The following is a 57671-nucleotide window of genomic DNA, read 5'->3' as shown; positions in this document are numbered from 1 at the left end:
ACCGAATGTTCATTTTTGAGGTCCTTGATTATAGCGCGGACCTCGGCAACCTGATTGGGATCGAGTCCGACTGTGGGCTCGTCAAGGATGAGGAACTTGGGATTGCCCAGGAGTGCCTGTGCAAAGCCCACACGCTGCTTATAGCCCTTTGAGAGGTTGCGTATGAGCTTGCCTTCCACGTCCTTTATCTTGAGAAGCTTCATTACGCGTTCGATCTCGTTTTTTCTTTCTCCGCGGGGAACTCTCTTGAGACCTGCGCAGAATGAGAGGTACTCCTTTACCTTCATATCGGGATACACGGGTGGTATCTCGGGAAGATAGCCTATGTTGCGCTTGGCCTTTCCTGGCTCCTTGGTGATGTCGGCGCCGTAAATGGTCACGGTGCCGTCGGACATGGGCAGGTAACCTGCGATCATGTTCATGGTAGTGGATTTGCCCGCGCCGTTCGGCCCGAGAAATCCAAGGATCTCATTATCATTTATTGTAAAGCTTATATGATTGACGGCACGATTGTTGCCATAATATTTCGTAAGATTTTCAATAGTAATCATGAGCTGCTCCTTTCCGATCATAAATCAAAAATAAGGTAAAAACAAGATGCTATTATCTCATTATAGCATACTGTTTTATTATCGCAGAATAACATTAACGCATAATGAACAAAATATGAATATAATGTTAATTCAACGCAAGAGGGGCAAGAAGACATACCATAACGTGTGTACCTGTTACGGTAAATATTATAGCCAATGTGTGAGGGTTTGGTGAAAGATAATTGTTGGTGCGATGAATGTTTCAGCATTTTGTTTGACTTTGAAACGTGTTAATATCTCGTTCATAAATGGCGGAAAACATGGATTTTTCGGGTGGACAAAATGTACAAAAAAGGTTTTGTTATTGTGTGCATTGCACCAAAAATGACATTGGCCAAATGGTAAAACATCTTAAACTGTTGACACAAAGTGAAATGTGGAATATAATTATCTTGAAAATAGTTTGAGAATTGTGTGCAGTCTGCGTGAAAATGCACACAGTGTACGAAGTATTTTCGTATGCGTCTTCTATTATAATAGAAGACTGATCATCCATTTTTTTAACCACTATACTATTATGAGAGGGGTAAAAACAAATGATAAGCAAAAAGAATAAGGCTCTCGCAGCAAGCGTTCTTGCAGCTGCAATGTCCGCAGCAGCAGTTATGCCTTCTATGGCTTCAGCTGCTACAAAAGCACCCAGCTATGCTGAAATGTTCTCATCTCTTTATGAAGATGTTGTAACAAACGGTGAGCAGAACGGCTACCTCAGCAAGCAGAATAACGGTTCAGGCTTCGGTATTCCTTACCATTCAGTAGAAACATTTATCGTTGAGGCTCCTGACTACGGTCACGAGACAACATCAGAGGCTATGTCATACATCGTATGGATGGCTGCTATGCACGATGTTCTTGCTAAGCAGGGCGTTATAAGCGGTTCTGCAGGCGATCTGAAGAAGGCTTGGAACACAATGGAAGCTATGATCCCCGGCTGGTCAAAGGCTGCAAACAGAACTGACATCGAGTATGAGTCAATCTGGAAGCTCGACAGACTCAAGGCTGACGTTGCTGAAGAGTGTGACACTCCCGAAGAGTATCCTTCAAAGCAGCCTGATGTTGAGGCTGTAAATCCTCTGTTCGAGACATTCAAGTCTGCATACGGCAGCGATAAGGGCTACTACCTCATGAACTGGCTGGCTGACGTTGACGACTGGTATGGCTTCAGCAAGGGCACAAAGGGTGAGGGTAAGTTTACTTTCATCAACACCTTCCAGAGAGGTGAACAGGAGTCTTGTTTCGAGACAGTTCCTGCTCCTTGTCTTGAAGAGCTTAAGTGGGGTATGGAGAGCACTGATCAGAATAACGGTAACGGTATCAAGGCTATCTTCAACGGTAAGGACAAGGTTCCTTCACAGTACTCCTTCACAAATGCTCCTGACGCTGAGGATCGTGCTATCCAGGCTGTTGCATTTGCAAACTACTACAATGCAGGCGATTCATCCGTATCTGCTCTCGCAGGTAAGATGGGTGACCAGTGCCGTAACGATATGTTTGATAAGTACTATAAGGAGATCTCTCCTTCTGTTACACTTACAAGCCCGACTGCAGGCCTGAAGTCACAGCACTTCCTCATGGCTTGGTATACAGCTTGGGGCGGAGCTCTCAAGGCTTCATACGGCAACTATTCATGGGCATGGCAGATCGGCTGCTCACACTCACATCAGTTCTATCAGAATCCTCTTGCTGCTTACGCACTCCTTTATGATAAGGATATCAATGCCGGTATGCAGTCAAGCAAGGCATCTGACGACTATACTGAGTCTCTCAAGAGACAGATCGAAATGTATCAGTGGCTCCAGTCTCAGGAAGGTCCTTTCGCTGGTGGTTGTACAAACAGCTGGAGAGGCCGTTATGAGACTTATCCTTCAGGCCACGCTACATTCTATGAAATGGCTTACGTTCCTCATCCTGTATACGCAGATCCTGGTTCAAACCACTGGATCGGTAACCAGGTATGGTCAACTCAGCGTCTTGCAGAGCTTTATTACTATGTAACAAAGGACGGCGATAAGTCCGGCCAGAAGTACGGCGGACTCGATCTCGATGTTGCTCTCGACAAGCTCCTCAGCAGATGGATCGGCTGGTTCGAAGAGAATACTCACTTCGACTATGATGATAAGGACGGCAATCACTTCTCATATTGTATTCCTTCAACTCTTGACTGGGGTGCAAATGATACAGACTACACATGCACACCTGATACATGGTCAGGTACATACAGCGAGACTGCTAACAGCAAACTCCACTGCACGATCGGCGGTTACGGACAGGGAGACGTTGGATGCGTATCCTCACTCTGTAATACACTTATCTACTATGCAAAGGCTAAGGGCGTAGATCCTAAGTATTCTCAGGAAGAGGGTACAACTGTTGAAGAGAAGGCTCTCTTACTCGCTAACAAGCTCCTCACATACCAGTATGAGCAGGGCCGTGATGATATCGGTATTACATTTACCGATCATAACCCCAGCCTTAAGAGAGTATTCGATCAGAAGGTTTATATCCCTGATTACTACAAGGGCGAAATGCCTGACGGTTCTAAGCTTGAGCCCGGCGCTACATTCTCATCGATCCGTAAGAGCTATGAGAAGGATAAGATGTGGCAGGAAGCTAAGAAGTACCACGAAGGCGAAGGTACAGATAACAACGGTGACGGCAAGGTTGATATCTCAGACTACGAGTTCCAGTATCACAGATTCTGGCACGCCGGTGATGCAGTTGTATCTTATGGTACAATGGCACTCCTCTTCCCTGAGGTTGATCCTTATAGCGGAAGTACAACTTCTTCAACAACCACAACAACCACAACAACAACAACTACAACAGCTCCTATAACAACAACAACTACACAGGGTGGCGGCGACGTTACTGTTACACTCTGGGGCGATGCTAACTGTGACGGAACTGTTGACCTTGCAGACGCTATCCTCATCATGCAGTCACTTGCTAACCCCAACAAGTACGGCATCGGCGGCACAGCTGCTAAGCCTCTTACAAAGCAGGGCCAGGCAAATGCAGATGTTGATACATCTACAAAGGGCCTCACAGGCGATGACGCTGTAAAGATCCAGGAGTATCTCCTTAAGAAGATTGCTTCTCTCGATCCTACAAAGGCTTAAGTCTGAGTTATAATGTATAACAGAGCTGCACGGTTTATCCGTGCAGCTTTTTTGTGCGGATACGGGGCTTTGATATGTGCTTTTGCAGCAGAGGAAGGCCTTGGCGCAGACGCCTTCGGGCAAGAGGCGTTTGCCCCAATATTTTCTGAAAAAAGCTTGCATTATCTATAAAAATATGTTATAATATTATAATAGCATATTTATGCAAAAAAATATCTCTCAGAAAGCAGGCGATAAGGTGCTTAGAAGTATGACAGGCTACGGAAGAGCGCAGCAAATACTTAACGGACGAGACATCCTTGTGGAGATCCGTTCCGTAAATCATAGATATTACGAGTATTCGTCAAGAGTTCCGAGAACCTTCAGCTATATCGACGAAAAGCTGAAGGCGCTCCTGAAAACCAGCATATCCCGCGGCAAGGTAGAGGTCTCTGTAACTATCAATAATATCGAGGGTAAAGATACCGAGATCGCTATAAATAAGGGCGCCGCAGAAGGCTATGTCAACGCACTCAGAAGCATTGCCGACGAGCTGGGCGTCGAGGACGATATCACACTTTCAAAGCTCATGAAGCTTCCGGATATATTCAATATCCAGAAAACTCCCGACGACGAGGAACAGGTGTGGGACGATGTTTCCCATGTGGCTTCGGAGGCTATAAACCGTTTCGTTGAAATGCGCTCCGTTGAAGGCGAGCGCCTTAAAAAGGATATTACCGATAAGGCTGAGGGGATCCTCGGCATGGTCGCAAAGGTCGAGGAGCTCTCTCCCAAGACCGTTGAAAATTACAGGAACAGGCTCTACAAGAAGCTCAGCGAGGTTCTTGAGGGCAAGGACATAGACGATCAGAGAGTTATCACCGAGGCTGCCGTTTTTGCTGAAAAGATAGCAGTCGACGAGGAGACTGTACGTCTCAGGAGCCATATCGCTCAGCTGGAGAATATGCTTGCAGGCGATGAGGCAGTGGGAAGAAAACTGGACTTCATCGTTCAGGAGATGAACCGCGAGGTAAATACCATCGGTTCAAAGGCTCAGGATCTCAATATCACAAAGGTAGTTGTTGATATGAAGGCAGAGATCGAGAAGATCCGCGAACAGATCCAGAATATAGAGTAATCGCCATGAAGCTCATAAATATAGGTTACGGAAATATGGTATCCTCAGAGAGGATAGTTGCCGTGGTCAGCCCTGAATCAGCGCCTATAAAGCGCCTTGTTCAGGAGGCTCGCGACGACGGAAGAGCTGTGGACGCTACCTACGGACGAAAAACAAGAGCCGTGATGATAATGGACAGCGGTCATATCATACTGTCGTCACTTATCACCGAGACTCTTGCTTCAAGAATAAACGGATCGGGAGGATCTGACGACGATGAATAAAGGCAGACTTATTGTATTTTCCGCTCCTTCAGGCTGCGGAAAGGGCACTATGCTGGCAGAGATACTCAAGGACGAGCGCTTTGCGGTATCTGTATCGGCAACTACAAGAGCTCCGCGTGAGGGTGAGCAGGACGGTGTGAATTATCACTTCCTCACCCGTGAGGACTTCGAGCAGCGCATCGCTGACGGCAAGTTCATCGAGCACGCTGAATACTGCCGCAATCTCTACGGTACACTTGTCAGCGAGGTGGACGGCAGGATAGAGCAGGGACTCAACGTTATACTGGAAATAGAGCCTCAAGGTGCTATGAAGGTGCGCGAGAAGCGTCCCGATGCCATATTTGTTTTTATAGTTCCGCCTTCCATCGGAGAGCTCAGACGCAGACTCAAAAAACGCGGCACGGAGACCGACGAGGTCATCGAGGAGCGTATATCCAAGGCTGCATGGGAGATCTCACAGGCTGAAAAATACGATTACGTCATAGTCAACGACGCCCTTGAGGACGCTGTCAGCGATTTCTTCACGGTAATACGTGCAGAACAGCTTAAACAGGAGTTTTCGGGCGATATTATAGAAGAGGTGTTGAAAAATGCTTAGACCTGCAGTAAATCAGATCATCACAAAGAACGAGAGCTGCTATTCGCTCGTTATCGCAGTTGCGAAGCGTGCAAGACAGATCTCGGAGGATCTCTATCAGAACGGCGAGACTCTTGAGGAAAAACCCGTAAAGACAGCCGTTGAGGAGCTTGCCAGCGGCAAGTGCAAGATAGTAAGCACAGTTCCGCAGAACGCCGAATAATGCCCCTTATTGCGGAGACCGCAGTCAGCGGGACAGCCTATTCCTTTGATATGCTGTTCAGCTATGCCGTCCCCGAAAGGCTTGCGGCAGCTGCTGCCTGCGGCTGTCGGGTGCTTGTTCCCTTCGGCAGAGGCAACAAGCGCAGGATAGGTGTTGTTATGAAGCTCTCGGAGGGCAGTTCAAAGGGACTGAAATCCATCGTGTCCCTTGTGGATGAGAAGCCTGTTATATCCGGGGAGCTTCTTCAGCTTGCCTTTTATCTGCGCGAACAGACCTTCTGTACTTATTTTGATGCGGTAAAGACCATGCTTCCGCCTGCAATGAGCGTGAGCGCCAAAGAGACGTTCAGGCTTGTTAAGAATTTCACGGATATATCGTCCCTCAGCGAGGATGCAGCCCGGTTCCTGGAAACACTCTGCTGTGCTTCCGACAGCGCTTCCCTCAATGATATTATCGGACAGCATATCCTCGATAACGGCAGGAGGCTTCCCGACGAGCTCTGCGACGCAGGTGCCCTGGACTCGGACAACGTCTTCAGGCAGGCTGTGGGCGATGCGGCTGTCAGGATGGTGCGTCTCACCGATAGGTATATGAGTTCTCCCGAGAAATTCGACCTTACTCCAAAGCAGAAAAAAGCTGCGGATTTCCTTGCGGAATACGGCGCTGCTGCGGTAAAGGAAGCTGCCTATATGTGCGGCATTACCGAGGCTGTCATAAAGCGCCTCTGCGCAAACGGAGCAGCCGAGGAGTACGAAGCGGAGGTACTGAGAAAAGTCGAGGATCTTGCCGATGAAGCGAGATCTCCCGAGGATATAGTACTTTCCGAGGAGCAGCAGAAAGCCCGCGACGCGGTCTATGCTCAGATCGCCGACAGAAAGCCTGCGGTATTCCTGCTTCACGGAGTGACAGGAAGCGGAAAGACCTCGGTATTTGAAAAGCTCATAGACGATACGGTGAAGTCGGGCAGACAGGCAATGCTGCTGATACCCGAAATAGGACTCACACCGCAGATACTCAAACGCTTCAGGTCGATGTTCGGCGAGAGAGTCGCTGTTATACACAGCGGACTTTCCCACGGTCAGAGACTTGACGAATACAAGAGAATAAAACGGGGAGACGCTGACATCGTTATCGGTACGAGAAGCGCTGTTTTCGCTCCCCTTGACAATATAGGCCTCATAATTATAGATGAGGAGGGAGAGCGCTCCTATAAATCGGACAGCTCTCCGAGATATACCACTCACGATATAGCCAAGCAGCGCTGTGCGTACCACGGTTCGGTGCTGCTGCTGGCTTCGGCAACGCCTTCCATCGAGAGCTATTACCTCGCCGAAAGGGGAGCGTACAGGCTCCTTGAGATGAAGGAAAGGTATCAGAACGCACCGCTGCCTGAGGTGAGCATAGTTGATATGAACCTTGAGCGCGGAGAGGGCAACCGCACGGAATTCAGCCGCAGACTTGCAGCGGAGATAAGCGCTAACCTGAAAAACGGCGAGCAGACCATACTGCTGCTGAACAGGAGAGGCTATCATACCATTATAAGCTGCTGTGACTGCTATCAGCCTGTGTACTGCCCCAACTGCTCGGTGCCTCTGACCTACCATAAGAAAAACAACAAAATGATGTGCCACTACTGCGGCTACGTCAGCGAGCCCGTGACGGTGTGTCCGTCCTGCGGCTCGGAAAGACTGAAGAATATGGGCTTCGGAACCCAGAAGCTGGAGGAGGAGCTTTCCACATTCTTCCCGTCGGCGCGTGTGCTTCGCATGGACGCTGACACCACCTTCTCAAGGTATTCTTACGAGAAGAACTTCACGGACTTCCGTGAGGGAAAGTATGATATAATGATAGGCACCCAGATGATAGGCAAGGGACTTGATTTTCCCAATGTCACGCTGGTGGGAGTCCTGTCAGTGGATAAGGCTCTGTACGCAGGGGATTTCCGCAGCTATGAGCGTACCTTTTCGCTTATCACTCAGGTGGTGGGACGGGGAGGCCGCGGCGGAAGCAGAGGACGGGCGGTCCTCCAGACCTTTATTCCCGAGCATTATATCATGAACCTTGCGGCGGCTCAGGACTATAAGGGCTTCTACAATGAAGAGATAGCCATCCGCCGTGCAATGATATTCCCGCCTCTGTGCGATATGTGCATCTTCTGCTTTTCGGGAAATGAGGACATATCTGTAAGACTGGGCGCGGAAGCGGTACTGAAGCTTATGAACGAAAGGCTCAGGGAGCTTCAGCCGAAAACACCCGTAAGGGTACTGGGACCTGTGCGCTGCTCTTACGGCAGGATAAACGGCAGGTACCGATACAGGATAATAATGAAATGCAAAAACACTGCCGAGATGAGGAGATTCATAAGCGGTATCCTCACAGAGTCGGCAAAGCTCAAAGAAATGAAAACTACAGCCCTCTATGCCGATATGAACGGCGATGTGGGCGTCTGAAAGGCAAAAGGAACTGAAAAATGGCACTTAGAAGAATTTTAACCGATAAGGATGAGATACTCCACAAGGTATGCAAGCCTGTGGATAAGTTTGACGAGAAGCTTGCACAGCTGCTCGACGATATGCACGAGACTCTCAATAAGGTGGACGGAGTGGGACTTGCTGCTCCTCAGGTGGGCATATGCCGCAGATTATTCATAATGCACCTTGGCGAGAACGACATCGTCGAGGCTATAAACCCCGAGGTAACAAACAAAGAAGGAAAGCAGCGCGTTCAGGAGGGCTGCCTCTCCTGTCCCAATGTATGGGGCTATGTTACAAGACCCATGAGCTGTCACCTTAAAGCTCAGGACCGCAACGGCAACTGGTTCGAGCGCGATTTCACAGAGCTGGGCGCACAGTGTACCTGTCATGAGAACGACCACCTTGACGGACACGTATTTACCGAGATAGTTGAAGAATTCTTCGTACCCGAGGAGAGCAAATAATGAAAATAGTTTTTATGGGAACTCCCGATTTTGCCGTACCCTGTCTGCGTACTCTTGCAGAGAGCAGCCACGAGGTGGCGGCAGTGTTCACACAGCCCGATAAGCCTAAGGGAAGAGGCTATAAGCTCATACCCACACCTGTTAAGGCTGCGGCTGAGGAATACGGTATTCCCGTTTATCAGCCTCTTTCGCTGAGAAAGGGTGAGGACGCAGAGGAGTCCATGAGGATACTCTGGGAGACAGCTCCCGATCTTATAGTGGTAACTGCTTACGGACAGATACTTCCGAAGGAGATACTGGAGCTGCCGAAATACGGATGTATAAATATCCACGCTTCGCTCCTGCCGAGATACAGGGGAGCAGCTCCCATAAACTGGGTGCTCCTCAACGGCGAAAAGGAGACGGGCGTTACCTCCATGCAGATGGGCGAGGGACTTGACACAGGCGATATACTCATAAAAAAAGCCACAGAGATAGGTAAAAACGAGACCTATGAAGAGCTTTATGCAAGACTCTCGGCTATGGGCGGAGAGGTGCTTGCCGAGACTATAGACGCACTGGAAAAGGGCACTCTTACACCCGAGGTGCAGGACGACAGTCTCAGCTGCTATTCTCCTATGATACGCAAGGAGATGAGCGCACTGGATTTCAATAAGACAGCTGCCGAGGTGCATAATACCATACGCGGAGTCACAGGCTTCACTCTGCTTGAGGGCAAGCGCCTGAAGGTATTTGCTTCGGAGCTTGCTGAGGGCAGCTTTGACAGCGCAGAGAACGGAGCTGTTGTTGATACAAAGCGTTTTGCTGTAAAATGCGGCGACGGCAGAGCAGTCATATTCCGTCAGGTGCAGCCCGAGGGAAAAAAGCGCATGAATACTGAGGACTTCCTCAGAGGCAAGAAGCTTGCTGAGGGCGAGCTCCTCGGATAAGGAGGAAAAAATATGTTTATTTCTGGATTAACAACACTTCTTATAAGATACGGTTACTATTACGGCTACGGCGGCACCCGTGCAGGCGGCGGAAATTACGGTCTGTATATCCTTATATTCCTGGCGATGATGATACTTCCTATCATAGCACAGATCAACGTTTCCTCTACCTTCAAGAAGTACAGCCGCGTAGGCAATTCAAGAGGTCTTACTGCGGATCAGGTGGCAAGAATGATACTTGACTCCAACGGTCTGCACCATATACAGATCGAGCACATCAAGGGAAACCTCACCGATCATTTCGATCCCAGGACCAATATCGTAAGACTTTCCGACTCGGTATACGGAAAAAGCTCCGTAGCAGCCATAGGCGTTGCAGCCCATGAGTGTGGTCATGCCTGTCAGCACGCCGAGAACTACGCTCCCATAATCTGGAGAAGCAAGCTTGTACCCGTTACCAATCTGTGTTCACACCTCTGGTATCTGGTACTTATCATAGGCGTTGCACTCAGCAGCCTTACTATCGGAACATCACTTATCTATGTATCCATTGCTATGTTCTTCGCAGTAGTGGTATTCCAGCTGGTAACACTTCCCTGTGAGTTCAATGCGAGCAACAGAGCTCTCAGGACTCTTGAGAGGGACGGCATACTGGAAATGAACGAGATCCCCCAGGCAAAGAAGGTGCTGAAGGCAGCAGCTCTCACATACGTTACAAGCCTTGTGGTATCACTGCTCCAGCTTCTCAGACTCCTTATGTCTGTCAGAAGAAGATAATGACGGATCCCAGATACCTTGCTGTGAAGCTCTTGGATAAGACATTCGGGAGCTGCAGCTATTCAAATATACAGCTTGACAGCGGTCTGAAGAATTCAGGCCTTGACGACAGGGGAAAGAAGCTGTGCTCTGCCATATACTACGGTGTCATAGAGCGCAGGATAACCCTTGACCACATCATCGGCGGTCTCAGCTCACGTCCCATAGCAAAACTTGACAGCATAGTGCTGAATATACTGCGCTGCGGAGTTTATCAGATAAGCTATATGGACAGCGTCCCCGACAATGCGGCGGTAAACGAGAGCGTGGCCCTTGCAAAGAAATTCCGCAAGACCAGCGCTTCTGGCATGGTCAACGCGGTGCTGAGAAACTTTATCCGCGGCGGAAAGGCTCTTATACTGCCAAAGGACAGCCTGAAAGCCCTGTCGGTAAAGTATTCGGTTCCCGAGGAAATGGCAGCGGAGCTTGCAAAGAACTACGGCAGCGAGGCTGCTGAAAAATTTCTTGCTGCTTCCCTTGAAAAAAGTGTAACATATCTCAGGCGCAATACGACTATATGTACAGAGGAAGAATTTGTTGCCGCACTGGGCGATATAAAGGCGGAAAGACTTACTGACTGCTGCTATGCCGCGGAAAGCGGAGATGTCACCGCAACAGAGGCGTTCAGAAAGGGATTTTTCCATGTTCAGGGCCTTGCTTCACAGCTTTGCTGTGAAGCGCTTGCTCCCACGGAGCAGGACAGAGTCCTTGATATATGCGCAGCTCCCGGAGGCAAGACCTTCACCATGGCCGAGCTTATGAAGGGAAAAGGCGAGATATACGCATTCGACCTTCACGAAAAGCGGGCAGAGCTTATCCGCAGAGGCGCCGAGAGACTTCACCTCAAAAATATCAAGGCAGCAGCGGGGGACGCAACAAAGTTCAATCCCGACCTGCCGAAGTTCACTAAGATACTCTGTGATGTCCCGTGCTCTGGACTGGGAGTCATCGGCAGCAAGCCCGAGATAAAGTACAAGAATATCTCCGACTTTGCAGGGCTCCCCGATATACAATATAAAATAGTGTGCAATGCGCTGAACTACCTCGAAGCCGGAGGCACTCTGGTATACTCTACCTGTACGGTGCGCAGGGCAGAGAACGAGGAGGTCTGCGAAAGACTTCTCCGTGATCATCCCGAGGTGGAGGCCGTGGAGCTTCCCGAAATGCTCGGGGAAAGCTTCGGCACAATGGCTTTACTTATGCCGCCGAAATTCGGAAGCGGCTTCTTTATAGCAAAATTCAGGAAAAAGTAAGGTGATAAATTGGAAAAAGTCGATATTCTCAGTCTTGATCTTGACGAACTGACAGAAGCTCTTATTGCTCTGGGTGAGAAGAAATTCCGCGCAAAGCAGATATTCCAGTGGCTTCATGTAAAAAGAGTCTTTGATTTCGACAAAATGACTGATATATCTATCCAATTACGCAGTGCTTTAAAAGAAAAATTTTGTATAAATGGACTATTTATACAGAAAAAGCTTGAATCTGCTATAGATAATACGGTAAAATATCTTTATAGGCTTTCTGACGGCAATTTTGTCGAGACTGTCCTCATGGAGTACAATTACGGGTACAGCATCTGCGTTTCCACTCAGGTGGGCTGCAAAATGGGCTGTAACTTCTGTGCTTCCACGATAGCAGGCTACGTCAGAGATCTTGCCGCCTCGGAGATCCTCATGCAGATCTACGAGGCTGAACGTGATTCGGGCAGACGGGTATCGGGAGTGGTGCTTATGGGTATTGGCGAGCCTCTCGATAACTTTGATAACGTTATGAAGTTCCTTGCACTGCTGTCCCATAAGGACGGCAATGATATGAGTCTTCGTCACGTTTCTCTCTCCACCTGCGGCATAGTGCCCAGGATATACGAGCTGGCTGACAGAAAGCTCCAGCTCACGCTGTCTGTGTCCCTCCACTGTGCGGACAACGATGGCAGGAGCAAGATAATGCCTGTGAACAGAAAATATGATATCAGCAGTCTTATGGAAGCCTGCCGGTACTATATAGATAAGACGGGACGGCGCATAACCTTTGAGTACGCCGTTATTGACAGCGTCAATTCATCCGCTGCGGACGCTGATAAGCTTGCGGCGCTGCTGCGCGGTATGAACTGCCATGTGAACCTTATCCCCGTCAATAAGGTCAGGGAAAGAAATTATCACACAGTCCGCTCGGGCGTCGCAGAATTTGCGAAACAGCTTGGCAGACGGGGGATAAATGCTACCGTGAGAAGAACTCTCGGCAGCGATATTGAAGCGGCCTGCGGTCAGCTGAGACGCGACGCGGCCGAACAGAACAGAAAGAATGGGGGTGCGGATACTTGAGATTTCGCTGCGGCACGGATATAGGTCTCAGGCGCGAGGAAAACCAGGACGCCGTGAGATGCGAATATTTCGGCCATAATGTTCTTGCCGTCGTCTGCGACGGTATGGGCGGTGAACGTGCAGGCAAGGAAGCCAGTGCACTCGCGATCGAAGAATTCTTCCAGCGCTTTTCGGCTGACTACAAGGAAAGCCTGAGCGATGAAGATATCCGCAAGCTCCTTATCTCCTCGATCTCGGCAGCAAACTCCGTAATATATACGCGGGCGAGATTTGATTTTACAAATTTCGGCATGGGTACCACCTGTGTAGCTGCCTTCGTCACGAAAAAAACAGCCTTCATTGCCAACGTCGGCGACAGCAGAGCCTATCTGATAACCGACACGGGGCTGGTCAGGATAACTACCGACCACAACGTAGCTTCGGTGCTCTACGAACAGGGCAAGATCACCGAAGAGGAAATGGAGGTACACCCTCAGAAGCATATGCTGGTACGTGCGGTGGGCGTTGAAAAAACAGTGCTCACAGACACCTTTATGCTGGATTACGAGGACAAAATCAGTCTGCTGCTGTGTTCCGACGGCCTTTCGGGATACTGCGGCGACGATGAAATATACAGCGTCATATTAAATTCCGATTTTGATGATGTTGCAGACGAACTTATTAAATTAGCGCTCCGAAAGGGCGGCCGCGACAATGTTACCGTTGCGGTAATTTCTGACTAACGCAGGAGGAAAGGAAATGGATAAGAATATTGGCAAAAAGCTCGACGGAAGATATGAGATAACAGAGCTTATCGGCGTCGGCGGCATGGCTGAGGTGTACAAGGGCGTCGATGTTATAGACAACAAAACGGTTGCCATTAAGATACTGAAGAAAGAGTTTGCAGAGAATGAAGAGTTCCTGCGCAGATTCAGAAATGAGTCAAAGGCAATAGCTGTTCTCTCACATCCCAATATCGTAAAGATATACGACGTTGGTTTTTCCGAGAAGATACAGTACATCGTAATGGAGTATATCGACGGTATCACTCTTAAAGAGTATATCGAAGAGGAGAAGGTGCTCACATGGAAGGACACAGTCCACTTTGTGATACAGATACTCCGCGCACTCCAGCACGCACACGATAAGGGCATCGTCCACCGCGATATCAAGCCCCAGAACATCATGATGTTCACGGACGGCACTATCAAGGTCATGGACTTCGGCATCGCAAAGTTTGCTCGTGAGGAAGGCAAGACAGCTACTGATCAGGCCATCGGAAGCGTTCACTATATCAGCCCCGAGCAGGCAAGCGGCAACGTTACCGACGCAAAGAGCGACATCTACTCCGTGGGAGCTATGATGTACGAGATGCTCACAGGCAGAAAGCCCTTCGACAGCGATAACCCCGTTGCTATCGCAGTAATGCATATGCACGATATCCCCGAGCGTCCGAGAGCTATCAATCCCGATATCCCCGACGGACTTGAGGAGATCGTTCTCAGAGCTATGGAAAAGGATCCCGATGACAGATACCAGACCACAGCCGAGATGATCAGCGATATCGAAGCCTTCAAGGCTGATCCCCATATATCCTTCGGTTACTACGCCGAGGAGTCCGACGACGGTTCTGATGAGATACTTGATACCGCATCAGGCAATGACGTTCAGTCTGAGAGCCGTCAGGAGGTCGCAAACGCTTACGCTTCCAAGGCAGCAAAGGCTGCTGCGGCAGTAGGCGCAGGTGCAGGTGCCGGAGCAGCTGCAATGGCTATGGGCGGAAGCTCCTCGGGAACTGTATCACAGAGATACAACGACGCATATACCGATAATTACGGTGATGATTATTACGATGATGAGGACGACGACGATGATGAGGAAGAAGAGCGTTCATCGCTGGTAGTTCCTGTTCTTACGGCAGTAGTCGTAGTCGTTATCGTTGTTGCGGTAATATTTGTAGTTACTATGCTCAGCGGACTGCTCAAGGGCGGTCTCGGCAAGAACGCAAAGACTATGCCCGACCTTTACGGTATGGATTACAACCAGGCAGTTTCTGCATACGGCGGAAATATCAAGTTCGAGATCGAAGGCACTGAGTACAACGAGGCCGACGAGAATACTATCATCAAGCAGAGTATCGAGCCCGATGAAGTATTCAGCAAGGGCGATACCTGTAAGGTAGTCCTCAGTAAGGGCATGGAGACCGTTGAGGTTCCACGTGTTGCCGAGATGAACGTTGAGCTGGCAAAGGCTCAGCTGACAGAGCGAGGTCTTGAATGTACGGTAAAGAGACAGTCTCACGCAAAGATAGATCCGAACTACGTTATCAAGTCAGAGCCTGAAGAGGGTACGGAGGTACACAAGGGCTCAACAGTTATCCTTTACGTAAGTATGGGTGCAAATGCAGAGCAGGTCGAGATAGAGGACTTCATCAAGAGCACTATCGACGACGCTGTAATGAGAGCAGGCTACAGAAAGCTTGAGGTTGAGACTATACAGGCTCCTTCTTATGAGAAGGAAGGCATCGTATTCGATCAGGAGCCTAAGAAGGGCACCAAGGTTGAAGCAGGTTCAAAGATCATACTTTACGTCAGCGACGGTACTATCCCCGACGGTAAGGTAGAAGTAAGTCTGCCGCTTCCTTCCGATGCAGACGGACGTTTCAGCATCGACTTTATCCTTACAGATGAAAAGGGCAAGACAAAGGCTTATTCATCAGGTAATATCCTCTGTCCTTATATGTCATCCGCTTCACTCAACATTGAGGGTTCGGGACAGAACATTTCCGCAAGAGCATTCCTTTCAAATGTAAATACAGGAAAGCAGGCACTTCTCGGAACATATACCTTCAACTTCGCAACAGGTAAGTATACTACGGATTCTGAGGATATCCGCGGCGCATTCGATTCAGTAGGCGGCTTCCCGCAGCCCGAGACCGAGGCTCCCACAGATCCTCCTCAGCAGCATACTGATCCCCCGCAGCAGCAGGAGCAGAATGACCATCAGGAAGGCGTTAACGGATTCAGCCGTGACGGTGTATGGTACTACTACACAGACGCTGATGGTATCCTCGGAACATGGGTAAACGGCGGCTGGGTAATGTATGAACCAGGCATAAACGGTTACTGGGATGAGAGTAATCATTGGCACTGGAATGGACAGTAATAAAGCCGGCAGCGGAATCATAATAAAATGCTTAGGGGGGCTCTACACAGTAGAGTCCCCTGACGGTATATACGAGTGTAAGGCAAGAGGAGTATTCCGCAACAGAGGTATAAGTCCCTGCGTGGGCGACCGCGTTGACGTCGAGAACGGTGTCATCACGGAGATCGCTCCCAGAAAGAACTGTATTATAAGACCTCCCCTTGCAAATCTTGACCAGCTCATATTTATAGTATCCACCTGCGAACCGGCGCCCAATTACCTTATACTTGACAAGTTCATTGCCATAGCGGAGTACAAGGGCATTACCCCCGTAATGGTCATAACCAAAACGGACCTCGGCGACAGCCGCCCCGTGCATGAGATATACGGCGGCATAGGCATTGATGTGGTGGAGGTAAGGTATGAGGACGAAGCCTCCGTGGAAGAGGTAAGACAGCTGCTCAAAGGCAGGATAAGTGCCTTTACGGGCAACTCGGGAGCAGGCAAGTCCACTCTCCTAAATGCGGTTGATCCCACCCTGAATATTGCTACGGGCGAGATAAGCCGCAAGCTCGGCAGAGGAAGACATACCACCCGTCATGCGGAGCTGTATAAGCTCAGCGAGGGCGGTTACATAGCAGATACCCCGGGTTTTTCCACATTTGATACCAACAGATACGATATTATCCGCAAGGAGGAGCTGGCGGACTGCTTCCGTGAGTTTGCTCCCTTCAAGGACGAATGTCGTTTCAGAGACTGCGCACACCTCTGCGAGAAGGGCTGCGCAGTAGTAGATGCGGTGGCACGCGGCGAGATCTCCGCCAGCCGCCATGAAAGCTATAAGATCATGTATGAAGAAGCTAAACAACTGAAGGAGTGGGAGCTGAAATGAACAGATGCGCTATATTTGCAGGCGGCGATATGCCGTACCTCGATAAGTATATGGACTCTGCCTTCTGGCAGAAATACAATTATTTTATCTGTGCCGACTGCGGTTACAGACACGCAGTAAAGCTGGGCATACTTCCCGACCTGATAGTAGGGGATTTTGATTCCTTCGGCGGTGACCTTCCCAGAGGAGTAGAAGTACTCCGCAGCGTTCCAGAGAAGGACGATACGGATACTCTTATGGCTGTAAAGAAGGCTATAGAGATGGGATATAACAATATCGACCTGTACGGAGCTCTCGGCGGAGATCGCTTCGATCACAGCATTGCCAATATCCAGACTATGATATATGCTCTTCAGCAGGGTGCCAGCCTTGAGATATGGGGCGAGAGCAGGCTGCTCATACAGGAGGCCGACGAGGGCGGAGTAAGCTACAGAAAGCCCGTTTCAGGCGGTATGTATCTCTCGGTGTTCGCACTGACGGAGAGTATTGGCATAGAGTATCTCCGCGGAGTAAAGTATCCTCTTGAGGATTACCGCATGGTACAGTCCTTCCCCATAGGCGTAAGCAATGAGATCACGGGAGAAAGTGCGGAGCTCCGCATAAAGGACGGTCTTGCACTTGTAATACTCACCCCTATGAAGAAAAAGTAACAAAAACGCCCCTGCTGAATATAATATAGTATATCAGCAAGGGAGGGATATATATTGAAGATAGTGGTGATAAAGAGCCCGAAGTTCATATCGGGGATACTCCGTGTCATATTCGGCATCAAAAAGGAAGAAGAATAAAAATACAGCCCCTGTGCTACAGAGCACAGGGGCTTTTCTGTGTTATTATAGAATTTTTACGTCCAGTTCACGAGGTAGAAAACGATCAAGAATGTCTGGAATTGATGTCCTTGTTCCTGTTGAAGAAGTTGCCGACGTGTTCGCTTCCGCAGAGGAGGAAGAAGGATACGATAGTGCAGCCGATAGCAACTGCATAGAGTATTCCCACAAGTGCAAGACTTCCCTTGTGCTGGGGTATCATTACGAGTCCCGGGAATATCTGTATTATACCGAAGAAAAGGAGCGTTATGGTAGCCAGCGATTTGCAGGCGCCTATTCCCGTAAGGAGAAGCAGTGAGAAAAGTCCCACAGCACCCGCGATATATATAGCCGAATTGCTGATAACGTTGCTGAAGCCCTCAAGGCCGTTCTTGTAGCCCAGACCCAGCTGTCCGGAATAGAGCAGGAAGAATGTAACAGCAGCTATGACTCCAAGCAGGCCGATAATGATAGTGATCTTGAAGCCCTTTGCGGCACTTGCCTGTCTTGCCTCCTCCTTCAGCTGGAGCATCATCTGAAGGCTTGCCTTTGAGTCCTTCTGATCGGATACGAGCTGTGAGGATACGGCCTTCTTGGCAGCCTCTGCCTTAACTCTTTCCAGGTCCTCGTCCACGTATTTTGACTGATACTTGGGGAGCTCGGGCTCATCGTCAAGTATGGGAGCCGAAATGGGAGCTTCGGGCTGCTTTGGCTCTTCCTTCTTCGGAGGAGGAGTATAATTATCCTCATCGAGAACGGGAGCAGTTACCTGCACGGGAGGAGCAACAGCGCCCAGCTGAGTTCTTCTCATGTCGATAATCTGCTGCTGTTTTTCAGCAGGGAGAGCGTCAAAGCGCTCCTTGAGCTCGGGAGTAAGGCCGCTGATGATGTCCTCATCGGAGAGTATGAGTTTTTCCTTGGTATAAGGAACATTATCGTCCAGCACGGGAGCGGTCACGCCTGTAGGACCGTTTTTTCTTCCGTTGTCAGAGCTGTACGGCACATTATCGTCCAGCACAGGTGCGGATACTCCGGTAGGAGCGCCCTTCTTTTCAGTGCTGCTGTAAGAGGACATATCGTCCAGCACGGGAGCCGAGACTCCTGTGGGACCGTCCTTTTTCGAGGACGGAGCAACATACTCAAAATCGTCAAGTACGGGAGCAGAAACTCCTGTGGGGCCTGTTTTTTTCTGTGCGTCGGGGATATAGTTTATTTCCTCGGGCATTCCGCCCATAGGATTATTTTCGTCATACATAATTAACACCTCGCTCAATGAGTTGATATATAAGAAGCCAATGTCGAATTGTAGCTGTTTGTGGAAACAGCCGCATAGTAGGAAAGTACTATCGACGCGTCGACGGAATCGATGATATTATCGCGGTTCACATCGGCGTATTTTGACTGTGATGCGCTGAATGAAGAAAACTTATGGCTTGAGATACGGGCGTATTCCGCCAGTATAACAGAAGCGTCCAGAGAAGTTACACGGTTATCGCCGTCAATATCTCCCAGGCTGTAAACAGGCTCGCTGTAAGCAGACAGGGATATGGGGTATCTGTCAATAAATTCCTGAGAATTGTAATCGGGAAATGCCAGACCGTTGTCATTGTAGGCGATATGTGAGGTTGAAGGGAAGGATGAATCGAAATCGCCCGTGCCCTTCATAAAGTAGCGGAAGTACTGTCCGCCGAGCCTGGTATCCCAGGTGGGATCCAGCAGATAATATTTGTCGTCCAGCTTTACTATGAGCCAGACATGGTTGCCGTTGTTGGCTTCTATGTTCAGATCTCTAGACAGACCTGCGATTATGCGGCAGGATATACCTGCGTCGTTATAAAGGCGGTATAGGAGCTGAGTTATTCCCTGGCATACCGCGTGGCCGTTGAACACGGCGCTGTAGGCTGTATAGGCATAGGGATCCTTTATGTTTTCGGAATACTTGATATTTGAGACTGCATACTTGTATATGGTACGGATCTTTTCGTAATCAGTGAGGGTGTCAAGAGCAAGATAATCGTTTATCTCACTGATCTTTTCGGTTAGTGCAGCCTCTTCCTCGGCGGTGGTGCCGTATTCTATGGTAAAGTTTATCATGTATTCAGATTCTGTTGTGCGTATCCCGCATAAATAGGACTTTATGGAATAGCGGAGGTAATCGCCCTCGTTGCCCTTTCCTGTTTCCTCACAGGCGAGATATATAAGGTGTCCTCCTATTTCTTCCTTATTGAAGCCGTTTTTAGGAGTTACTACCGAGAAGTTTTCGGTGCGGTTCATTATTGCCTCTTTAATCACAGCGGCAGCTTCCTGCTCATCAGCGCTGACATTTTCCTGAAAGACCTCTGCGGTCACGGAGGGAACAGCTGCCGAAACGGTAAAAAGCTGTGTACAGCACTGGAATAAAGTGAGGGCTGACAGAGCAGCCAGTATTCTTGCTTTTGTTTTCACGAGAGTACCTCCTTCCGGAAGCGGACTTATCTTCTGAATTCCTGTATATCCTTGGCGGTCTCGCCGTCTTTGAGAGTCGAAAGATAAGAGTAGTATGAGAGTATAGCAGAAGCGTCTACAGAATCGATGAGACTATTTCCGTCAATATCTGCGGCTTCCTCCTGCTCTGAGGAGAAGGTCTTTATGGGAGTCTGTGAAGAACGGCGGGCATATTCCGAAAGGACAAGAGATGCGTCCACTGAGTTTATGCTGCCGTCGCCGTCTACATCGCCGCAGGTGAAGACGGGCTCCTGTGATGGATCATAGGCTGTGGGAGAGATATTCAGCGTAGCGAATACCATATCGTCGGGAAGACCGAAATATTGGTGCAGGTGGATATGGGTATATTCCTTCAGCCCTTCGTTTTCGCTGTCAAGATCCTTGTAGCCTTTAAGGAAGAAGCGGCTGCCGCTTCCGCCGAGGCTGTATTCCCATACCGGATCGAGGAAGTAGGACTTGCCGTTAATCTCCGCGATAACGAGATAATGACAGTCGGCTTCATCGTCTGAGATGGACTTTTCGTTTGAAGTGCGCATATCGCAGTGTATGCCCAACTCGCTCAGAAGGCGTATGAGCAGGTGCGTCTGACCGTGCTCGTTGGCTTCACCGCGGATCATGGCACTGTATGCGGATCCGAAGCTGTTATGGCCGGGCTTCTGTGAGAGCTTCATTTCGGACACGACCTTGTCGTAAGCCCACTTTATCCTGCCGTAGGCGTCAAGGCTGCTGGCAGCGATGAACTCGTGAGTATGTTTCAGCCTGAAAATGGCTTCATTGAGCTCCTGTTCCTGATCGACAGTGGTTAGATACTGTGTGGTCAGGTGTATCATAACGCCGTTTTCGGTATTGGAAACGGCAGTTACTTCGTGAACAAGGCATTGCCTCAGGTATACGCCTTCGGTGGGATCGCCTGTGTCTTTGAAGATCTCTTCATCTGCGGTGTCGGAATATTTTTTCAGGTCGCTGCTTGAGGTATTCGACATCACAGCCTTGATGTTTTCATTTCTGAGTATAAGCTGAGAGCGGATATATTTGAACATTTCCTCATCGGAATTGAATGAAAGAGCAAATGGTGTATCTTCAATTGGTATAAGGATGTCGTAAAATGTATCAGTATCTGCTGCGTTAACGGGTGATGCTGAACATACAGCAAGACAAGCTGTAAGAGCAGCAGCCACGATCTTTGCGAAAGTCTTCATAAATTATCTCACCCCCATATCCTGTTATAAGAACAGCCGCCGAAGCGGCTGAACGAGAAATATTATCTTTCAAGTATCTGAGATCTGTCGGGGCCGATACCTACCATGCTTACATGGCAGCCTACCAGCTCTTCCAGACGAGCTATATAGCTCTTGCAGTTAGCAGGCAGCTCGTCGAAGCTGCTGCACTTTGAGATGTCCTCGGAGAAGCCGGGGAACTCCTCGTATATGGGCTGGCAGCCTTCCAGCTCCTCCAGCGTGGGAGGGAACTCCTTGATAACGCTGCCGTCGGGCTTCTTGTAAGCCACGCACATTTTGAGGGTATCTATATTTGCGAGAGTATCCAGCTTGTTGATAGCAAGACTGTCAAGACCGTTTACTCTTACAGAGTGGCGGACGATAACGGCGTCGAACCAGCCTGTTCTTCTCGGTCTGCCTGTAGTAGTACCGAATTCGCCGCCTACGTTTCTGATCTGGTCGCCTGTAGCGTCGTCAAGCTCTGTGGGGAAAGGTCCCTTGCCCACACGGGTGGTATAAGCCTTTGCAACGCCGATGATGTTTGTAATGACCTTGGGGCCTACTCCTGTACCTACGCAGACGCCTGCCGAAAGCGGATGTGAGGAAGTAACGTAGGGGTATGTACCGAAGTCGATGTCCAGGAGGGTAGCCTGAGCGCCCTCGAACATTATGGTCTTGCCTGCCTTATGAGCCTCGAATGTGAGTACGGAAACGTCGTCCATATAGGGGAGGAGGCGCTTGCCGTATTCTGTGTATTCTCTGGTAACAGCGTCGAGATCGAAAGCTTCTCCGCCGTAAACCTTGGTGATTATCTCATTCTTGAGCTTGCCTGTGGACTGTATCTTCTCGGCCAGCACCTCAGGGTGAACAAGGTCGTACATACGGATTCCGCAGCGCTCGTACTTGTCCATGTAAGTGGGGCCGATACCTCTCTTGGTAGTGCCGATGTCCTTGCCGCCGCGGAAAGCCTCCGAGAGACCGTCGAGAGCGATATGCCAGGGCATAACGATCTGAGCGCGGGGATCGACTTTGAGGTGGCCTACTGTCTTTATACCTCTTGACTCAAGATTATCAAGCTCGCTGATGAAGTCCTTGGGATCGAGAACCACACCCGCACCGATGAGATTGAGTGCGTTGGGGTAAAGGATACCCGAGGGCACAAGATGGAGCTTATAGACCTCGCCGTTATTTACTACAGTGTGTCCTGCGTTGTTGCCGCCCTGTGAACGGACTACAACATCTGCACGGGAAGCAAGGATATCGATGATCTTGCCCTTTCCTTCGTCTCCCCACTGAGTTCCGACTACAATATTTGCAGGCATTTGTTTTCCTCTTTTCATAAATATTATTTGTGCAGGCAGTGCCTTGAACTGCCAAAAAGCACACTTACAATTTATTATATCACATTTCTGAGAGAAATGCAACAGTTCGGACAAAAAGAAATGTCTGCGAAAAAACGGCAGCCGCCGGGGCTGCCGCAGGCTCATGATGCGGAGCCTTTTTCAACTGTGAATTCTATGGAAGCACCGTTGCTGACGGCAGTAATATCTCCGTTGTAACAGGTAGCGTAAGTATTTATCTTCATAGCTTTGAGCAGATCCTGCATTTTGCCTGAAAACTCGGATGAAGAGGTGCATACCACAGCGTATTCGGGCTTGACTTTACTGAGGAACACACCGAGATTATCGAGCTTTCTGCCGTGATACGGCACTTTCAGGAGGGTACACTTGCCGATGTCCATTATCTCGTCGAGGCGCTGCTCCATGGCGTCGCCTGTGAAAAGCAGGGTATTGTTGTAGTGTACTGCCTTTGTCACCAGCGAAAAGTCGTTTTCGTCGTTTTCACCGTATGATGTCTTTTTCGGAGCATATACCGTGAATTTCACATCGTCCAGAGTGAAGGAAATATTGTCGGTGAGCCTTGTGCGCGGAACGTTTTTTTCCTCAAGCACCTTGCAGAATTTATCGTATTCGTCAACAGTGCCTTCGTAATCCGGGGTAAGTACATTTTTTACCTCAAAGCTGTTGAGCACCTTGGCGGCGCCGCCCACATGGTCCTTGTCAAAGTGGGTTATTATAAGATAATCTATGGTGGTCCTGCCGCTTTCCTCCAGCAGTCCCGTGATCTTTTTGCCGTCGCCCTTTTCTCCGCAGTCGATAACGACTGTTCCCGTGTCTGACTGGAGAACTATAGAGTCGGCCTTGCCTACATCGAAGAAGGTCACCTTCAGCTCCTTAGCGTCCTTTGGTACTCTGCTGCTGCATGAGAACAGTGAGCAGGCTGCAATGGTGCAGGCTGAAATGGTAGCTGTGATTTTTTTGATTACTGACATAACTGAACATACTCCTTTCCGGAGGTGATAGTGTGAAAGTTCACTTTTACATGATATATTATGTATCATCAAGCTTAAAATAACCTTGAATTTTATTGCAGCGGGGCTATGAATTTAAATATTGACAAATACAGGAAAAATAATTATAATAAAAGCAAGCGGCTGACAAAAAAATAACAATTCAGACTGCAAAAATATACAGGAGGATCTACTACATGAAACTTACAAAGATATTTTCAGGATTCACAGCAACCGTACTTTTAGCCTGCGCTGCACCGGCTGTCACAGCATATGCACTGGGCATACACGGCGAACAGGATAAGCCCGGCATAGTTATTTATCCCTCCTACAGGGATATGCCTTTAAAGGGTGATGCCAACGGAGACGGAAAGATCGATACAAAGGATACCGCTATCCTCAGGGATTATCTGAACGGCGTGATAAAGATTAAGGAAAACAGCAACAGATACGGCTCGCTCGATACCAACTGGGACGGCAGGGTAAACAAAAAAGACCTTGCACTGATGCCGGGAGATATCATCCCGAAGCTGCCAGAAAAGAAGGCAGGCATTCTCCGCAGACAGAGCTACGTAAGAACAGGAGATCTCAACTTTGACGGCGTTGTCAATGATAAGGATCTCAATCTCCTCAGAGAGAAGGCATTTCCCGAGGAGAGTCCCTCGTGGAGCGTGAAATTACCCGTTATAATCTTCGGTTCCTATGACAAATACGACCTCAATGCCGATGGTATCGTGGACAAGACGGATTATTATGCCATGGAGGAGTATATCACAGTCAGCATATTCGGTCTGAAGTATTAAAATACAGACCGTATCCATCCAGGGCTAATCTGTGACAGAGCATATACGGACAAGAGCCCTTTCCTGTATGGAAGGGCTCTTTTATTATGAAGGTACGGGTAATGTAACGTTATTCTGATTTTATTAAGATGCAGTACTTGCACATAGGATCATGCTGACTGCTTGAAAACTTGTAATTCGAGAGGTATGCACCTTCGGCGTATTCATCGAACAGGTCGGCCTGCTTTCCCTCGATAACGTCATAGGGAGCGAATTCGGGGGCTTGGCTGCCGTAGTAGTTATCAAAATATATGCTGTAATCCCTGCCGATCATTTTTTTCAGGTCGGGATTATCTGCATAGGAACGGTACATTATGCAGAAGTAAAGATCGTCGCCGTCTGCTTTTTTGTAATGCATCCAGAGATTGGCATCGAGCCGTCTGGGATTCCTTTTCATTACATCATATTCGCAGATGCAGTCCTGAAAAGTTGCTTCCTTCATCATGGTGAGCCATTCATTCTGTCTGCTGTCACGCACATCATCGGGAGACAGCGTGTTAATGTAATTAATTGTATCGCTCACTGCCTTTTGGGCATTTGCGATTGCAGCTTTTTTATCCGAGCTGCTTTGATATACCGATCTGAAAGCAAACTCAAAAGCTATGAGGACTGCCCATACTGCAAGAAAGACAGCGATTATAAGAATGATTTTTTTTGATTTTTTCATATCCGTTTCCCTTTCGTATTCTGATCTCTTCAGCGCTTTCATAACTGCTCTTTTAAGGGCGTTTACATTAATAATACACGGCAGCTTACGAAAAGGTTTCATTTTTTTGAAAAAATTTTTGTGGGGAGCTCATACCGAAAAAAGCTCCGAAGCTTCTCGATAAAAGGCGGGTAGAATAATTGTGATTATCTATTGACAGATCAAGAAAAAGGTGTTAATATAATACAGCTGAATATTTTACACAATACATTTTTATATTTAGCGAGCAGTAAATATGAAGGAAGAATTTCAAAATGAGATTCAACAAAATCGCAGCACTTCTTATGGCTTCTGTTATGACAGCAGGCGCAGCATCAGCTATGACAGCTTCTGCAAAAGAGTATTATGTGAAGGTCATGAAGTGCGACATCAACGGCAACGGCAGAATAGACACAGATGACAGACAGAAAGTTCTTGACCATATCAACGGCAAGGCTGCAGGCTTCAGAAGAGGCAACGTACTGAACGATAATTATATCACTACAGATGATACAGACGCAGTTCTGAAACATATCCAGGGCAAGAAGGCGCTCTCAAAGGACGCTTTTATCCGTGCTGATGTAAACAAAGACAACAAGGTCGATATTGTGGATTACAGAAAGATCCTGGAGTACATCTCAAACAAGTAATTAAAACCGACTCTCCGTTTTGCTGCGCATATACGGAGAGTTTTTTGTATAGCCTGCTTCAAATCCGTGCTTGCATTATAATGTATTATATGGTATAATTATTTATTACAGGATTTTACGGGAAGGCGAGGTACTGCGAATTGAGAGACAATACCGCAGCTATAAATGAAATAATCGGCCTGCTCGGCGATAAGCAGAGAAAGGCTTACGTCAGGAGCTTCGGCTGCCAGCTGAACGTTTCCGACGGTGAAAAGATCAAGGGACTGCTTATGAAGATGGGCTATTCCTTTACCGAGGACGAGCATGAGGCAGACCTGATAATACTCAACACCTGCGCAGTCCGCGAGAGCGCTGAGGACAGGGTATTCGGAATAGTTGGAAGTATGAAGAAGTTCAAGGAGCTGAAGCCCTCGCTCATCATCGGCATTGCAGGCTGTATGACCGCACAGAGCCATATAGCGGAGAAGATCAAACGCTCCTATCCGCAGGTGGATATAGTTCTCGGCACCTCAGCCATAAGTGCTCTGCCGGAGCTGCTGCTGAAGGCTCTGCAAGGAGCAAAATTCTCGGCGGATATAAGCGAATATGACGATTTTTCCGAGGCGGCGGAGCAGGTGAGAGAGAGCAGCTTCAAGGCGTCTGTGCCCATAATGTTCGGCTGCAACAACTTTTGTACCTACTGCATAGTTCCTCACGTCAGAGGACGCGAAAGGAGCAGGCGGCCGGAGGATATAATCAGCGAGGTCAGCAGGCTGGTACACAGCGGCTACAAGGAGATAATGCTCCTGGGACAGAATGTCAATTCCTACGGCAGGGACCTTGAGGGCTGCATTAGCTTCCCGCAGCTGCTGAGGGAGCTGGATGCCATAGAGGGCGATTTCTGGATACGCTTTATGTCCTCGCACCCGAAGGACGCTTCAAAGGAGCTTATAGACGCCATATTTGAGTGCGGAAAAGTTGCAAAGCACCTGCATCTTCCTGTACAGAGCGGCAGCAGTGATGTTCTCCGCAGAATGAACAGACACTATGATATTGAAAAATATCTTTCGATAGTAAGGGATATATACAGCAGGGATCCCGATTTTTCGCTTACCACAGATCTTATAGTGGGCTTCCCCGACGAGAGCGGCGAGGACTTCGGCAGGACACTCGACCTGATAAGGGAGGTAAGGTATGACAATATCTACTCCTTTATATATTCAAAACGCTCGGGCACTCCTGCGGCTGTCATGGCCGACAGCATTTCCGACGAGGAAAAGGGCAGACGCATGAGAGAGCTTCTTGAGGTACAGAGAGAGGTATCCACAGAACACTATAAGCGCTTTGTGGGCAGGACAATGAGAGTGCTGGCGGACGATGTTTCAAAGAAGCGTCAGGGCTGGCTGACAGGAAAGAGCAGCGAGTTTATTATAGTCGAATTTGAGGGCGACAGCTCTCTTATCGGACAGTTCGTTGATGTTGAGATAACAGGATCAATGAACTGGGCAGTAACAGGAAAGCTAAAGAAAGGATAATATTATGAAAAAGATCATTGCATTATCGTGCCTTACAGCAATGCTGCTGGCAGGCTGCGGTCCGAAGAACGGCGATTCATCACCCAAGACATCACAGGAAGAAACAACTGCGGCAGCACAGAATACAGAAGCAGAAACAACTACCGCTGAGGCCACTACCGAGGCTTCCGCTACCGAAGCGACTACTGTTGAGACTACCGAGCCTCCTGTCACAACTCACGACGGAAATGTGTCGGCAGGCGGTATAATGGATATGTATCCCGCTATATATCAGGGATTCATCAAGGCAGAATTTGAAAAGGTCGCCGCGGCGAATGACGGTACGGCAAGTATAGAGTATGCTTTCCGCGACCTTGATGCCGACGGTATACCCGAGCTTATCTTCAAGCGCGGAACCTGCGAGGCTGATTTTGCCGTGAATGTTTTCACCATCGACAGCGAGGGGGAGATAAAGGATCTGGGACTTATAGGCGGAGGACATACCACCTTCTGCTATGACGAGAATACAGGCGACTTTGTTATGCAGTGGGCACATATGGGTGCAGGCTGCTTCGAGTACTTTAAAATGGTAAACGGCGCTGTCACAAAGGCTCAGGACACCTATGAGTACAATATCGGACAGGATGAGAGCTATGATGATATCTGCAAGGCAAAGGGCATAAGAACTATATACCCTTATGTCACATCCTACAGGAGCAGTCTCAACGGCGGCATCGTATCGTATTTTGTGACAGGGCCTGACGAAATGGAGGAAAAAGACGGCCTTTATCTTGATTATATGGGCTGATGACCAAAGCTGCATGACGGCAGACTGGATAAATGCACAATAAACCTAAGGAGAAAAGAAAATGGATATTATGGAAATGACAAGAGAGCTGGGAAAGGCTCTTCAGCAGGACGACAGATATACAGCATATATGCTGGCAAAGAAGGCTAACGACGATGATAAGGAGCTTCAGGAGGATATTGCTCGCTTTGAGGATCTCCGCGTCAATCTCGGTACTGCCATGAGCGCGGAGGATCCCGATTCCGACAAGATCAAGGAGCTCGATACCGAGCTGAAGTCCGTTTACAAGAAGATAATGGACAATCCACGCATGATGGTATTCTCGGGAGCTCAGCAGGCTCTGGAGAAGCTGGTATCAAATATGCAGCAGATAATAAGTATGTGCGCCAACGGTGAGGATCCCGACACCTGTCAGATACCCGAGGCAGGCTGCTCGGGCAGCTGCGCTTCATGTGCGGGCTGTCACTGATGTATGTCTTACAGCGATAATCTCTCTGCGGCAAAGGAGGCACTCGATGCGAAGCTGACAGAACGCCCGAGAAGTATGTTTGCTCTGAAACCTTCAGGGAGCGATGCGGCCGTAGCTATCATTGCCTGTATCGTTGCCCTGCTGTTTTTCGGGCGGTATGTATTTGTCTGGTCCTGCGGCATTGCTGTACTTCCGCCGTGGCTGATCGGCGTGAGTATATGTGCAGTGATACTTGCGGCAGTATTTCTGGCAATCACACCTTGGCTTATAAGAACTGCCGCCGAGGTAAAGGACGACGTTATCAAGGTAAGGAAAAAAGAGTATCATGCCTCCGAGATACAGGAGATACGCTGTGAAAAGCTGTCCCTCAGGCTCATATCGGAAAACAGCACCGTTTTTAAGCTGAATATGAGCTGTGACAACAGCGACGAGTTTATATGCTGGGCGAGATACTATCGTATCCCGATATCGTATAACCCAAAAACAAGATAAAAGGAGCAAAGCCAATGGAAATCGACAGAAGTAAAATATCTCCCATGATGCAGCAGTACTTCGAGGTCAAGGATAAGTACACAGACTGTATCCTGTTCTTCCGTCTGGGTGACTTCTACGAGATGTTCTTTGATGACGCGGTAGTGGTTTCAAAAGCACTGGAGCTTACCCTGACGGGCAGAGACTGCGGACTTGAGGAACGCGCTCCCATGTGCGGAGTGCCCTATCATGCGGCAGATATGTATATAAAGAGGCTCATAGACATGGGCTTCAAGGTGGCTGTCTGCGAGCAGCTCACCGATCCTGCCGAGACCAAGGGCATAGTTGTGCGCGATGTTATCCGCGTGGTGACTCCCGGTACGCTGACAGAGAGCAGTATGCTTGATGACGGCAGCAACAACTACATATGCAGTATATACTACGACGAGGAAAACAAGACCTGCGGAGTTGCCTCCGCTGATCTTTCCACAGGCGAGGCTGCACTCAGCTTCTTTGAGGGAAAGGATCTTGAAGCAGGCGTTATCAACGAATTATCACGCTGCCGACCTGCCGAGATAATCTTCCCGCAGAATTTCCTTTCACTGAAAAATGCCGCGGAGTTCGTAAAGCTGCGCCTTTCCTGCGCAGTTACCCTCCGCGATACCATATGCTTCACTCCCTCGGAAAGAAGGGATATGGCTGCGGCTGTATTCGGTGTCGGCTCGGTAAAGGAGCTGGGCATAAGCGAGGACGGAGCAGACTGTGCTGCAGTATGCGGACTTTTCGATTACATCAATGACACCCAGAAGTCGTCGGTGTCGAGATTTACCTCTATCGAGCTCCTGAACGGCGAGCAGTTCATGGGACTGGATCTCAATGCGAGACGCAATCTTGAGCTCACGGAGACTCTCCGCAGCAAGGAGAAAAAAGGCTCTCTGCTGTGGGTGCTGGACTCCACAAAGACCTCTATGGGACGCAGACTGCTGAAAAACTGGATAGAGCAGCCTCTGAAAAGTCCCGCAAGGATAATCGAGCGTCTTGACGCAGTGGAGTCTCTCTACCGCAAGAGCGTGGTGCTCACCGACCTTACCGACCTTCTGGACAGAGTCTACGATCTGGAGCGCCTTATGACAAAGGTCATGTACAAGAGCGCCAATCCCCGCGACCTGAAGTCACTTTCCGCAACGGCTCAGCAGCTCCCTCTCATAAAGCAGGAGCTGGCAAAGCTGACAGATTCAAAGCTCCTTGTACGCTATAACGATGAAATATCCACCCTTGACGAGCTCGTTAACCTTGTGGAGAACGCCATAATGGACGAGCCGCCTATCTCCGTAAAGGACGGCGGCGTTATAAAGGAGGGCTTCAACAAGGAGCTGGACGAGCTTCGCCACATAATGAACAACGGCAGGAGCATCATTGACGATATAGAGCAGCGTGAGAAGGAATCAACAGGCATCAAGAACCTGAAGATCGGCTTTAACCGCGTGTTCGGATACTATCTTGAAGTGACCCGTTCTTACTACGACCTTATCCCCGAGGGCTGGATACGCAAGCAGACTCTGGCAAACGCCGAGCGTTTCATAACCGAGGAGCTGAAAAATGCCGAAAATGCCATACTCGGCGCAAAAGACAAGGCTCTCTCCCTTGAAGCGGATATATTCGCAGAGGTACGTGACTTCCTGGCCACAAAGCTGGAAGCAGTGCAGAAGACAGCCTCGGCAGTCGCCTCGGTGGACGTGCTCTGCTCCTTTGCAGAGGTCGCACTGAGGAACCAGTACGTAAAGCCCGATATCGCCATAGACGGAGCTATCGACATAAAGGCAGGACGTCACCCGGTTGTGGAGCTCATGCTCACCGAGGAGATGTTCGTACCCAATGATCTTTATATCGACAATAAGGCAGATCGTATGTCCATAATCACGGGCCCGAATATGTCGGGTAAATCCACATATATGCGTCAGGCGGCGCTGATAGTCCTCATGGCGCAGATAGGAAGCTTCGTTCCCGCGGACAGTGCCAAAATATCCGTAGTGGACAAGATATTCACCCGTGTGGGAGCCTCCGATGACCTCACCGCAGGACAGTCCACATTCATGGTGGAGATGAGTGAGGTATCGGATATACTGAAAAATGCCACCAGGGACAGCCTTGTCATACTTGACGAGGTGGGACGCGGTACCTCCACATTTGACGGCGTGAGTATTGCACGTGCGGTTGCGGAGTTCATCTGCAATTCAAAGAAGCTGGGCTGCAAGACTCTCTTTGCAACTCATTACCATGAGCTCATAGGCCTTGAGGACGAACTGGAGGGCGTAAAGAACTACAGCATTGCAGTAAATAAGCACGGAGGTACCATACGCTTCCTGCGAAAGATAGTCCGCGGCGGCGTGGACGAGAGCTACGGTGTTGACGTAGCGAAGCTGGCGGGACTTCCCGCAAAGGTTGTCACAAGAGCTAAAGAGCTCCTTGAGGAAATGGAGCGTCAGCACGCCTCGGAGCGCCCTGCGTCGGTACGGGAGGAGTCTGGACAGATAAGCTTTGGCAGTCTGGGACGTGAGGCGGCACTGGATATGCTTGAAAAGACCAATATCGACGAGCTTACGGACAGCGAATGCCGCGAGCTTCTCAGGGATATGCTGAAGGCTATCCAATAAAATGCGATTATAAATTATGCCTGTATGAAGAGGCGGGAAAGAAGGGAACGGCATGGAGTGCAGATATTGCGGAAACAAGCTGCAAAAGGGCAGGATAAGATCCAAGGCGAGCCTGATTAATCCGATGGCTGCATCATACCTTGTATGGACTGACGAAAATGATATCGGAAAGCTGAAACGCAATGAAGCTAAGCTTTCAGAGGAAAATGAAGCATGGTACTGTGAGACCTGCAAGCTTGTTTTTTCAGAGCTGTCCGTAAAGCCGTCTGCTTTTTGATCCCGTCCTCATAGGGACTGCGATACATCAGGGGCGGATACTATCCGACCGTGTGTGACGATATGTCTGTAGGGAGCGATGTGCGCATCGCTCCGTCTGAATATGAAACATAAATAACAGAGGTGAACAATATGCCCGCATACTTTTCAATGATAATGGAATTCAGCCGTGCAGAGCTGGATTACGACAATATGAAGGAGCTCATCGCTTATATCAAGCACGCAGGGCTCGAATTCAGGAGCGGTGCCTACAATGCCGAGAATGAGAGCTTAGAGGATATCATGGAATGGAATCAGAAAAAGCTTGAGGACGACTTTGAGCTCGGCTACGATGAGGACGCCGTTAACGACTACAAGCAGATGTATTTCAGCTTCGGCGGTTTTTCCGAGGTACGCGGCTTCATAATGAATGAAGAGCCCATAAGGGGTGAATACACCTTCACTATCCTCATACCCGAGGAGGAGGTTGCCATAGATGCAAAGACATACAAGAAGGAAGCCGTTGACAAGATAAAGGATATGGCTTCAAAGCTTTGGATACTGCCCAAGACAAGGACGATCCAGACAGAGCTGGAGCTCGGAGAGGGCATTTCTCCCGAGGAGGATATAAGGGACGGAGCACTTCCTGCTGCCTGTCCGTTTGCCATAGTATCCGAAAAGAGGTTCGGACATATGGACACAGCTGATTATACCGCCGAGCATATCCCCTACGGCGGAGTGATACTCACTCCCAACTGGGTAAAGCTGGTCTGAGCCTGTCCCTGTTTCAGAAAGGAAGTTAAAAATGCCCCCTATCAATGTCCTTAGCAAGGAAATATCAGAGCTTATCGCAGCAGGCGAGGTCATCGAGCGCCCCTCCTCGGTCATAAAGGAGCTTGTGGAAAACTCCATAGACTCCGGAGCAAAGCATATCACCGTTGAGATAAAGAACGGCGGTACTACCTATATGCGCGTGACCGATGACGGCTGCGGAATGTCCTTCGGAGATGTACCGAAGGCCTTCCTGCGCCATGCTACCAGCAAGATAAGAGAAAAAGAGGACCTTGAAAATATCATCACCCTGGGTTTCCGCGGTGAAGCCCTTGCTTCGGTTGCGGCAGTTGCCCGTGTGGAGATAATGACAAAGCAGCGGGAGGAGCTCTACGGCACCCTGTATACCATAGAGGGCAGCGTGGAGAAGTCTCACGAGGAGAGCGGCTGTCCTGACGGCACTACCGTAATAATCCGCGACCTGTTCTATAATGTCCCCGCAAGGCGTAAATTCATGAAAAAGGACGTTACGGAGGCAAATGCGGTGAGTACCATACTCCAGAAGATAACCATGTCTCACCCTGATATAGCCTTTCGTTTCATACGCGATAACAGGACGGAATTCCATTCGGGAGGCGACGGCGAGCTTTTTTCTGCCATATATGCCGTTTACGGCCGTGATTTTGCCCGTGACCTTATCCCCGTGGACTATGAATACGAGGGAGTAAAGGTGGGCGGCTATGTGATAAAGCCTCTCTACTCCAAGAATAACCGCGCTTTCCAGAATTTCTTCGTAAACGGAAGATATGTCCGTTCAAGGCTTTGTTCCGCAGCTCTGGAAAACGCCTATACCAATATGATAATGACGGGCAAATTCCCTGCCTGTGTACTCCTTATTGACCTTGCGCCCAGTGCTATGGACGTAAATATCCACCCTACCAAGGCTGAGGTGCGCTTTACCGACGAAAAGTCGGTGACCGATGCTATTTATTTCGCAGTTAAGAACGCCATGATGAAGGACGGTCTGATCTATGAATTTGAGCTCAAGCCTCATGCGGACTGGACAAAGGCTGCTCCCGAGCAGGAGGAGATGAAGCAGCAGGAGTTCCTTTTCACTCCCGTTGACAAGATAGAGGAGACCGAGCAGAAGCTTGCGGCGGCAGCAGCCCCTGTGCATACGGCTGCCAAGCCTCAGCCCGTGACAGAGGAAAAGCCATATACCGCGGATATTACGCCAAGTACTGCCTATGACGAGCCGAAGCACGTACAGCAGACCACTCCCGTATATGAGCGCCCTGCTGAAACAGCTCCCGAGACAGCCGATGTTCCCGAGACAGTAAAAGAGCCCGTAGCAGTCGAAGCTCCAGAGCAGCCTGAGGCTGTAGAGGGCTTCAGCTATATCACACAGCAGGCATTTACCGCAGCACCTGCGCCGAAGCCTGTCGAGCCCGAAAAGCCGCAGGAGTCCGTATGGACTGAAAAGCCCAAGATACGTGTTATCGGCGAGGTCTTCGGACTATACATCGTCGCAGAGGTGGGCGATGATACCATGATAATGATAGACAAGCACGCTGCCCATGAGCGTATAATCTTCGAGCGCCTCAAGAGCCGCAACTGCCGTCAGTACAGTCAGCAGCTCCTCACGGGAGTGCGTGTTCTCCTCACGGGAGATGAATTCAGCGCACTGGAGACCAATCAGGAGCTCCTTGCAGATCTGGGCTTTGCCTTTGATTTCTCCGAGAAGCCCTGTGTGGTGGCTACAGCTGTTCCCACCTTTATAATGGAGCTGGATATGGAGGACATAATCTCCGAGATAGCAGGAAATCTCCGTATGTACAGCCACGATCCCCAGTCTCATATGCTGGACGATATGCTCCATACAGTCGCCTGCAAATCGGCAATAAAGGGCAACGACAAGAACGATATCGCGGAGCTTCAGTCCCTTGCGGAGCAGGTATACTTCGACGAGAGGATAAGACACTGCCCCCACGGCAGACCCGTTATGTTTACCATGACCAAGAGCAATATCTCGCATCAGTTCAAAAGGACGTAAGGAGAATACTATGAAACGGACGGTAAAAGCCTTCGCCGCAGCCTTTTTTGCGGCATTTATGTGTATCTTCGGCGGCATCAATGCTTTTGCATGGGATCACGATGAGACATGGATGAAAGTCAGTTTTCAGAATGCTCCCGAGGGCACTGCATATGTTGATCTTCTTTTAAAGGATGCGAAAAATGACAGTACTGCTGTGGATTACAATGAGGAATATGAAAAGCACATGGGTGAAGACCGTGTCAGCCTGAAAAGGGACTGCGGACTTGCAAAGTATAATGAAGACGGCTATACAAGTATGACCCTCAGACATAATTTTGTTATGTACTATGATACAAATTCCGATGAGGCGGCATACAGTCAAATGAAAATGAAAACACATAGGATATTCAACAAGCACCGTTGTGTCAAGCTTGCTTACTGTGATAGTAAAGGCGAGGTCATTGGAGTTACCAATGAAATAAAAGTACCGTACAATGATTTTGCAGAGCCTGTTATGTATAATTTCAGTGGAGACGGAGAAAAACTGTCATTCAAATTTGGCGGAAATATTTTAAAAAAACATGAGGCTGCAGCAATTTGGATTATCAATATCATAGTTTATCTGAGTCCGGCGATCTTGCTTGTGCTGGCTTTTGTTCTGTATCATAAAATCAGAGAACGCAGATTGAAAGCTGACAGCATAGAGTAATACGGTGACTGTTTCTTACAGGAGGATATGGTTTGAAACGAGTACTAAATACTATTATTGTGCTGTTTTTTTCGGTTTTTATGTGTGTTTTCAGCAGTATGAACGCATTTGCATGGGATGCGGATACCACGCATCTTTATATTTGCTTCGGAGAAGTACCCGAAGGTACTGCTTTTGCAGATATACTGGTAAAAGAAGACTGGAAAAGGTATAAGGGCGAGGAAGACTGTATCCATGGATTTAACGGAAATCTGCTCGGACTTGACGGCAGCTGTGAGCTTGCAAAGTATAATAAGGACGGCTATTCCAGCCTGCTTCTGATGCATTCGGCCGTTATACTGGAAGAGTACGACTTGTCACAAGAATCCAAAAACAGGCATATGGTGCTCGGTCTGGAAACAACCGATAATATATTCGACCATTACCGCCATATAAAGGTGGCTTACTGCGATAAGGACGGAAAAATCCTCGGTATCACCAATGAGGTCAGGGTAAAAAGCGTACCCTTTGGCAAAGCTGCGTACACGATAAAAGCGGATGGCAGCAAACTGACTTGCGATGTGGATACGGGACCGCCGTTTTACTTGCTGATCCTGATACCCCTGGGAGCAATACTGCTGCTCCTCATTATGATAATATGTCTGGTAATAAGGATCATAAGGAAAAAACAGTCTGCAAATATGATAAAACGCATACAGTCGGGAGAAACTGACAATGAACGAAAATAATAAAAAGCCCTTTGTGCTTGCCGTGGTAGGTCCAACGGCTTCGGGCAAGACATGGCTGGGCGTTGAGCTTGCTAAAATCTACGGCGGAGAGGTCATCTCCGCCGATTCCATGCAGATATACAAGGGCATGGACATTGCCTCGGCGAAGCCCTCGGAAGCCGAAAAGCAGGGGATTCCCCATCACCTTATGGACTTCCTTGACAGGGACGTGAGCTTCAGTGCGGCGGACTATGTGAGCCTCGCCAATGAGAAGATACAGGAGATACTCTCCCGGGGCAAGCTTCCTATTATAGTAGGCGGCACGGGACTTTACATCGACTCGCTCCTTGAGAACGTAAAATTCTCCGAGGGGGGCAGCGATGAAGCATACCGCGGGGAGCTCTATGCCTTTGCAGGGGAGAACGGCAACGAAGCCCTCCACGCAAGGCTGGCGGAGCTTGATCCCGAGGCGGCAGAGGGCATACACCCCAATAATCTGGTGAGAGTAGTACGTGCTCTGGAGGTCTGCCATGTTACTGGCAGGAAATTCAGCGACCTCAAACGGGAGAGCAGGATGGTGGAAAGCCCTTATGATTCCCTTATCATAGGTCTGAACTTTGAGGACAGACAGAAGCTCTATGACCGTATCGACCTGCGTGTGGACGAAATGGTGAAGGCAGGACTTGTGGAGGAAGCTCGTCAGCTCTGGCTTGAAAGCGGCATGAAGACCGCTGCCAACGCCATAGGGTACAAGGAGCTTATCCCCTATTTCACGGGAGATGCGGAGCTTGAGGACTGCATTGCCGTTATAAAGCAGGAAACGCGCAGATATGCCAAACGTCAGCTCACATGGTTCAGAAGGAACGGCCGCATAGAGTGGATAATGGTGGATAGATTTAATAAAAAGAATGAAATATTAGAAAAATGCAAAAAAACTATAGCCAAGCACTTTAAAATGTGATATAATGTAGTGTGTGTATTTCTACGCGTGGTTTTTGACAAAACTTTTTACGCACAGATTTCTTCACACAAACAAATAAAAAAGGAGAATGTGTATGAACAAAACTATCAATCTGCAGGACGTGTTCCTCAATCAGTGCAGAAAAGACAAGATCATGGTAACTATCATTCTTACCAACGGCTTCCAGTTCAAGGGAATGGTAAGGGGCTTCGACAGCTATGTTGCAATATTTGACTGCGACGGCAAGCAGCAGCTCGTTTACAAGCACGCTATATCCACGATCATACCTGCGAGAGCAGTTTCTATCCTCGACGCTTCCGAAAAGAACGACTAAGGGTGGTCTGAATGGGATTTTCCAAGTCGGAAGGCGGCTTCATGGTAAAGCTCCTCAGGAACTTCGCCCTGGTGCTGCTTCTGATAGTATTTATCAGCATAGTTTATAATTTCCGCAACAAAGAGAGCGATACGGTCTCTGCGCTGACAGCCTCGGCAGTTTCCGCAAAGGAATACAAGGGCGTGTTCATCAGGGACGAGGAGATCCTCCTTTATTCGGGAAACGGCGCGCTCAGCTATAATGTATCCGACGGCGGCAAGGTCGGCAACGGCATCGTCATTGCGGAGGCTTATCCCGACGATGAGCAGCTGAGTATAAAGCGCGACAAGGCTAAGCTGGAAAAAGAGCTCAGTATCCTTCAGAAGATACAGAATCCGGGTACTCTCGAGTCGGCACAGCCCGCAAATCTGTCCGACAGCATCAACGAGAGCTACCGCAGTCTCATCTATTACAGGGATATGGGCAATTATCAAAAGCTCGGCGAAGTCAAGGACGATCTCCTTGTAGAGCTGAGTACATACCAGATCATTACCAATGAGGTACAGGATTTCAGTCAGAAAATATCCGATATAAAGTCAGAGATCGAAAAGCTCGATTCAAAGACCGTTGTCTCAAAGGAAAAGATCGTAGCGCCGCGTTCTGCGTATTTCGCCAGCTACTGCGACGGATACGAGGACAAGCTTACCACAGCAGGACTGGATACGCTTACTTCGGCCATGCTCAACGAGGTGGTGGACAAAAAGTCGACCGCTCCCAATGTGGTCGGAAAGCTTATTGAAGGCTACGGCTGGTATCTTGCCGTGGTCGCCGACAACTCCCGCAAGGAGTATGCCATCGGCGACAGTATAAGCCTGAGATTCGATTCCTACGCCGAGACATACCCTGCCGTGATCCACGATATCCGTGACGAGAAGGCGGACAGGAGCATAATCATCATCTTCTGCGATAAGTTCAGCTACGAGCTCGTTCAGCACAGAGCAGAGAACGTAGACCTCATAAAGGGCGAGTATACGGGACTGAAGGTGCCCCGTGAGGCTATACGCTTCAAGGACGTCACTGATACCTATACCGACGATAACGGCAATGAACAGACCAGGACATCTACCTGCAAGGGCGTATATATACGCAAGGGCGAGCAGGTGCTCTTCAAGAAGATAAAGGTCATATACGAGGGAAGTGATTACGTGCTCTCCGAGGATTCGGGAGATCCCGAGTATCTTGAGCTTTACGATGATATTATGATCGAGGGGGTCGATAAGGATGATGAACAGTAATGATCTCGCTTATATCGACGAGAATCTGCGCATAATAAGAGAGAGATGTGCCGAGGCGGCGGATAAGTACCGCAGTCCCGACGATAATATCCGTATAATGGCGGTCACCAAGACCGTTGCTCCCGAGGCTGTCAACCATGCCGTGGAGCTGGGGATAGATCTCCTCGGTGAGAACAGAGTGCAGGAGTACCTCTCAAAGGCGGACTTCTATGACAAGTCTGCGGAGGTGCAGTTCATAGGTCATTTACAGACAAATAAGGTAAAATATATCATAAACTCGGTAAGTATGATCCAGTCCGTGGACAGCCTGAAGCTGGGACAGGAGATAAGCCGCCTTGCCGTGAAGGACGGCAGGACTATGGATATCCTCTGCGAGGTGAATATCGGCGGGGAGGATTCCAAGAGCGGTATCGCTCCCTCAGAGCTGAAGGAGCTTATGGACGGTCTGTCAGAGCTGGAGGGAATAAGGATCAGAGGCCTTATGACCATACCTCCTCCTTCGGACAGCGACATATTCCTCGGACGCATGAAGGAGCTGTATGACAGTATATCCTCCGGGTACAAGGGACTGGATACGCTTTCCATGGGCATGACTCATGATTACGCCGAAGCAATAAGATACGGTTCAACACTGGTGCGCATAGGCACGGGACTGTTCGGCGCAAGAGACTATTCAAGGTAACTCACAGCGGAATGCTGAAAGTCAACACGGGATACTCCGCATTGATCCTGTGAAGAGATATAAAATATAAATAATGCGGAGAAGGAGTATTAAGATGAAACTTTTTGAGAACATTAAGGAATTTTTCTTTGCAGCAGAGGACGACGATTTTGACGCTGATGTTCCGGTTCGTCACGAGCGCGGCGAGCGCAGTTTTTCGCCTTCCGAGCAGGATGATGCTCCCGTAAACGAGAGCGCAGGCATCGGTACAGGCAGAAGAAACAAGGTCGTTAATATCCAGACAACAGCACAGCTTCAGGTAGTTCTCGTAAAGCCTTCTGCATTCACTGACGCAAAGCAGATCGCAGATCACCTTATTGCCAAGAAGACAGTCGTTCTCAACCTTGAGACAGCTTCTCCCGAGAATAAGAGAAGGATCATCGATTTCCTCGTAGGCGTTGCTTATGCAAACGGCGGAAGCCTCAAGCCGGTAGCTAATCTCACATATATCATTACTCCTTATAATGTGGGCTTTATCGGTGAAGATCTCGTAGGTGAGCTGGAGAATAACGGCGTATTCATCTGATGACGGATCAGTCTGATAAATTGTTTACCGCAAGACTTGCGGATTTGGTATCGCTCTGCGAAAGGGACGGCACATATGAGTTCTCCTCCTTTCTCGATGAGAGGCAGTGTGCTGACGCGGAGCAGTGGTGCAAGACAAATACAGGATCACTAAGATACAGATTATGGGGCGGATATGAGAATGCAAGACGAAGGATGCTTGCGGTCTATCCCGATTACTGTGAGGAATATGTGGAGGGGGATTACCCCTTTGTGTGCCTTACCTTTACCTATCGCAGGGAGGATAAGCTCACCCACAGGGATTTCCTCGGTACCTTTATGGGTATGCAGCTCAGGCGGGAGGTCATCGGCGACATAGTTGTCGGCGAGGGCATCGCACAGGCGTTTGTTACAGAGGTAGCGGCAAAGCTCATAACAACGACTGTTTCCAAGATCGGCAGAGTCGGTGTGAAAATTACCGACAGCAAGGCTTTTGAGCTCGAGGACGCTCAGAAGTTCATGGATATAAGCGGAACGGTCGCTTCTCTGCGGCTGGATTGTACAGTAGGGCTGGCGGCTCATCTCAGCCGCGAAAAGGCAGCTGTGCTGATACGCTCGGAAAAGGTGGACGTCAACCACCATACGGTCTCCTCTGTCTCCCACGAACTGAAGGAGGGCGATGTGCTCTCTGTGAGAGGCTGCGGAAGATTCATACTCTCCGGTATAAACGGCTCGACAAAGAAGGGCCGCATACACATAAATCTGAGAAAATATATTTAGAGGTGAATGAAATGATAACTTCAAAGGACGTCAGAAATAAAAGATTTGAAAAGGCAGCATTCGGATATAAGCAGGAAGAAATAGACGAATTCCTCAATCAGTTGGAGGCCGAGCTCGACGAAATGGAGCGCGAGCGTGCAGAGGCCAACAGCAAGATACAGGTGCTTGCCGATAAGGTAAGAGAATATATGAGAGATGAGGACGCTCTCAAGGACGCTCTCCTGGGCGCTCAGAAGCAGGGCCATCAGGTACTCAACGAGGCTAACGAGAAGGCCGAGCAGATCATCGCAGAGGCTCAGGCAAAGGCAGACGCTCTCGAGGATGAGGCTGTACGTCAGCACGCTGAGGCTATGGAGAAGAACCGCGAGGAGATCGCCAAGGAGAAGGAAGCTCTCATCGAAGCTCAGCAGCAGGTAGCAGACTTCAAGAAGAGCCTCTTCGATATGTACAAGAGCCACCTCGAGCTCATATCTTCAATGCCCGAGACCTTTGACGAGCCTTCGGACGACGACGCTCAGACAGCTGAAGAGATCGCTGCAGCCGTTGCTGCCGAAACAGAAGAATAATCAACAATTAAAAAGATCGAAAGGAGGATCCCTTAGGCCTTAGAACGGGGGATCAGATAGTATGGCACAGGATTATAACAGTACTCTTAATTTACCGCAGACAGAATTCCCCATGAGAGGAAATCTGCCTAAGAGAGAGCCCGATACTCTCAAAAAATGGGAAGATGAACGCCTCTATTACAAGATGATAGAGAAGAATAAGGGCAAGCCCTCTTATATTCTTCACGACGGACCTCCCTATGCCAACGGAGAGATCCATCTGGGTCACGCCCTCAATAAGTCCCTCAAGGACTTCATCGTAAAGTATAAGAATATGAGCGGTTTCTGTGCTCCATACGTTCCCGGCTGGGACACTCACGGCCTTCCTATCGAGCTGAAGGCTATGAAGGCCATAGGCGTTGAGAACGGTGCTATCCCTGCTGTTGATCTCAGAAAGCACTGCCGTGAATACGCTATGACACAGGTCGCTAACCAGATGAAGGGCTTCAAGAGACTGGGCTCACTGGGCGACTATGACTATCCTTACCTGACTCTCCGCCCCGAGTATGAGGCAAAGCAGGTTGAGGTATTCGGCTCAATGGTAAAGAAGGGCTATATGTACAAGGGCCTCAAGCCTGTTTACTGGTGCCCTGACTGTAATACAGCTCTGGCAGAGGCTGAGATCGAATACTCCAACGATCCATGTTATTCTATCTATGTCAAGTTCAACGTTACCGACGACAAGGGCATCTTCACAGGCCTCGGACTTGACCTTTCAAAGATATACTTCGTTATCTGGACAACAACCACATGGACTATCCCAGGCAACCTGGCTATATGCCTCGGTCCCGAGTACAACTACACTCTCGTTCACGTAGGCGATGAGTACTACGTAATGGCCGAGGAGCTTGTAAAGACTACTATGGAGATTGCCGGTATCACAGATTATACCACAGACCATATCTTCACAGGCGCAGAGCTTGAGGGCATGAAGACTAAGCACCCTCTCTATGACCGTCTCTCACCCATAATCGTAGGCGATCACGTTACTCTCGAAAGCGGTACGGGATGCGTACATACTGCTCCAGGTTACGGTGTAGAGGACTTTGAGGTGTGCAAGAAGTACGACGATATCGGTATCATCGTATGCGTTGACTCAAAGGGCAAGCAGACTGCTGAGGCAGGTGAGTTCGAGGGCATGGACACAGATCAGGCCAATAAGGCTATCGCTGCAAAGCTCACAGAGCTGGGCGCTATGCTGGCAACTCAGAAGATCGTCCACCAGTATCCTCACTGCTGGAGATGTAACAGTCCTATCATATACAGAGCTACCGAACAGTGGTTCTGCTCCGTAAACGGCTTCAAGGATGACGCTATCAAGGCTATCGAGTCTGTTCAGTGGATTCCTGAGTGGGGCGAGGACAGAATCAAGGGCATGGTACGCGACAGAAGCGACTGGTGTATTTCCCGTCAGAGAACATGGGGAGTTCCTATCCCTGTTGTTTACTGCAAGGACTGCGGCAAGCCTATCTGCAACGACGAGACTATCTCCGCTATCTCCGAGCTCTTCCGCAAGGAAGGCAGCGACGCATGGTGGATAAAGGATACAAGTGAGTTTATCCCCGCAAGCGTCAAGTGCGAATGCGGCTGCGGTGAGTTCACAAAGGAATACGACATCATGGACGTATGGTTCGACAGCGGTGTATCCCATACATCTGTTATGGAAGGAAAGGACTTCCCGAGTCTTACATGGCCTGCAGACCTCTATCTCGAGGGTGCTGACCAGTACAGAGGCTGGTTCCAGTCATCACTCCTTACATCTGTTGTATACAAGGGACAGTCTCCATATAAGGCTGTCTGCACCCACGGCTGGGTAGTTGACGGCGAGGGCAAGGCTATGCACAAGTCCCTCGGAAACGGTATCGATCCCAGTGAGATCACAGAGCAGTACGGTGCGGATATCCTCCGTCTGTGGGCAGCTTCTTCAGACTACCACAGCGATATACGTATATCCAAGCCTATCCTCAGCCAGCTTTCAGACGCTTACAAGAAGATAAGAAATACTGCTCGTTTCATCCTCGGAAACCTGGGCAACGGCGCTGGCTTCGATCCTGACAAGGACAGCGTAAACGACGATCAGCTCACAGAGCTGGATAAATGGGCTCTCATGAAGCTTGACAACCTCATCGACAAGATGAAGGAAGGCTATGACGCATTCGATTTCCATATCGCTCTTCACGCACTCCATAATTTCTGCGTAATCGATATGTCCAATTTCTACCTTGATATCATCAAGGACAGACTTTACTGCGAGAAGGAGGACTCTGTTCTCCGCCGCGCAGCTCAGACGGCAATGTATCGTATTCTCAGTGCGATAACAAGACTTGCCGCACCTATCATTTCATTCACAGCCGAGGAGATATGGCAGTTCATGCCTCATTCGGCAAGCGACGACAAGGAAAGTGTATTCCTCAACCAGATGCCCGAGAAATCAGGAATTGAATTTACTGATGACTTCATAGCTAAATGGTGGAATTTCCAGAACGTCAGAAACGCTGTAAATGCAGTTCTCGAAGTAAAGAGAAACGAAAAGTTTATCGGTAAATCTCTTGAAGCTAAGATCATCATACACCATGATGACGAGAGAATGTATAACAGTTTAAAGGATCATGCAGCTGAACTGAAGGATATCCTCATCGTTTCAGACGTTGAAGTAGTAAATGACCACTATGAAGGCGTATATGAAGTAGTCAAGGCAGAAGGCGAGAAGTGCGAGCGCTGCTGGTGCTTCAGCAAGTACGTCGGCACAAATCATACACATCCTACTCTCTGCGAGAGATGTGCTGTCGCAGTAGAAGCGTAATTATATTGAACTTCAAAAGAATTGACGTTCACTATAATAAATGATTAAAAGTGCCTCGCACATACGCAAACTAAAGCTTGCTTCGTGCGGATCGGCAAATAGCAAACGCTAAAAGTTTTTATCGTTTGCTATAATCTGTACTATATTGCCTGTCGGCTCATCTGGTCGGCAGGCAGTCTTATTGAAAGGATAAATCCACATGGCAATAATTCTCGGGGTGCTGATCGTCGTTCTTATTGCAGCGGATCAGCTCGTAAAATACTGGGCGATACATGAGCTCAAGCCTGTGGGAAGTATGGAGTTCATCCATATCGGGAGCCGTAAGATCATTGATCTAACCTACCTTGAGAACGACGGCGCAATCTTCGGCAGTATGTCGGGACAGCGCTGGTTCCTCATCGGCTTCACTTCCCTTGTGGTCATAGGCGGCATCATTCTGCTCTTTAAGGTATATCGCCGTTCAAAGCTCCTTGATGTAGCTCTTGCACTGTTCATCGCAGGCGGTATCGGCAACCTCATCGACCGCTTCAGATTTTCGTATGTAGTGGATATGTTCGAGGTGAAGCTCTTCCATTTTGCCATATTCAATGTAGCGGATATATGCGTTACAGTGGCCTTCGTGCTCCTTCTCTGGTATGCTCTCTTCATTGACCCCAAGCTGGAAAAGAAGAAAAAAGCCGAGGCGGCAAAGGCAGAAGAAAATGAATGAGCAGGTGATACTCACGGCTTCGGACGATGACGCGGGAAGCCGTATCGACAAGTATATTTCGGACAATATTGCTGAGCTTACGCGCTCGGCAGTACAGGGACTTATAGAAAAGGGACTCGTGCTGGTGGGCGGCAGGGCAGTAAGCAAGAACTGCAAGCTGAAGGCAGGAGATCAGATTACTGTGGAAATACCCGAGCCTCAGCATATGGACGCTGTTCCCGAGGAGATACCCCTGGACATCGTCTATGAGGACGACGACCTTCTCGTTGTGAACAAGCCAAAGGGCATGGTGGTCCATCCTGCTCACGGTAATTATACGGGCACCCTCGTGAACGCTCTCCTTCATCACTGCGGAGACAGCCTTTCGGGCATAAACGGAGTCATCCGTCCGGGTATCGTTCACCGCATAGACAAGAACACCAGCGGACTTCTCATAGTGGCAAAAAACGATGCCTCACACCTGAAGCTTGCCGAGCAGATAAAGGCTCACAGCTTCACCCGTGAGTACGAGGCGGTTGCCTGCGGCTATTTCAAGGAGACCGAGGGAACTGTGGACGCTCCTATCGGACGGCATAGGACAGACCGCAAGAAAATGTGCGTAACTTCCGAAAATTCGCGCAATGCGGTGACTCATTACAGCGTCATAAAGCAGTACGGCGGCTACGCTCATGTGAGGCTTCGGCTGGAAACCGGACGTACTCATCAGATACGTGTCCACCTGAGCTATATTGGCCATCCCGTCCTTGGAGACGACGTCTACGGAAAGCCATACAAAGGCCTCGAGGGACAGTGCCTCCATGCACGCAGGATAGGCTTTATCCACCCCTCAACAGGTGAGTATATGGAATTCACCAGCGAGCTCCCCGATTACTTCAGGTCGGTGCTGGCAAAGCTTGAAAAAATGTAGGAGTGATACTTTGTTTGAAGATATATCGAGAGTTGTGCTGCTCAGTGACATGGACGGCACCCTCCTCAACAGCCGTAAGGAAATAACCCCTGCGGACAGGGAAGCCATTGAACGCTTTACTGCGCTGGGAGGAAGGTTTACGGTGGCTACGGGGCGGACTATCCAGTCCTTTGACCAGTTCCGCAGCATAATCGGGCTGAAATACCCTATAATAATGTACAACGGCGCGGCTATCCATGATTATATCAGCGGAGAGACGCTCTACACCCACCCTCTTACCCTCAGGGCAAAGGAATACACAGCGGAGCTTCTGGAGCTCATGCCCTGTGCAGGCGGAGAGGTGCTGAAGACCGAGGGCACCTACGTTTTCAGCAATACCGATTATCAGCAGCTGCATACCAGGCTCTGCGGCATAATCCCAAATTATGCGGAGCTTGCCGACATCGAGGACGGCGGCTGGCTAAAGGTGCTTTTCTCACTTGCTCCCGAGGACGTGGAGCATATGCAGCTCCTTGTAAGGAAGCTAAACTATGAGGACGTGGATTTCGTAAAGTCCTCGGAAATATTTCTTGAAATGCTCCCTCAGGGCGTGAGCAAGGGCTCGGCTCTGGCGGAATACCGCAAACTGAAAGGCATGGAGGGCTGCACCTTCGTGTCCGTCGGCGACTTCGACAACGATATAGAGATGATAGTCGAAGCTGATGTGGGAGCCTGCCCTGCCAATGCGGAGGACTCCGTAAAATCAAAGGCAGATCTCGTGCTCTCACGCACCAATGACGAGGGCGCAGTTGCGGAACTTATAGACTATATAATCGAAAGGTGCAAAATGTAGAACAATGAAAAAGAAGGCGGCAATAAGTATTTATGTCATCGAAGTCATTGTGGCTCTGGGACTTCTTGCGCTGCTCGTATACAGCAGCGTCAGCGGAGAAAGCACGTACGACACGGCTAACTTCACTGTGAGCGATATCGCAAGGTTAGGCCTTGCGGCATGGACTCTTCCCATATGGGGAGCATCGCTCTTTCTTATGAAGGCTTTAAGACTCAAGGGAACTCTTCACGAGAAGCAGAACAAAATGCTGATCTCATTCCCCGCAATAGTCTGCACGGGTTTCTTCATATTCTATATCATAGTATTCATCATGATGATGTTCAGATGATAGTGAGCAAGAAAAGTCTTGCAATGAGGCGTTTTTTGCGCTATAATTATGTATGTGCATATGCACTGGATATTCTCGGTTTCAGGTAAATCGCGGCATGAGCCGTCAAATAAAATCATGGAGGTCAATATGGACGCAAAGCTTAAAAAGGAATTGCAGAAAACAGCCTGCAAAGTCAGAATGGGCGTTATCGAAGGAACCTATAACGCTAAGTCGGGACACCCCGGCGGTTCGCTCTCTATAAGCGATACCCTTACTTATCTCTATTTCAACAAGATGAACAACGATCCCAAGAACCCCGACGCTCCCGAGAGAGACCGTCTCGTTCTCTCAAAAGGACATACTGCTCCCGCACTCTACTCGGTACTGGCTCAGAAGGGCTATTTCTCAGTAGATGAGCTCAAGTCGCTCCGTCACATCGGCGCTCTCCTTCAGGGACATCCCTGTATCCATATCCCCGGTGTTGATATGTCAAGCGGATCTCTCGGACAGGGCATCTCCGCAGCCTGCGGTATGGCTCTGGCAGGAAAAATAGACGGCAAGTCATACAAGGTATACGCTATCCTCGGCGACGGCGAGATCGAGGAAGGTCAGGTATGGGAGGCTGCTATGTTCGCAGCTCACAAGAAGCTGACAAACCTTGTTGCTATCGTTGACAACAACGGTCTCCAGATCGACGGACCTATCAGCGAGGTATGTTCTCCCGAGCCTATCACAGATAAGTTCGCAGCATTCGGCTGGCACGTTATCACTATGGACGCTCATGACTTCGACGACATCGACAGAGCCTTCACAGAGGCTGAGTCCGTAAAGGACAAGCCCGTGGCTATCATCCAGAAGTCAACAAAGGGCAAGGGCGTTTCATTCATGGAAAATCAGGTAGGCTGGCACGGCACAGCTCCCAACAAGGAGCAGTACGACCAGGCTATGGCAGAGCTTAATGCGCAGTTAAAGGAATTGGAGGACTAATATCATGGCAGATGTAATCAAAAAGGCTACCAGAGAAAGCTACGGCGAGGCTCTCAAGGAGCTGGCAGAGGAGTACAAGGACCTGATAGTTCTCGATGCTGACCTTGCTGCTGCTACAAAGACAGGCATTTTCAAGAAGGCTTATCCCGACCGTTTCTTCGACTGCGGTATCGCTGAGGCTAATATGATGGGCGTTGCAGCAGGTCTTGCTGCCTGCGGAAAGATCCCCTTTGCAAGCACCTTCGCTATGTTCGCTGCCGGAAGAGCTTTCGAGATCGTAAGAAACTCTATCGGCTATCCCCACCTCAATGTTAAGATAGGCGCTACACACGCAGGTATCTCAGTTGGTGAGGACGGCGCTACACATCAGTGCAATGAGGATATCGCTCTTATGAGAACTATCCCCGGCATGACTATCATCAACCCCTGCGACGATGTTGAGGCCAAGGCTGCCGTAAAGGCTGCTCTCGACTTCAACGGCCCTGTATATATGCGTTTCGGCAGACTTGCTGTGCCAGTTATCAACGACGCTGCAAGCTATAAGTTCGAGCTTGGCAAGGGCGTTGTAATGAAGGACGGTAAGGACGTTACCATCGTTGCAACAGGTCTTATGGTAAACGAGGCTGTTGAGGCTGCAAAGACTCTCGAGGCTGAGGGCATCTCTGCAAGAGTTGTCAATATCCACACTATCAAGCCCCTGGATAAGGAGCTCATCTGCAAGTGTGCCAAGGAGACAGGTCTTATCGTTACTGCTGAGGAGCACAGCATCATCGGCGGACTCGGTTCTGCTGTTGCTGAGGCTGTTACAGAGTGCTGTCCTGTTCCCGTTGTAAAGATCGGTGTCAACGACGAGTTCGGACACTCCGGTCCTGCCGTTGACCTGCTCAAGGAGTTCGGCCTCTCGGCTGAGAACATCGTAAAGACAGTAAAGGCTGCTCTCAAGAAGTAATGATGAAAATATAATATGTGATCTCAAGGACGCACTATGTGCGTCCTTTTTCATCTTTTTGCACAAAATTACCAGTTGTTATTGACAAGTGATCTATATTGATGTATTATATAAACATAACATCAGCAGCTGAAGGCTGTATTTTATTAGGGGGAATACATTATGAAAAAAATGTCACTGGCAGGACCTCTGTTCGTAGCATTCATCTTTATTCTGCTGCTGCCGGCAGCGCTCGTCTTCCTTTCACTCAACGCTATGACACCGCCCGACGGCGGAACTCTGACGGACTGCGTTGTTACACAATATGTCCGGGTAGGCAAGCAGGCCACTGTCAATGTGGATTACGTCAACAGCGCGGGTAAGACCATAAACGCCAACATCTCCAACGGTGTCGGCAGCAAGTCTGCCTTTGTCGGTCAGCATATCGACTGCTATGTCTACGACAGCAATCCTTTTGAAGTTTACAGAAAGCCCGATCCGCTTGAGGGCAAGCTGCTGTATATCGGGGCAGGCCTGTCGGCTCTCTTAGGTATAATAATCGTTGCGCTGCTTCTTAAAAAGCGCAGCAAGCAGGGCTTCCTTATAAAGAACGGTCAGCTGGCTCAGGGCGTTATCACCGATATGGTCGTAAAGCAGGACAGCTCGGGCTTTACTAATTATATATGCGACTACACCTTTACAGACAGCAGCGGACAGGTCCATATGGGCAAGCATACATTCATGAACAAGCGCGTGAGCGTCGGAAATACTTTTCCCGTGTACTATGCTTCCAAAGGAGGTAAAATAATCTCGGATATTGCGGAGGAATAAATCATAATACGTCTTTCTGCGAAATTGACGGATATGTTAAATCGTTGTATGATTATAACTGGGTTCGGCCGATCTCAGAATTTTAAAAAAGGACGTGAAAAAAATGAAACAATTCATCAGACTAATCATCAGACCACTCTCATCCATCACCCTTGCCGCTGTTCTAATCGGCGCAGGAAACGCCCTTATCTCATCATCGCAGACACTTAAGGGGGATAACCTTACGGCTCATGCTGCTTTTTTCTGCGGTGAGGGGAATCACAAGTACAAGTATTCATACAGCAATTCCTATGAGCGCGGCGGCTGGATATTCTGCTACGACGTCTATACCTGCTCAAAGTGCCATACGACAAATCAGTACCTGAGAGAAGTACACCACAGATAATACCTATGAAACGGAGCTGTAAAAGGCTCCGTTTTTTATGCTCCTCCCCAAAGGGGACAGAAGGACTATGTCGCCTCTTTACGTAAAAAACAGCAATTTATACCTTGACAAACGCCTTGAAAAGTTGTATGATAAATTTGAGATCGGCCGACCTCAAAAATATTATGTAAAGGACGTAACAATCATGAAAAAACTTATCACAAAAGTCTCAGCTATCGCTATGGCAGCACTTCTTCTCGGCACAGGAACAGCACTTACAAAGACCATTTCTCCCAAGTCGGATAATGTTCTTACCGCTCATGCAAAATTCTGCAGCGGTTCACACGACTATCATTACTCATACAGCTATTCCTTCAAGCAGAACGGAACTGTATATTGCTATGATGTGTATGTTTGCAGCAGATGCGGAACAAGAAACCCGAGACTGGTAGCAAGATATTAATTATAACAGACATCTACAGAAGCGGAGCTGAAAAGGCTCCGTTTTTTTATGCCCTTTCATAAGGGGGACAAAATGAGCGCTTTTTCAACGGAAAACCATTGAATTTCAGAAGATAGATTTTTATATTCCCCATTTTGTACAGATACGGATGCTGCTCTTTGTGGGATATAACAAAAAAGCTCCCGTGAAAAAGCTGAAGACATATATGAGTTTTTTTTCGGAAAATGCTTGACAAAGGGATTTTTATGTGGTATAATAATCAAGCTGTGAAAACAGTACATATCGTATTCTAAAGACAGCAGGCAGAGCTCAGGCTCAGTAAGTCCCGCCGAGGAATAGCAATTGATAGAGTTATCATTGTCCATTCTGCGCTGTCGGAATGGGTTTTTTATTGCTCTCTGAATACGATCATAATTCATTCGGAGGTGAATACACACTATGCCAAGCAATGCAGTACTCGAAGCAAAGAAGGCTAAGGTCGAGAAGCTCACCGAGATCATCAAGAACTCCGTTTCAGGCGTTCTCGTTGACTACAAGGGTATCACCGTTGAGGAGGATACCAAGCTCAGAAAGGAGCTTCGTGAGGCTAACGTCAACTACTTCGTAGAGAAGAACACCATGCTTCTCCGTGCTTTCAAGGAATGCGGTATCGAGGGCTTTGAAGAGGCTCTCAACGGAACAACTGCTCTCGCTGTTTCCAACGACGATCAGACTGCTCCCGCAAGAATCCTCGGTAAGTTCGCTGAGAAGGCAGGCGATGACAAGTTCAATCTCAAGGCAGGTTATGTTGAAGGTGAGGTCTACGATCAGGCAGGAGTTGTTGCTCTTTCCAAGATCCCTTCAAAGGATACCCTTCTTGCTCAGCTCGTTGGCTCTCTGCAGGGTCCCCTTCAGAAGCTGGCAGCTACACTCAACGCTGTTGCAGACAAGAAGAAGGAAGAGGAAGCTGCTTAATTGCTGCCTGAACCTTCACTGCATATTTGCGGAGACAAGCTCCGCAGCTTAAATCCAACCGCCCATAAGGGCAAATATTATTAAAAAGGAGATTATTATCATGGCTTCTGAGAAGATCACAAAATTTGTTGAAGATATCAAGACTCTTTCCGTTCTCGAGCTTTCTGAGCTCGTTGACGCTATCCAGGAGGAATTCGGCGTAACAGCTGCTATCGCTGCTGCTCCTGCTGCCGGCGGTGCTGCTGGCGGCGCTGCTGCTGCTAAGACAGAGTTCGACGTAATCCTTGCTTCCTTCGGTGACGCTAAGATGGCTGTTATCAAGGTTGCTAAGGAAGTTCTCGGTCTTGGCCTTAAGGAGGCTAAGGAAGTAGTTGAGGCTGCTCCTAAGGCTATCAAGGAAGGCGTTTCCGAGGCTGAGGCTAACGAGCTCAAGGCTAAGTTTGAAGAGGCTGGCGCTACAATCGAGATCAAGTAATTTTAACTTGTCTTATCATAGGGGCTGTACCTTTGGGTATGGCCCCTTTGTTTATTGTGTTCAGCAGTTTTACCGCTGATTGTGGAAAATGTTGTATTTTGAATTCAATTGTTGACTTATACAGTTTATTATGCTATAATCTTCTCAGAATATGACTTTGCTTTCGTTTCGTTATCGGTTCAGCTGACGTTTTTTGTATCGGAGGTAATACTATGAATAAGATATTTACTGCAATATGCGGAGCTTTTGTTGCTGCTGCCTGTATTCCCTGCGGAGCTTCTGCTGCCAGTACAGAGATGGTACTTTCACCAGTTTCGGACAATAACGTGGGAGCTGTGAATACAGCAGGCTATAACGTGGAGGTCATCAGGCTCGTCAATAAGGAAAGGACAAGCAGGGGAATGACAGAACTGAAGCTTATCCCCAAGCTCAACAGAGCTGCGGAGATACGCGCAAAGGAGATCGCAAGATCATTTTCACATACCCGTCCCGACGGCAGAAGCTCTCTGACTGCCTGTGAGGATGAGGGGCTGGAATGGAGCGCTTTCGGTGAGAATATCGCTATGGGTTATACTTCTCCAAAGGCTGTGGTGGACGGCTGGATGAATTCAGCAGACCACAGGAAGAATATCCTCAACGAACAATACCGCTATCTGGGGGTGGGCGTTGTTGAGTCCGGTGGAAGCCTTTACTGGTCCCAGGCGTTTTACAGTACATATGTGACCGTTACAGATTCTTATACTGTAAATGAGTACGGCGATGTGAACAGGGACGGCAAAGCCGACGCTGTGGACGCTTCTATGGTGCTGGCGGAGTATGCTGCCGTTACAGCTCACAGGTCCTCAACCCTGAATCAGGCACAGAAGGCAAGAGGCGACCTCAACGGAGACAGCAAGCTCGATTCCGTGGACGCTTCGCAGATACTTGCTTACTACGCTAAAAATTCTACAAGATGATCGTTTATCCTCAGCGGGCGGACTCAGTCAGCTGCCCTCAGAGGTAAAAGTGGGTTACCGAGTCCGAAAATATGGGCTCGGTAATTTTATGCCATGATTACGCGGGAGCTCCTCTCGTCTGCTCTTTTTTTATGTTGCAATCGTGACGGGTTTCTGTTATAATAAAGTTGGTAAAATGGGATAGATCATTCTATGAAGGAGGTCATTATGAAATTCAACAGATCAATATCGGCAGCTTTGGCTTTAACCTTCTGCTTCTTATCGGGAACACCATCCATGCAGGCAGGGGATAACCGCGTTTCGGCTGCTGAGGCTACAAGTTTGACTATCAACGGCATGACATTTGAGATAGGTGACGATTCCGCAGTGCTGACAGCAGCTGACGAGTCTCTTTCGGGGGCTGTTATCATTCCGTCCGAGGTTGCGGGCAAAACAGTTACCGAGATAGGCGATTCGGTTTTCTCGGGCAACAAGGGTATAACATCAGTGGATATCGGCGAGGGCGTTCAGGTCATTGATCCCTGTGCTTTCTGGGACTGCACCTACCTTGAAAGCGTTAAGCTCCCTTCTACACTTACTACGATAGAGGAAAGCGCCTTTGAGGATACTGGACTTACGGACGTTATCGTCCCCGCAAGCGTGGAGTATATCGGTATGACGGCGTTCAAGCTGAAATACAACATCTCCAATATAACCAGCAGAAAAAAGCTTACCGTAACTGTACTCAATCCCGAGTGCGAGCTGGAGATGATGTGCTTCGCTGTAAATACCATCATCGCAGGCTATGAGGACTCTACGGCTCAGAGCTTTGCTTCGGCTTACGGCTATACCTTCAAGGTAATAGATGAGTCTGTACTTGTGACTACAACGACTACTGCTCCGCCTGTTACGACAACTTCTGTTGCGGAGGAGACGACCACATCAACTACTTCCACTACCACTACTACCACCACAACAACTACTACCACGACTAAGCAGAAGACTACCACTACAACGACAACTAAAACAACAACTTCGACAACAACTACTACTTCTACTACTACAACAAAACCCAAAACGACTACAACCTCTACCGCAACAAAGCCCAAAACGACTACAACTTCAACCACAACAAAACCAAAGACTACCACAACCTCAACTACCACAGTTCCTGAGGTAAAGGTCAACCCGGGTGACTCAAACTGCGACGGCAATGTTGATCTGGCAGATGCCATACTCATAATGCAGGCTCTGGCTAATCCCAACAAGTACGGCGTGGGTGGAACAGCTGATAAGCCGCTCACAGAACAGGGCAAGCTCAACGGCGACGTGGACAAGGACGTTGTTGGTCTTACTGCCAATGACGCCCTGAAGATACAGGAGTACCTTATCGGAAGGGTGAATAAGCTCTGATATAACTATGATGCACCATATATAACATATGGTGCATTTTTTAACTAATTCAAATAAAATAATTGAATAAAGGAAAGGGGGAGATTATAATATAGTTGCCTGATCAGGTAAACTATATAGGAATTATTGTTAAAAGGAGGATCATTATGAAGATCAAAAAAATCATTGCAGCAATTATGGCACTTACTATCGTTGGGGTAAATTACGGTAGTTCACACTATGGACTTTCTGAAGGCAGCTATGCTTATGCGGCTGAATCGGAGACCAAGGAAACTGTCGTTATTGACGGCCTGGAATATGAAGTCGTTGACGGCGGATATGCTCTTGATGTCAGATCAATACGGGATAATTTACAGCCCGAGGACGGTGTATATGTGATCCCTGATGAAGCAGACGGAATCCCCGTTGTTGCTCTTACAGGAAGGTGGTATGGCGGCGGTTCAGTTAAGCTTGGCAAGAACATTAAGTCTATTGGCGAGATATGTTTCAATCATGGATTAGATGAGATAGAGCTTAATGACGCTCTTGAAAGTATAGGCGATCAGGCTTTTCAGGGATCAAATATAAAAGAGATAAAATTCGGACCTAATGTAAAATATATTGGCAGAGATTGTTTTATGGGCTGTAATGAGCTTGAAAAGGTCGAATTTGAAGAGTCTGATGATCCCGAAAGGGAACTGGTGATTGGAGTAGCTGCTTTTGAAGGCTGTAAAAACATTAAGGAGCTTAAGCTTTGTAATGGTATAAAGAAGATACCCGCAATGTGTTTTAAAGATGCATCAATAACATCTCTTGTTCTTCCTGACAGTGTTGAAAGCATTGGAGACAGGGCTTTTGATAGATGTACGGAACTGAAGGAGCTGAAATGCGGTAAGGGACTGAAGGAAATAGGAGGAAATGCTTTCAGCGTTTCTCCTTTTGAAAGTATTGAGTTTAATGAGGGGCTTACTTATATATATGACGGGGCTTTCTCGCAAGCTGAAATCAATGATATAAAGCTGCCGGAATCTCTGGAATATATCGGTAGTCTTGCTTTACGTGTGGTGCATGGTGATATAGTTATCCCGGCAAATGTGGTATACTTGGCTAATGGTAATTTTCAGGGATCTGACAAGGAAAAGGATACCCTTACTATTCTGAATCCGGAGTGCATAATAGAACCACACGATTTAGGAGTTAAAGAAATTAGAGGATATAAGGGCTCAACAGCAGAAAAACAATTTGGCAGCAATCTTTTGAACTATCGTAAATTTGTAGCTCTTGAGGGTGAGTGGCCGGAATCATACAAAAAGCCATATGTTCAGGATGGTATGCAATATGTATTATCCGGCATAGAAGCTTTTTATTGCGGTACTACGTCAGATTTCAAGGGAGGCGATGTTGTTATCCCTGATGAGGTAGAGGGCCGCCCTGTAGACAAGCTTTTATCAGATCTCCCCAGTAAAGGAGTAAGATCTATTACTATAGGTAAGAACATAAAAGAATTAGGCAGCAGTAAGTTTGAAGGATTTGATGAACTTGAAAAGATCGTTTTTAAAGAAGGACTTGAAAGGTTTACTATTAATGCTATAAATGATACATATCTTAGCAGCTTTGATCTGCCTGCAAGCGTAAATTATGTTTATTTTTGCTGTGATGAAAAAGGAGCTATAAGCGTTACGATACGCAATCCAGAAGCATCAATAGAAAATTATTGGGAAAGTGATTATATCGACTGTATAAGAGGATATAAGGACAGTACTGCGGAGAAGTTCGCTGCTGAAAACAATATAACATTTATTGATATAGAAGCAGAAGAGGCTAATACTCCCGCAGAGGATATTGTTGTTGACGACTGCCTCTATAAGGCTGTTACAGGCGGTTACAGCTTTGCAAGCTTCCCTGATGATGTTAACGAGCTGGTGATACCTGATGAGGTAAACGTCTATCCTGTAATTGCAGTTGATGACAATGTAAGCATGAGATCTGCCGACAGGGAAAAGCTTGTTTCGGTAAAGTTCGGCAAGAATATAAAAACTGTCGGTAAAGCTGCTTTCAGGGCTTTTGAAAAGCTTGAAACCGTTGAGTTTAATGATGGACTTAAAGAAGTAAAAGATGACGCATTCTACGGAACTCTCCTGCGCGAGGTAATACTGCCGAAGAGCGTCTCGAGAGTCGGAAAAGGCGCTTTTTACTCCATGAATAAAGCGGCTCACAGAGGAAATGTTGCTGTATACAACCGTAACTGCATACTGGCAGAGGAAAGCATCAAAAATATGACGGTGGCGGGCTACAGGGGCTCTACTGCCGAGAAATATGCAGAAAATGCAAAACTCACATTCTTTGACTTTGAGGATAAGACAACTCCTCATATCAGCTATCTTGCGGACGGTATGTGGTATGAGCCTGTTCAGGGCGGATATGCCGTAAGAGGACTTCCTGAGGACTTGACTGAGCTAATTATCCCTGACGAGGTAAACGGCTATGCTGTTATCGCAGTAATAGATGATATGTATGCACAATCAGGTCATAATGCCGACCTCATTTCTGTAAAGCTGGGCAAGAATGTAACTTATATCGGAAAAAGAGCTTTCCAGGGCTGCAAAAATATCAAAACTCTGGAGCTCAATGATAAGCTGGAAATTGTTGGAGAGCTCGCTTTCTGTGACTCAGCTGATATCGAATCCGAGTTGGTGTTCCCCGAGACTGTTAAGAGCATTGGCAGCAGGGCATTCAGTTTCAGCGGCCATGTACCCGGTGCAACTATACTCAACCCTGACTGCGAAATGGGAGAAAAGTGCATATATGGAACTGAGATCGTAGGCTATAAGGGCTCTACGGCTGAGAAATATGCAGAGGAAAACAAGTACTACTTCCGCGCACTGGAGGGAACTCCCGTGAGCAAAAAGGCAGGCGATACCAACGGTGACGGCAATGTTGATCTGGCAGATGCCATACTCATAATGCAGGCTCTGGCTAATCCCAACAAGTACGGCGTGGGTGGAACAGCTGATAAGCCGCTCACAGAACAGGGCAAGCTCAACGGCGACGTGGACAAGGACGTTGTTGGTCTTACTGCCAATGACGCTCTGAAGATACAGGAGTATCTTATCGGAAGGGTTGAGTCGCTGGGATAACAGCAGCGAAAAAATAATATAAATCCATAAAGAAAAGCCATAGTGTTTCCGATACAGTTTCGGGAATGCTATGGCTTTGTTTTTTCTCTGTGAGCAGGATGCTTATATTGCGTTATTTTGCAATAGCTGAAGCTAAGTTGCATTTTTT

The 57671-nt window shown here is 48.5% G+C and carries 57 protein-coding genes (1 of these 57 running past the window's edge); 50 read left to right on the top strand and 7 right to left on the bottom strand.

Annotation, left to right across the window (positions count from 1 at the left end; genetic code table 11):
- A protein-coding gene (locus tag RF007C_RS03365) for an ABC transporter ATP-binding protein (protein ID WP_037297338.1) crosses the window boundary here: on the bottom strand, positions 1 to 551 show its 5' portion. Its footprint begins 484 nt before the window's first position; only the first 551 of its 1035 coding nucleotides appear in the window; its start codon is at positions 549 to 551; its stop codon lies beyond the left edge, outside the window.
- Positions 552 to 1129: 578 nt separating this feature from the next.
- Between RF007C_RS03365 and RF007C_RS03360 the strand changes: the two genes are divergently transcribed.
- The 16 genes from RF007C_RS03360 (at position 1130) to spoVM (ending at position 17699) form a co-directional block, all read left to right on the top strand.
- Complete coding sequence (locus RF007C_RS03360; protein WP_051456497.1) at positions 1130 to 3712, top strand: glycoside hydrolase family 48 protein; 2583 nt, start codon at positions 1130 to 1132, stop codon at positions 3710 to 3712.
- Positions 3713 to 3950: 238 nt separating this feature from the next.
- On the top strand, positions 3951 to 4829 hold the full coding sequence (locus RF007C_RS03355; RefSeq protein WP_037297245.1) for a YicC/YloC family endoribonuclease: 879 nt from the start codon (positions 3951 to 3953) through the stop codon (positions 4827 to 4829).
- A 5-nt stretch (positions 4830 to 4834) separates the two neighbouring features.
- Complete coding sequence (locus RF007C_RS03350; protein ID WP_019679041.1) at positions 4835 to 5092, top strand: DUF370 domain-containing protein; 258 nt, start codon at positions 4835 to 4837, stop codon at positions 5090 to 5092.
- The gene (gene gmk / locus RF007C_RS03345) at positions 5085 to 5690 is read left to right on the top strand and encodes a guanylate kinase (protein ID WP_037297244.1); all 606 of its coding nucleotides are present in this window, start codon (positions 5085 to 5087) and stop codon (positions 5688 to 5690) included. The genes RF007C_RS03350 and gmk overlap by 8 nt, the downstream gene beginning before the upstream one ends.
- Positions 5683 to 5892, top strand: a complete 210-nt coding sequence (gene rpoZ / locus RF007C_RS03340; protein ID WP_037297242.1) for a DNA-directed RNA polymerase subunit omega — start codon at positions 5683 to 5685, stop codon at positions 5890 to 5892. Before gmk ends, rpoZ begins: the two co-directional genes overlap by 8 nt.
- Positions 5892 to 8342: a replication restart helicase PriA gene (gene priA, locus RF007C_RS03335; RefSeq protein WP_037297241.1), complete on the top strand. Its 2451-nt coding sequence runs from the start codon at positions 5892 to 5894 to the stop codon at positions 8340 to 8342. The genes rpoZ and priA overlap by 1 nt, the downstream gene beginning before the upstream one ends.
- Positions 8343 to 8362: 20 nt before the next feature.
- Positions 8363 to 8830 carry a peptide deformylase gene (gene def / locus RF007C_RS03330; protein ID WP_037297239.1) on the top strand — a complete coding sequence of 156 codons (468 nt, stop codon included), beginning with the start codon at positions 8363 to 8365 and terminating at the stop codon, positions 8828 to 8830.
- On the top strand, positions 8830 to 9759 hold the full coding sequence (gene fmt, locus RF007C_RS03325; protein WP_037297237.1) for a methionyl-tRNA formyltransferase: 930 nt from the start codon (positions 8830 to 8832) through the stop codon (positions 9757 to 9759). Before def ends, fmt begins: the two co-directional genes overlap by 1 nt.
- Positions 9760 to 9771: 12 nt before the next feature.
- The gene (locus RF007C_RS03320; protein ID WP_019679046.1) at positions 9772 to 10536 is read left to right on the top strand and encodes a zinc metallopeptidase; all 765 of its coding nucleotides are present in this window, start codon (positions 9772 to 9774) and stop codon (positions 10534 to 10536) included.
- Positions 10536 to 11828 carry a 16S rRNA (cytosine(967)-C(5))-methyltransferase RsmB gene (gene rsmB / locus RF007C_RS03315; RefSeq protein WP_037297234.1) on the top strand — a complete coding sequence of 431 codons (1293 nt, stop codon included), beginning with the start codon at positions 10536 to 10538 and terminating at the stop codon, positions 11826 to 11828. Before RF007C_RS03320 ends, rsmB begins: the two co-directional genes overlap by 1 nt.
- Before the next feature lie 9 nt (positions 11829 to 11837).
- Positions 11838 to 12896, top strand: a complete 1059-nt coding sequence (gene rlmN / locus RF007C_RS03310) for a 23S rRNA (adenine(2503)-C(2))-methyltransferase RlmN (RefSeq protein WP_037297231.1) — start codon at positions 11838 to 11840, stop codon at positions 12894 to 12896.
- A complete protein-coding gene (locus RF007C_RS03305; protein WP_037297228.1) occupies positions 12893 to 13618 on the top strand; it encodes a Stp1/IreP family PP2C-type Ser/Thr phosphatase in 726 nt (241 codons plus the stop codon). Before rlmN ends, RF007C_RS03305 begins: the two co-directional genes overlap by 4 nt.
- A gap of 16 nt (positions 13619 to 13634) precedes the next feature.
- Entirely contained in the window at positions 13635 to 16040 is a 2406-nt protein-coding gene (gene pknB, locus RF007C_RS03300) for a Stk1 family PASTA domain-containing Ser/Thr kinase (protein WP_051456496.1), read from the top strand.
- Positions 16006 to 16911 (top strand): ribosome small subunit-dependent GTPase A, encoded by a 906-nt coding sequence (gene rsgA, locus RF007C_RS03295; protein ID WP_242836263.1) that lies wholly within the window; start codon positions 16006 to 16008, stop codon positions 16909 to 16911. Before pknB ends, rsgA begins: the two co-directional genes overlap by 35 nt.
- A complete protein-coding gene (locus RF007C_RS03290; RefSeq protein WP_019679052.1) occupies positions 16908 to 17561 on the top strand; it encodes a thiamine diphosphokinase in 654 nt (217 codons plus the stop codon). The genes rsgA and RF007C_RS03290 overlap by 4 nt, the downstream gene beginning before the upstream one ends.
- Before the next feature lie 63 nt (positions 17562 to 17624).
- On the top strand, positions 17625 to 17699 hold the full coding sequence (spoVM, locus tag RF007C_RS18280; RefSeq protein ID WP_430344439.1) for a stage V sporulation protein SpoVM: 75 nt from the start codon (positions 17625 to 17627) through the stop codon (positions 17697 to 17699).
- An 85-nt stretch (positions 17700 to 17784) separates the two neighbouring features.
- Here the strand turns inward: spoVM and RF007C_RS03285 are convergent, their stop codons facing one another.
- From RF007C_RS03285 to RF007C_RS03265, 5 genes are all read right to left on the bottom strand, one after another.
- Positions 17785 to 18972, bottom strand: coding sequence for a hypothetical protein (locus RF007C_RS03285; RefSeq protein ID WP_037297225.1), 1188 nt, complete (start codon positions 18970 to 18972; stop codon positions 17785 to 17787).
- A gap of 14 nt (positions 18973 to 18986) precedes the next feature.
- Positions 18987 to 20162 (bottom strand): transglutaminase domain-containing protein, encoded by a 1176-nt coding sequence (locus RF007C_RS03280; RefSeq protein WP_037297224.1) that lies wholly within the window; start codon positions 20160 to 20162, stop codon positions 18987 to 18989.
- A 26-nt stretch (positions 20163 to 20188) separates the two neighbouring features.
- Positions 20189 to 21400 (bottom strand): dockerin type I domain-containing protein, encoded by a 1212-nt coding sequence (locus RF007C_RS03275; protein WP_037297221.1) that lies wholly within the window; start codon positions 21398 to 21400, stop codon positions 20189 to 20191.
- 62 nt (positions 21401 to 21462) lie between these two features.
- Complete coding sequence (locus tag RF007C_RS03270; protein ID WP_037297218.1) at positions 21463 to 22740, bottom strand: adenylosuccinate synthase; 1278 nt, start codon at positions 22738 to 22740, stop codon at positions 21463 to 21465.
- 161 nt (positions 22741 to 22901) lie between these two features.
- A complete protein-coding gene (locus RF007C_RS03265) occupies positions 22902 to 23750 on the bottom strand; it encodes a ComEC/Rec2 family competence protein (protein ID WP_051456495.1) in 849 nt (282 codons plus the stop codon).
- 215 nt (positions 23751 to 23965) lie between these two features.
- On the opposite strand from RF007C_RS03265, the gene RF007C_RS03260 reads away from it, so the two are divergent.
- Positions 23966 to 24571: a dockerin type I domain-containing protein gene (locus tag RF007C_RS03260; RefSeq protein ID WP_037297215.1), complete on the top strand. Its 606-nt coding sequence runs from the start codon at positions 23966 to 23968 to the stop codon at positions 24569 to 24571.
- Between the two features lie 109 nt (positions 24572 to 24680).
- Here RF007C_RS03260 and RF007C_RS03255 read toward each other — a convergent pair whose 3' ends face one another.
- Positions 24681 to 25277 (bottom strand): hypothetical protein, encoded by a 597-nt coding sequence (locus RF007C_RS03255; RefSeq protein WP_152537136.1) that lies wholly within the window; start codon positions 25275 to 25277, stop codon positions 24681 to 24683.
- A gap of 293 nt (positions 25278 to 25570) precedes the next feature.
- Here RF007C_RS03255 and RF007C_RS03250 point away from each other — a divergent pair, with 293 nt between their 5' ends.
- The 33 genes from RF007C_RS03250 (at position 25571) to RF007C_RS03090 (ending at position 57523) form a co-directional block, all read left to right on the top strand.
- Positions 25571 to 25945: a dockerin type I repeat-containing protein gene (locus tag RF007C_RS03250; RefSeq protein ID WP_037297209.1), complete on the top strand. Its 375-nt coding sequence runs from the start codon at positions 25571 to 25573 to the stop codon at positions 25943 to 25945.
- Between the two features lie 140 nt (positions 25946 to 26085).
- Positions 26086 to 27459 (top strand): tRNA (N6-isopentenyl adenosine(37)-C2)-methylthiotransferase MiaB, encoded by a 1374-nt coding sequence (gene miaB / locus RF007C_RS03245; RefSeq protein WP_037297207.1) that lies wholly within the window; start codon positions 26086 to 26088, stop codon positions 27457 to 27459.
- Positions 27460 to 27463: 4 nt separating this feature from the next.
- A complete protein-coding gene (locus RF007C_RS03240; protein ID WP_037297205.1) occupies positions 27464 to 28246 on the top strand; it encodes a hypothetical protein in 783 nt (260 codons plus the stop codon).
- Positions 28247 to 28307: 61 nt separating this feature from the next.
- Positions 28308 to 28715 carry a YlbF family regulator gene (locus tag RF007C_RS03235; RefSeq protein ID WP_019679061.1) on the top strand — a complete coding sequence of 136 codons (408 nt, stop codon included), beginning with the start codon at positions 28308 to 28310 and terminating at the stop codon, positions 28713 to 28715.
- 3 nt (positions 28716 to 28718) lie between these two features.
- Entirely contained in the window at positions 28719 to 29207 is a 489-nt protein-coding gene (locus RF007C_RS03230) for a hypothetical protein (RefSeq protein WP_037297202.1), read from the top strand.
- 14 nt (positions 29208 to 29221) lie between these two features.
- Positions 29222 to 31840, top strand: coding sequence for a DNA mismatch repair protein MutS (mutS, locus tag RF007C_RS03225; RefSeq protein WP_037297200.1), 2619 nt, complete (start codon positions 29222 to 29224; stop codon positions 31838 to 31840).
- Positions 31841 to 31892: 52 nt separating this feature from the next.
- On the top strand, positions 31893 to 32117 hold the full coding sequence (locus RF007C_RS03220) for a PF20097 family protein (RefSeq protein ID WP_019679064.1): 225 nt from the start codon (positions 31893 to 31895) through the stop codon (positions 32115 to 32117).
- A gap of 131 nt (positions 32118 to 32248) precedes the next feature.
- Positions 32249 to 32869 (top strand): hypothetical protein, encoded by a 621-nt coding sequence (locus RF007C_RS03215; RefSeq protein ID WP_019679065.1) that lies wholly within the window; start codon positions 32249 to 32251, stop codon positions 32867 to 32869.
- A gap of 31 nt (positions 32870 to 32900) precedes the next feature.
- Positions 32901 to 34919: a DNA mismatch repair endonuclease MutL gene (gene mutL / locus RF007C_RS03210; protein WP_037297198.1), complete on the top strand. Its 2019-nt coding sequence runs from the start codon at positions 32901 to 32903 to the stop codon at positions 34917 to 34919.
- A gap of 10 nt (positions 34920 to 34929) precedes the next feature.
- The gene (locus tag RF007C_RS03205) at positions 34930 to 35610 is read left to right on the top strand and encodes a hypothetical protein (RefSeq protein ID WP_037297195.1); all 681 of its coding nucleotides are present in this window, start codon (positions 34930 to 34932) and stop codon (positions 35608 to 35610) included.
- Positions 35611 to 35642: 32 nt separating this feature from the next.
- Positions 35643 to 36338, top strand: a complete 696-nt coding sequence (locus RF007C_RS03200; RefSeq protein WP_152537135.1) for a hypothetical protein — start codon at positions 35643 to 35645, stop codon at positions 36336 to 36338.
- Positions 36325 to 37278, top strand: coding sequence for a tRNA (adenosine(37)-N6)-dimethylallyltransferase MiaA (miaA, locus tag RF007C_RS03195; protein ID WP_037297190.1), 954 nt, complete (start codon positions 36325 to 36327; stop codon positions 37276 to 37278). The genes RF007C_RS03200 and miaA overlap by 14 nt, the downstream gene beginning before the upstream one ends.
- 94 nt (positions 37279 to 37372) lie before the next feature.
- Positions 37373 to 37612 (top strand): RNA chaperone Hfq, encoded by a 240-nt coding sequence (gene hfq, locus RF007C_RS03190; protein WP_019679069.1) that lies wholly within the window; start codon positions 37373 to 37375, stop codon positions 37610 to 37612.
- Between the two features lie 11 nt (positions 37613 to 37623).
- The gene (locus RF007C_RS03185) at positions 37624 to 38886 is read left to right on the top strand and encodes an HlyD family efflux transporter periplasmic adaptor subunit (protein ID WP_037297188.1); all 1263 of its coding nucleotides are present in this window, start codon (positions 37624 to 37626) and stop codon (positions 38884 to 38886) included.
- Positions 38873 to 39568: a YggS family pyridoxal phosphate-dependent enzyme gene (locus RF007C_RS03180; protein ID WP_037297186.1), complete on the top strand. Its 696-nt coding sequence runs from the start codon at positions 38873 to 38875 to the stop codon at positions 39566 to 39568. The genes RF007C_RS03185 and RF007C_RS03180 overlap by 14 nt, the downstream gene beginning before the upstream one ends.
- 94 nt (positions 39569 to 39662) lie before the next feature.
- Positions 39663 to 40133: a cell division protein SepF gene (locus tag RF007C_RS03175; RefSeq protein WP_019679072.1), complete on the top strand. Its 471-nt coding sequence runs from the start codon at positions 39663 to 39665 to the stop codon at positions 40131 to 40133.
- A complete protein-coding gene (locus RF007C_RS03170; protein WP_037297184.1) occupies positions 40133 to 40891 on the top strand; it encodes an RNA-binding protein in 759 nt (252 codons plus the stop codon). Before RF007C_RS03175 ends, RF007C_RS03170 begins: the two co-directional genes overlap by 1 nt.
- An 11-nt stretch (positions 40892 to 40902) precedes the next feature.
- Positions 40903 to 41457 (top strand): DivIVA domain-containing protein, encoded by a 555-nt coding sequence (locus RF007C_RS03165; protein ID WP_019679074.1) that lies wholly within the window; start codon positions 40903 to 40905, stop codon positions 41455 to 41457.
- Between the two features lie 61 nt (positions 41458 to 41518).
- Positions 41519 to 44299: an isoleucine--tRNA ligase gene (ileS, locus tag RF007C_RS03160; RefSeq protein ID WP_037297183.1), complete on the top strand. Its 2781-nt coding sequence runs from the start codon at positions 41519 to 41521 to the stop codon at positions 44297 to 44299.
- A 199-nt stretch (positions 44300 to 44498) separates the two neighbouring features.
- The gene (lspA, locus tag RF007C_RS03155) at positions 44499 to 45008 is read left to right on the top strand and encodes a signal peptidase II (RefSeq protein WP_019679075.1); all 510 of its coding nucleotides are present in this window, start codon (positions 44499 to 44501) and stop codon (positions 45006 to 45008) included.
- The gene (locus RF007C_RS03150) at positions 45001 to 45915 is read left to right on the top strand and encodes an RluA family pseudouridine synthase (protein ID WP_051456494.1); all 915 of its coding nucleotides are present in this window, start codon (positions 45001 to 45003) and stop codon (positions 45913 to 45915) included. The genes lspA and RF007C_RS03150 overlap by 8 nt, the downstream gene beginning before the upstream one ends.
- Positions 45916 to 45925: 10 nt before the next feature.
- Complete coding sequence (locus tag RF007C_RS03145) at positions 45926 to 46747, top strand: Cof-type HAD-IIB family hydrolase (RefSeq protein ID WP_019679077.1); 822 nt, start codon at positions 45926 to 45928, stop codon at positions 46745 to 46747.
- Positions 46748 to 46751: 4 nt separating this feature from the next.
- Positions 46752 to 47075, top strand: a complete 324-nt coding sequence (locus RF007C_RS03140) for a hypothetical protein (protein WP_037297181.1) — start codon at positions 46752 to 46754, stop codon at positions 47073 to 47075.
- A 129-nt stretch (positions 47076 to 47204) separates the two neighbouring features.
- Positions 47205 to 48044, top strand: coding sequence for a transketolase (locus tag RF007C_RS03135; protein WP_019679079.1), 840 nt, complete (start codon positions 47205 to 47207; stop codon positions 48042 to 48044).
- Positions 48045 to 48048: 4 nt separating this feature from the next.
- The gene (locus RF007C_RS03130; protein WP_037297180.1) at positions 48049 to 48993 is read left to right on the top strand and encodes a transketolase family protein; all 945 of its coding nucleotides are present in this window, start codon (positions 48049 to 48051) and stop codon (positions 48991 to 48993) included.
- A gap of 162 nt (positions 48994 to 49155) precedes the next feature.
- Positions 49156 to 49803 carry a hypothetical protein gene (locus RF007C_RS03125; RefSeq protein WP_019679081.1) on the top strand — a complete coding sequence of 216 codons (648 nt, stop codon included), beginning with the start codon at positions 49156 to 49158 and terminating at the stop codon, positions 49801 to 49803.
- A 103-nt stretch (positions 49804 to 49906) separates the two neighbouring features.
- Complete coding sequence (locus RF007C_RS03120; RefSeq protein ID WP_037297178.1) at positions 49907 to 50188, top strand: hypothetical protein; 282 nt, start codon at positions 49907 to 49909, stop codon at positions 50186 to 50188.
- Positions 50189 to 50372: 184 nt separating this feature from the next.
- Positions 50373 to 50630 carry a hypothetical protein gene (locus RF007C_RS03115; protein ID WP_019679083.1) on the top strand — a complete coding sequence of 86 codons (258 nt, stop codon included), beginning with the start codon at positions 50373 to 50375 and terminating at the stop codon, positions 50628 to 50630.
- A gap of 438 nt (positions 50631 to 51068) precedes the next feature.
- Positions 51069 to 51584, top strand: coding sequence for a 50S ribosomal protein L10 (rplJ, locus tag RF007C_RS03110; protein WP_019679084.1), 516 nt, complete (start codon positions 51069 to 51071; stop codon positions 51582 to 51584).
- A gap of 100 nt (positions 51585 to 51684) precedes the next feature.
- Positions 51685 to 52059: a 50S ribosomal protein L7/L12 gene (gene rplL, locus RF007C_RS03105; RefSeq protein ID WP_019679085.1), complete on the top strand. Its 375-nt coding sequence runs from the start codon at positions 51685 to 51687 to the stop codon at positions 52057 to 52059.
- 212 nt (positions 52060 to 52271) lie between these two features.
- Complete coding sequence (locus RF007C_RS16275) at positions 52272 to 53015, top strand: CAP domain-containing protein (RefSeq protein ID WP_019679086.1); 744 nt, start codon at positions 52272 to 52274, stop codon at positions 53013 to 53015.
- 207 nt (positions 53016 to 53222) lie between these two features.
- Positions 53223 to 54407 carry a leucine-rich repeat protein gene (locus RF007C_RS03095; protein WP_037297172.1) on the top strand — a complete coding sequence of 395 codons (1185 nt, stop codon included), beginning with the start codon at positions 53223 to 53225 and terminating at the stop codon, positions 54405 to 54407.
- Between the two features lie 146 nt (positions 54408 to 54553).
- Positions 54554 to 57523, top strand: a complete 2970-nt coding sequence (locus tag RF007C_RS03090; RefSeq protein ID WP_037297170.1) for a leucine-rich repeat protein — start codon at positions 54554 to 54556, stop codon at positions 57521 to 57523.
- Positions 57524 to 57671: the final 148 nt, after the last annotated feature.

This window comes from Ruminococcus flavefaciens 007c (assembly GCF_000571935.1).
GTDB classification, from domain to species: Bacteria; Bacillota; Clostridia; order Oscillospirales; family Ruminococcaceae; genus Ruminococcus; species Ruminococcus flavefaciens_F.
The sequence above is the reverse complement of the archived record's forward strand: the minus strand, read 5'-3'. Positions and strand labels throughout refer to the sequence as shown.

What these genes read in the sequence shown, in the direction of transcription:
- RF007C_RS03360 (WP_051456497.1), top strand. Translation starts at nt 1,130, where the DNA reads ATGATAAGCAAAAAGAATAAGGCTCTCGCAGCAAGCGTTCTTGCAGCT.
- RF007C_RS03350 (WP_019679041.1), top strand. Translation starts at nt 4,835, where the DNA reads ATGAAGCTCATAAATATAGGTTACGGAAATATGGTATCCTCAGAGAGG.
- gmk (WP_037297244.1), top strand. Translation starts at nt 5,085, where the DNA reads ATGAATAAAGGCAGACTTATTGTATTTTCCGCTCCTTCAGGCTGCGGA.
- rpoZ (WP_037297242.1), top strand. Translation starts at nt 5,683, where the DNA reads ATGCTTAGACCTGCAGTAAATCAGATCATCACAAAGAACGAGAGCTGC.
- priA (WP_037297241.1), top strand. Translation starts at nt 5,892, where the DNA reads ATGCCCCTTATTGCGGAGACCGCAGTCAGCGGGACAGCCTATTCCTTT.
- def (WP_037297239.1), top strand. Translation starts at nt 8,363, where the DNA reads ATGGCACTTAGAAGAATTTTAACCGATAAGGATGAGATACTCCACAAG.
- fmt (WP_037297237.1), top strand. Translation starts at nt 8,830, where the DNA reads ATGAAAATAGTTTTTATGGGAACTCCCGATTTTGCCGTACCCTGTCTG.
- RF007C_RS03320 (WP_019679046.1), top strand. Translation starts at nt 9,772, where the DNA reads ATGTTTATTTCTGGATTAACAACACTTCTTATAAGATACGGTTACTAT.
- rsmB (WP_037297234.1), top strand. Translation starts at nt 10,536, where the DNA reads ATGACGGATCCCAGATACCTTGCTGTGAAGCTCTTGGATAAGACATTC.
- pknB (WP_051456496.1), top strand. Translation starts at nt 13,635, where the DNA reads ATGGATAAGAATATTGGCAAAAAGCTCGACGGAAGATATGAGATAACA.
- rsgA (WP_242836263.1), top strand. Translation starts at nt 16,006, where the DNA reads ATGAGAGTAATCATTGGCACTGGAATGGACAGTAATAAAGCCGGCAGC.
- RF007C_RS03290 (WP_019679052.1), top strand. Translation starts at nt 16,908, where the DNA reads ATGAACAGATGCGCTATATTTGCAGGCGGCGATATGCCGTACCTCGAT.
- RF007C_RS03285 (WP_037297225.1), bottom strand. Translation starts at nt 18,972, where the DNA reads ATGTATGACGAAAATAATCCTATGGGCGGAATGCCCGAGGAAATAAAC.
- RF007C_RS03275 (WP_037297221.1), bottom strand. Translation starts at nt 21,400, where the DNA reads ATGAAGACTTTCGCAAAGATCGTGGCTGCTGCTCTTACAGCTTGTCTT.
- RF007C_RS03270 (WP_037297218.1), bottom strand. Translation starts at nt 22,740, where the DNA reads ATGCCTGCAAATATTGTAGTCGGAACTCAGTGGGGAGACGAAGGAAAG.
- RF007C_RS03265 (WP_051456495.1), bottom strand. Translation starts at nt 23,750, where the DNA reads ATGTCAGTAATCAAAAAAATCACAGCTACCATTTCAGCCTGCACCATT.
- RF007C_RS03260 (WP_037297215.1), top strand. Translation starts at nt 23,966, where the DNA reads ATGAAACTTACAAAGATATTTTCAGGATTCACAGCAACCGTACTTTTA.
- RF007C_RS03255 (WP_152537136.1), bottom strand. Translation starts at nt 25,277, where the DNA reads ATGAAAAAATCAAAAAAAATCATTCTTATAATCGCTGTCTTTCTTGCA.
- RF007C_RS03250 (WP_037297209.1), top strand. Translation starts at nt 25,571, where the DNA reads ATGAGATTCAACAAAATCGCAGCACTTCTTATGGCTTCTGTTATGACA.
- RF007C_RS03240 (WP_037297205.1), top strand. Translation starts at nt 27,464, where the DNA reads ATGAAAAAGATCATTGCATTATCGTGCCTTACAGCAATGCTGCTGGCA.
- RF007C_RS03235 (WP_019679061.1), top strand. Translation starts at nt 28,308, where the DNA reads ATGGATATTATGGAAATGACAAGAGAGCTGGGAAAGGCTCTTCAGCAG.
- RF007C_RS03230 (WP_037297202.1), top strand. Translation starts at nt 28,719, where the DNA reads ATGTCTTACAGCGATAATCTCTCTGCGGCAAAGGAGGCACTCGATGCG.
- mutS (WP_037297200.1), top strand. Translation starts at nt 29,222, where the DNA reads ATGGAAATCGACAGAAGTAAAATATCTCCCATGATGCAGCAGTACTTC.
- RF007C_RS03220 (WP_019679064.1), top strand. Translation starts at nt 31,893, where the DNA reads ATGGAGTGCAGATATTGCGGAAACAAGCTGCAAAAGGGCAGGATAAGA.
- RF007C_RS03215 (WP_019679065.1), top strand. Translation starts at nt 32,249, where the DNA reads ATGCCCGCATACTTTTCAATGATAATGGAATTCAGCCGTGCAGAGCTG.
- mutL (WP_037297198.1), top strand. Translation starts at nt 32,901, where the DNA reads ATGCCCCCTATCAATGTCCTTAGCAAGGAAATATCAGAGCTTATCGCA.
- RF007C_RS03205 (WP_037297195.1), top strand. Translation starts at nt 34,930, where the DNA reads ATGAAACGGACGGTAAAAGCCTTCGCCGCAGCCTTTTTTGCGGCATTT.
- miaA (WP_037297190.1), top strand. Translation starts at nt 36,325, where the DNA reads ATGAACGAAAATAATAAAAAGCCCTTTGTGCTTGCCGTGGTAGGTCCA.
- hfq (WP_019679069.1), top strand. Translation starts at nt 37,373, where the DNA reads ATGAACAAAACTATCAATCTGCAGGACGTGTTCCTCAATCAGTGCAGA.
- RF007C_RS03185 (WP_037297188.1), top strand. Translation starts at nt 37,624, where the DNA reads ATGGGATTTTCCAAGTCGGAAGGCGGCTTCATGGTAAAGCTCCTCAGG.
- RF007C_RS03180 (WP_037297186.1), top strand. Translation starts at nt 38,873, where the DNA reads ATGATGAACAGTAATGATCTCGCTTATATCGACGAGAATCTGCGCATA.
- RF007C_RS03175 (WP_019679072.1), top strand. Translation starts at nt 39,663, where the DNA reads ATGAAACTTTTTGAGAACATTAAGGAATTTTTCTTTGCAGCAGAGGAC.
- RF007C_RS03170 (WP_037297184.1), top strand. Translation starts at nt 40,133, where the DNA reads ATGACGGATCAGTCTGATAAATTGTTTACCGCAAGACTTGCGGATTTG.
- RF007C_RS03165 (WP_019679074.1), top strand. Translation starts at nt 40,903, where the DNA reads ATGATAACTTCAAAGGACGTCAGAAATAAAAGATTTGAAAAGGCAGCA.
- ileS (WP_037297183.1), top strand. Translation starts at nt 41,519, where the DNA reads ATGGCACAGGATTATAACAGTACTCTTAATTTACCGCAGACAGAATTC.
- lspA (WP_019679075.1), top strand. Translation starts at nt 44,499, where the DNA reads ATGGCAATAATTCTCGGGGTGCTGATCGTCGTTCTTATTGCAGCGGAT.
- RF007C_RS03150 (WP_051456494.1), top strand. Translation starts at nt 45,001, where the DNA reads ATGAATGAGCAGGTGATACTCACGGCTTCGGACGATGACGCGGGAAGC.
- RF007C_RS03140 (WP_037297181.1), top strand. Translation starts at nt 46,752, where the DNA reads ATGAAAAAGAAGGCGGCAATAAGTATTTATGTCATCGAAGTCATTGTG.
- RF007C_RS03135 (WP_019679079.1), top strand. Translation starts at nt 47,205, where the DNA reads ATGGACGCAAAGCTTAAAAAGGAATTGCAGAAAACAGCCTGCAAAGTC.
- RF007C_RS03130 (WP_037297180.1), top strand. Translation starts at nt 48,049, where the DNA reads ATGGCAGATGTAATCAAAAAGGCTACCAGAGAAAGCTACGGCGAGGCT.
- RF007C_RS03125 (WP_019679081.1), top strand. Translation starts at nt 49,156, where the DNA reads ATGAAAAAAATGTCACTGGCAGGACCTCTGTTCGTAGCATTCATCTTT.
- RF007C_RS03120 (WP_037297178.1), top strand. Translation starts at nt 49,907, where the DNA reads ATGAAACAATTCATCAGACTAATCATCAGACCACTCTCATCCATCACC.
- RF007C_RS03115 (WP_019679083.1), top strand. Translation starts at nt 50,373, where the DNA reads ATGAAAAAACTTATCACAAAAGTCTCAGCTATCGCTATGGCAGCACTT.
- rplJ (WP_019679084.1), top strand. Translation starts at nt 51,069, where the DNA reads ATGCCAAGCAATGCAGTACTCGAAGCAAAGAAGGCTAAGGTCGAGAAG.
- rplL (WP_019679085.1), top strand. Translation starts at nt 51,685, where the DNA reads ATGGCTTCTGAGAAGATCACAAAATTTGTTGAAGATATCAAGACTCTT.
- RF007C_RS16275 (WP_019679086.1), top strand. Translation starts at nt 52,272, where the DNA reads ATGAATAAGATATTTACTGCAATATGCGGAGCTTTTGTTGCTGCTGCC.
- RF007C_RS03095 (WP_037297172.1), top strand. Translation starts at nt 53,223, where the DNA reads ATGAAATTCAACAGATCAATATCGGCAGCTTTGGCTTTAACCTTCTGC.
- RF007C_RS03090 (WP_037297170.1), top strand. Translation starts at nt 54,554, where the DNA reads ATGAAGATCAAAAAAATCATTGCAGCAATTATGGCACTTACTATCGTT.